This is a genomic window from Staphylococcus arlettae, assembly GCF_025560845.1.
GTDB classification, from domain to species: domain Bacteria; phylum Bacillota; class Bacilli; order Staphylococcales; family Staphylococcaceae; genus Staphylococcus; species Staphylococcus arlettae.
The window spans coordinates 692,056-749,726 of the sequence record NZ_CP094803.1 but is presented as its reverse complement, the minus strand read 5'-3'; the positions used below and the strand labels follow the sequence as shown (position 1 = coordinate 749,726).

Sequence of the window (57,671 nt, the reverse complement as noted above, 5' to 3'; positions counted from 1 at the left end):
CTAACTTTACGAGGTGCGATTCTTATAGTTCTAGCAACCGCTTTTGCTTCCATTCGGATTTCCTCCTCTACTTGATAGAAATTATCTTCTAGTTTTTTTGTCGTCTGCAGCGTGTCCTTTAAATGTACGAGTTGGAGCGAATTCTCCTAATTTGTGACCAACCATATCTTCAGTTACAAATACAGGTACATGTTTACGTCCATCGTATACAGCGAATGTGTGACCGATGAAATTAGGGAATACAGTTGAACGACGTGACCAAGTTTTAATTACTTGTTTTTTCTCGCTTTCGCCTTGAGCTTCGACTTTTTTCATTAAATGATCATCGACGAAAGGTCCTTTTTTAATACTACGAGCCATATTGGCGCCTCCCTTCTTATTATGTGCGTGCAGCCTTTAAGCCGCACACCCAAATAAGTTATTATTATTTTTTCTTACGACCACGAACGATAAGTTTATCTGATGATTTCTTACCACGACGTGTTTTCTTACCAAGTGTAGGTTTGCCCCAAGGTGACATTGGAGATGGCATACCGATAGGTGCACGACCTTCACCACCACCGTGTGGGTGATCGTTAGGGTTCATTACAGAACCACGAACAGTTGGGCGAATACCTTTCCATCTTGAACGTCCAGCTTTACCAACGTTAACAAGTTCGTGTTGGATATTACCAACTTGACCAATTGTCGCACGACAAGTTGAAAGAATCATACGTACTTCGCCAGATCTTAATCTTACTAATACATATTTACCTTCTTTACCAAGTACTTGAGCACTTGTACCTGCAGAACGTGCAAGTTGTCCACCTTTACCAGGTTTTAATTCGATATTGTGAATAACAGTACCTACTGGAATGAATTGAAGTGGTAACGCATTACCTACTTTAATATCAGCTGATTCACCATTCTCAACAACTTGACCTACTTGTAAGTTTTTAGGAGCAATGATGTAGCGTTTTTCACCATCAGCATAAACTAGTAATGCAATGTTAGCTGAACGGTTTGGGTCATATTGGATAGAATCTACTTTTGCAGCAATTCCATCTTTGTTACGTTTAAAATCAATAACACGGTATTGACGTTTGTGTCCTCCACCATGATGGCGAACTGTCAATTTACCTTGGTTGTTACGTCCCGCTCTTTTCGGTAGCGGTTGTAATAATGACTTTTCAGGTGTAGTTTTCGTGATTTCAGCGAAATCTAACGTAGTCATATTACGACGACCATTAGTAATTGGCTTATATTTTTTTAGAGCCATTGTCGTTTACCTCCTTATTGGTAATTTTTTAGTTGAATAGATCGATTGATCCTTCTTTTAATTTCACGATTGCTACGCGTCTTTTATTTGTATAGCCTTGGTAACGGCCCATACGTTTTTTCTTTGGTTTGTAGTTAATGATATTTACATTATCAACTTTTACATCAAAGATTTCTTCAACTGCGATTTTAACTTGCGTTTTGTTCGCACGAGTATCAACGTCGAATGTGTACTTATCTTCAGCCATAGCTTCAGAAGATTTTTCAGTGATTACGGGGCGCTTAAGAACGTCTCTTGCTTCCATTATCCGAGCACCTCCTCAACTTTTTTAGCAGCTGCTTCTGTGATTACAACACTATCAGCGCTTGTTAGGTCTAATACGTTTAAACCTTGTGCTGTAGAAACTTGTACTCCAGGGATGTTACGTGCTGACAATGCAACATTCACATCTTCTGATTCTGTAACTACTAATACTTTTTTAGGTTGTTCTAAGTTTGCTAGTACTGTTTTGAACTCTTTAGTTTTAGGAGCTTCAAAGTTAATTGCATCAACTACTGTTAACGCATTTTCTTGTACTTTGTAAGATAATGCTGAACGTAAAGCTAAACGACGCATTTTCTTAGGCATTTTATAAGCATAACTTCTTGGAGTTGGTCCGAATACGATACCACCACCACGCCATTGTGGCGCACGAATTGTACCTTGACGCGCACGTCCTGTACCTTTTTGTCTCCATGGTTTACGTCCACCACCACGTACTGCTGAACGATTTTTAACAGCATGAGTACCTTGGCGTAATGAAGCACGTTGTAAAGTGATTGCTTCAAATAGAACGTCTTTGTTTGGTTCGATTGCAAATACTGCATCATTTAATTCTACTGAACCTGATTTAGTTCCGTCTACTTTTACTACATCATAATTAGCCATTATGCTTTTTCCTCCTTTCGTCTTTATTATTTATTACCTTTTTTAATTGAAGTTGTGATTTCTAATAAGCTTTTCTTAGAACCAGGTACATTACCTTTAACTAAAATAACATTGTTTTCAGTATCTACTTGAACTACTTCTAAGTTTTGTACTGTTACAGTGTTACCGCCCATACGTCCAGGCATTTTTTGTCCTTTGAAAACTTTTGAAGCATCTGAAGCCATACCAACTGAACCTGGTGATCTGTGGAAATGAGAACCGTGACCCATTGGTCCACGTGCTTGGTTATGACGTTTAATTGCGCCTTGGAAACCTTTACCTTTAGATACGCCTGTTACATCAATAACGTCGCCAGCTTCAAATGTATCAACTGAGACTTCTTGACCTACTTCGTATTCATCAACATTAACGTTTCTGAATTCACGAATGAAGCGCTTAGGTGCTGTGTCAGCTTTTTTAGCATGACCTTCAGCTGGTTTACTAGCATATTTGTTTGTTTTGCTATCTTTTTTATAAGCTTTTTTATCTTCAAAGCCTACTTGGATTGCGTTGTATCCGTCAACTTCTTCAGTTTTCTTTTGTAATACAACGTTTTGGTTTGCTTCTACTACTGTTACTGGGATTAATTCACCGTTTTCTCCGAAAACTTGTGTCATCCCGATTTTTCTTCCTAAGATTCCTTTGGTCATCGAAAGTCCACCTCCTAATTTTTTCTATTATAATTTGATTTCGATGTCTACACCAGATGGTAAGTTTAAGCCCATTAGAGCGTCTACTGTTTTAGGTGTAGGGTTAACAATGTCGATTAAACGTTTATGAGTACGTTGTTCGAACTGCTCACGTGAATCTTTGTACTTATGCACGGCACGGATAATTGTATAAACTGATCTTTCAGTTGGTAATGGAATCGGTCCAGAAACATCTGCTCCAGAACGTTTCGCTGTTTCAACAATTTTTTCAGCTGATTGATCAATAACGCGGTGATCATAAGCTTTTAATCTGATTCTGATTTTTTGTTTTGCCATAATTTTCCCTCCTTATTCGTCTACATTTAAGTTGATAGACTTCTCCACGAAAACTATCTCACACAACGCCATGGCAAAGCGGCCGGGTGTGTCAGTAACCTTTCGCTTCCTCGCGTTTCCTTAAAGTCCAACATTAGATATGTTACACGAAAAGCATTGATTTATCAAGCTTTTCTACAAAACTTTTATAACTTTTGTCTAACACATACTTTGATATTGTACTTGAATTTGTAGCTCACTTCAACCATTCACCTAAAATTTATGAAATTTATATAATTATTTTAGGTTTAAACCATTCCATATTGTTATAAATTTTTCTGTTCTTACTATATAATAGTTATTGATAGGTGGTGAATGATAATGAAGAACGGAATAAGAATAACTTTGCTTATCCTTAGTACTGTTCTAATTTTAAGTGAGCTTATTTATGGCATTCCTTTTTTAGGTGGTAGTTTAATTTTGAGTTTTGGCTGGCAGCCGCTACTTATAAATATTTTTCTTTATTTTATAATCGTACTAATTTTGTTTGTTGATCGCCAAAATTCAATCAAGCCTATGCTTATCATCCCGTTACTTGGTATTATTGGTACGTTTATCGCCTTCATACCATTTATAGGAATGATTGTGCATTGGATACTATTCTTTTTAATGCTATTTTTCATACTTGTTGTACTGTCCTCACCAATATACGTACCAAACAAACATGCTAAAGTAGTTTATACGCAAGATCGTTATGGCAATAGATATTAGTTTATTTATGTTGGAACTATACATTATATAAAAAGAGCATTCGGTTTGAGGCCGAATGCTCTTTATTATTAACCATGAACAAATACAAAATATAGAATGAATAAGACCATTAATCCATACATCATAGGATGTACTTCTTTATGTCGTTTGGAAATAAGCATTGTTATCGGATAAAAAATGAATCCACATGCGATACCTGTCGCTATAGAATATGACAGTGGCATCATTATTATAGTAATAAATGATGGTACTGCTACTTCAAATTTACGCCACTCTATTTCAGCGAAGTTAGCAGCCATTAAAACACCTACTACAATTAATGCTGGCGTTGTAACCGCACTAGTAACTACTTCCATTAATGGACTGAAGAAGATAGCCAATAAGAAACAAAGGCCGGTTACTACACTGGCAAATCCCGTACGAGCTCCTACAGCAACTCCAGAAGTTGACTCTATATATGAAGTCGTTGTTGTCGTACCAAAGATAGCACCAACAATTGTCGCTAATGAATCTGAAAATAGTGCTCTACTAGCACGTGGTAATTTGTTATTTTTCATTATACCAGCCTGAGTTGCTACAGCTACTAACGTACCGGCTGTATCGAAAAAGTCGATAAATAAAAATGTTAAAATTACTATTAAAAATTGAACCGTAAATAACTGGCTTGGATCTTTGAAAGCTTCAAAAGCCGCTCCGAAAGTTGGCTCAATACTTGGAACTTTACCTACCACACTACTTGGTGGATCAATTAATCCTGTAATCATACCGGCAATAGAAGTTAAAATCATACCAATAAAAATAGCTCCCGGTACTTTTCTTGCATACATAATGACCGTAACAATAATTCCAAAAATTGTTAATAATACTGGTCCATCTGTAATTTGACCTAAAGTAACTAATGTTGAATCGTTATTCGTAATAATACCTGAACTTTGTAAACCTACAAATGTAATAAAGAGTCCAATTCCTGCTGATACTGCCATTTTCATCTGATGCGGTATTGCGTTAATTATGGTTTCTCGTAATCCGGTCAGTGTTAATATGGCGAAGAATATGCCGGAAAATAGTACTCCGGTTAATCCTATTTGCCATGGAATCCCCATTGTTAAGACGACTGTAAAGGCAAAAAATGCATTTAGTCCCATTCCTGGAGCTAAAGCGATAGGATAACGTGCTATGAGCCCCATAAATAATGACCCTACAAATGCAGCAAGCGCAGTTGCAACAAATATCGCACCTTGATCCATTTTCATATTGTCAGAAACGCCATCGACGCCTGCTAAACTTAATACTTGTGGGTTGACGGCTAAAATATACGCCATGGATAAAAACGTAGTTAAACCACCCAGGACTTCTTTTTTATAGTTTGTTTCATACTTATCAAACTTAAAGTATTTTCTCACGGTTAATTCTCCTTTAATTAAAATACCTTAATATTTTAATACCCAAATTGCTAAAACACAATAGAAAATCCGAACTTTTTGTTTTTTAAATGTTTTTAAGTTCGAATTATCTAAAATTTGAGCCCTTTCAATGCATCCTGGAACGGGTTGTTTTCTATTCCTTCATTATTATTCAAATATTTTTTCATATCTTTTTTGGATACTTTTGCATTCTTTTTATTTTTGTGACGTTGATCCATTTGGGTTTGTGTTTCCGTATGACCACACACACAACGATAAGTGGCATCCTTACCTCTACCAAAAAGCGTCATTTTCTTATGACAATTAGGGCAACGTGCATTGGTTTTTCGTTGGACATTTTTCTTTGTTTTACATTTTGGATCCTGACATACGAGCATGGAACCTTGCTTTGTATTTACTTTAATCATAAATTTCCCACATGTCGGGCACTCTGTAGTAGTTAAATTATCATGTTTATATTTTTGCTCGTTATTTTTAATGTCTGTAACTACAGTTTGTGTAAAGTCCCGCATTTCAGCCATAAATTGTTTCGCACTATATTGACCTTTCTCAATTCTTGTTAATTTATCTTCCCACTCTGCTGTCAATATTGGTGATGTTAATGCTTGAGGTGCTAATTTTAATATTTGTTTACCTTTTTGTGACACTTTAATTTTGCCATCGCGAGACTCAATAGCATTCATATTAAACAGTTTATCAATAATGTCTGCACGGGTAGCTACTGTACCTATACCTCCAGCTTGTTTTAACGATTGTGCATGCTTGCTATCCTTAAAATCAAAAAATTTCTGTGGATTTTCCATCGCTTTCAGTAATGAACCTTCATTAAAATACGATGGTGCAGTAGTTTCATGTTCAGCGATATGTGTCCGACTCACTGATAATGTTGTTCCTTGCTGCCAGTTGCTGTTCAATGCAAAGTTATGTTGCTCGTTATCATACAACGCTTTAAAACCTAATTGTTGTGGTACTTGCCCATTAAAGGAGAAACTATACTCACCTATATTAATTACTATATCAACCGCTTCATATTGATATGGTGGCATTATATTTTCTAAAAACCTTTGAGCAATCAGCATATAAACTTTTTGTTCTTTAGGTGAGAGCGTGTTTAAATCTGCTCGTACTTCAGTTGGAATGATTGCATGGTGATCTGAGACTTTTTGATTATTAATAAATTTGTCTCTTGTGTTAAATGAACGTGACAGTTGTGCTTTGGCATGCTCTTTTAAATCTGTCCCCATAATTGCCTTTAATCGATCTTTCAAAGTAGAAACCATATCATCCGTTAAATAATTAGAATCTGTACGTGGATAAGTTACTAATTTGTGGCGTTCATACAATACTTGTAATGTATTTAACGTTTCTTTAGGATTAAATCGAAAACGCTTATAGGCATCTTGTTGCAAATCCGTTAAATTATATAATTTTTGAGGATATGCTTTTTTAGCTTTACGCTCAATTGACTGGATACTTGCAGTTTGATGTTTAACTTTCTCACTTATATCCGCAAAAACGTCTTTATTTTTATGTTGTTTCGGAGTTGTACAGTTAAATTTCAAACCTTCTACTTCTATATTTAATGTATAGTATGTTTCTGGTTGGAATTGATTAATTTCATTTTGACGCATTTGCACTAATTGAATCGTTGGTGTTTGGACACGTCCTAAGGAAAGTTGCGCATCATATTTTGTCGTAAGTGCACGAGTCGCATTTATACCAACAATCCAGTCTGCTTCACTTCTTGCTAATGCTGCTTGATAAAGATTATTGTATTGTCTACCATCTTTAAGTTTATTAAAACCATCTTTAATAGCTTTAGGTGTTACAGAACTAATCCATAATCGTTTAATTGGTTTAGTATTATGCACCTTATCTAATATTAATCGTGCGACGAGTTCCCCTTCTCTACCAGCATCAGTCGCAATAATTATTTCATTTACACTTTGTTTATTGATTAATGCTTTAACTGTTTGAAATTGTTTTTTAGTTTTAGCAATTACTACTGTTTTCATTGTCGACGGAATAATAGGTAAATCTGCTAATTTCCATTCTTGATACGCTTTGTCATATTGTTCAGGAGTTGCATTTGTTACTAAATGACCTAATGCCCAAGTTACTATATAACGATTATTTTCAAAATAACCATTTTTTCCTTCGTTTATATTTAACGCTTTCGCGATATCTTTTCCTACTGAAGGCTTCTCAGCTAATATAAGAGATTTCATAATTTCGCCCTTTCAAATTTATAATAATATTATTGTAACATGTATATAGCACATCTTAGCTTTCAATTCTCATCAAATATACCTATAATTAAAGTAATATATTTAGGCTAGGTCTTTTTATAAAGGAGGTATATATCATGGACACAATTAAACTAAGTAATATCACTCAAATTCAATCATTTATTAATAGCGCAGATCGACATATGGCTTCATATTTATATAAATTGCCACAACAAGAAGATGCATTGCTCTCATTAATTGAACAATCAATCGAGGCACCAGGTGTTTATGCACGCGTTAACGACAATAATCAAGTTCAGATGTTACTGTTAGCTGTCGCCTATGGTGAAAATAAATTTAAGATGATTGGTCCTTTCATAGCACATGGACTTACTGATGTAATAAATGAATTTAATACACTATTCACAGCAATGTACCAAGCATATCCAGCGACAGCAAACTTTAATTTCACTTTTGAAGAAACAGAACAAGATTTCACTGAAGCGATGAAAACAATTAATGCCTACTACAACTTTACAGATTATCATTTAGAGGCAACTTCTGATGTAGGTGAATTAACTCATGAACAAAACATTACCGAATATCATCCTGCTTATTATCGTTCTTTTGGCAAACTACATGAACATACATTTTATCATGATGCCATGACAACTGATGAAATCATTAATTCATTAAAACAAACCAACCACTTATTTACATTCATGTCAGAAGGTGTGTTAAAAGGTTATGTATATTTACAAGTATTTGAAAATGCTCAAACTGCTGAAATTAAATACTTTACCTCCCATTCAGATTATCGCTTTATGGGAATCGCCTTCGATTTACTTAAATATACTTTGCATTATGCATTTGCACACTATAACTTATCAAAAATTTCATTTAAGATACGCAGCAAGAATGCAACACTAGTTGAGCGTTTTGATGAATTAGGTTTTCACATAAATAATGAATTTAAAAAATTTAAATTTGTACTTGCCAATGTTTAATACTGTCTTAATATTTATTATTTCTAAATCACTCATGTTTGTAACTTAACATTATATAACTACTATATAAAGGTAGGTCGAGACACTTATGATGTCTTAGCCTACCTTTTACATTGTTTTAAATACAATTTTTAGTAGTTACAACGACACCCAAATATTGTACTACCCTCGTTTTTTATGGCGTAGCATTATCCGTTACACGAAAAGAACAAACATCATTCCCTCAAATATACTTTCACCTTAAAATAAGGTATTTATCCTCACGTCTTCTGCCCTTTTATGTTTATTCTTCAGACTATTCATTCAAGGAAAAATATAAACGTTCTAAATTAAAACGCTTTCAAAATAAATTTCTTTTTACTAAGTTATAATTTTCCTTTAAAATATATATTTGTAGCTATTCAAATTGTGGATGGCTGAACGTACAAATTCATAGAGAGAGAAGTGAGTAATAGCATGGACTTATTAATTGCACTATTACCTGCACTATTTTGGGGTAGTGTTGTTTTAATTAACGTATATGTCGGTGGTGGCCCTTTCAACCAAATCAGAGGTACTACTTTAGGTGCGTTAATTATCGGGATTATCTTATTGTTAACTGGTAATACAGAATTTGACAAACCAATTGTCATTATCGTCGGTCTGATCTCCGGTGCCTTTTGGGCATTAGGTCAAGGCTACCAATTAAAATCAGTTAACTTAATCGGTGTATCTAAAACAATGCCTATATCAACTGGTTTACAATTAGTTGGTACAACATTGTTTAGTGCCATATTCTTAGGAGAATGGAGTACAGGGACACAAGTAACACTTGGCTTAGTTTCAATGTTGTTATTAGTTATCGGTATTGCATTAACTTCTATTAAAGGAAAAAATGAAGCAGCCGACACTACAAATAACTTTAGTAAAGCAATGGTTATCTTATTAATTTCAACTGTTGGTTATGTTGTATATGTAGTTGTAGCTCAAATTTTCGGTGTAGATGGTACAAGTGCTTTATTCTTCCAATCTATTGGTATGGCCATTGGTGGATTTATTTTATCAATGAAACACGAAACATCAATCAAGAGTACAGCTTTAAATTTAATTCCTGGTATCGTGTGGGGTATCGGTAATTTATTTATGTTCTATTCTCAACCAAGAGTTGGAGTAGCAACAAGTTTCTCATTTTCACAATTACTAGTTATTGTATCAACACTTGGTGGTATCTTCCTATTAGGAGAGCGTAAAGATAAGCGCCAAATGATTGGTATATGGGCAGGAATTATATTAATTATTATTGCCGCATTTATTTTAGGTAATTTGAAAGGTTAACTTGCAGTTTTAAGGAGGAGTTTTTATGTTTAAAGATTTAGAAGGCAAAGTAGTAGTTATCACTGGGGCTGGTAGTGGTTTAGGAAAATCATTCGCCGAAGAATTTGGTAAAGCTCAAGCAAAAGTTGTATTAAATTATTTATCTGACCATCATATTCCAGATGTAGATGCTTCAATTCGTTTGATCGAAGAAGCTGGTGGACAAGCTATAAAAGTTCAAGCGGACGTTTCAATAGAAGACGATGTTAATCGTTTGGTAAATACAGCTATTGAACATTTTGGTACGTTAGACATTATGATGAACAATGCTGGATTTGAAAAACCAATCCCTACGCATGAAATGTCTGTTGCAGAATGGCAAAAAGTAATTGATATTAACTTAACTGGAGCATTTATGGGAGCTAAAGCTGTTGTGAATCATTTTCTACAAGAGAACAAAAAAGGTGTTATTATCAATACCTCTAGTGTACATGACACTATACCTTGGCCAAACTACGTTAACTACGCAGCAAGTAAAGGTGGACTTAAATTAATGATGGAAACCATGTCTATGGAATATGCACAATATGGTATCCGTATTAATAATATATCTCCTGGGGCTATTGTTACTGAACATACTCGTGAAAAATTCTCTGATCCAGAAACACGTGCTGAAACTCTAGAGATGATTCCTGCTAAAGAAATAGGCGAAGTACAACAAGTTGCTAACGTCGCGCTATTTTTAGCTTCTGATTTATCTAATTACATTCACGGTACAACAATTTATGTTGACGGTGGAATGACGAACTACCCTGCCTTTATGGGTGGAAAAGGATAAACCTAATATTGCAAAAACAAGTTCGAGACAATCATGTCTTTGACTAAAAAATAAACGTCAATTTCTATTGAAAAGATATAGAAATTGGCGTTTTCTTTAGATTTATGAAATATCATCAATCAAAATTATTCTTTAACATTTTGTTTTCGACGGTTATTATGTTTTAAATAACAAAATGTAAATTGTACCTACTGACTTCTAATAAAATAGTATGCGTGAGAGACTACAGGCTCGAACCATACACCAAGCAAGCATGCACGGTCAAAACCAAATGTTTTCAAATATAAAATTAAAGTTTTCATTGGTAATTTAAATTATGTACTGCGAAAATCTTTATACATAAAGTACATCGTTTATTTATTTTCGTAATATTAATCAACTCGTACGAATTGACCTTTTTTGAATAGAAAAATATAAATTGTCCCGATTTTGAATCGTGCTGACGTCCGGGGAAATAGTATGCGTGAGAGACTATTGGCTCGAACCATACCCCAGGCAAACATGCACGATCAAAATCAAATGTTTTATATATAAGGAGGACCAATCCATATTAAGGATTGGTCCTCTTATTTTGAGCATGGAAATTTATATCCAATCTCATTTTGTTATATAAATAGCGCCTGATAAACATAAATAATTACTATACTAATCACTATCGTCAAGTTGGTAACCATGCCAACAATCGGTAAAGTTTTATATTTAAATTGTATAGAGTACGGAATAATAGACACACCTACTGGTAACAACCATGTTATCAATAATGTTGTTTTAATCATTGCATCATCTACAGGTAAGAAAAAATACACCAGTAATCCTGCAATTAATCCTAAACCATAATGTAATGATAAATATTTTAACACCAATGGTAAGTAACGTTTTTCAATATTAAAACTCAACATTAAACCAAGTAATAACATTGATAATGGCATGTTAGCCTGTGACAATACTGAGAAAAAGTCAATAACAGGCTTAGGAAAATGAATATTGAGCAAATTTAAAATAAACATAATCATATAAGTCATTAAAGGCACAGATTTCACAATATTTTTACCTAAATATTTGAAATCAAAGCTATCCGGTCCTTCACTAAAATAGCTACCAACGAAATAAGTAACACCAAACATTATGATAGCGCCACCGATGTCTGCCATTCCAAAGTAAATCATTCCTTTTTCAGGCCATATCGCCTCAACTAACGGATACGCAAATAAACCTATATTTAAAGAAGCTGTCATCATTCCTACTGTCCCACGAACTTGGTTATCATGATTTAAAAAACACCAAATCACAATAATCTTTGCTAAAACACCAAAAATGATCATCATAATAGGTAAAATTGATAATGAAAGGTCCAATTCTGCTTTATTTAAATTAACAATGACTAAAGAAGGAAGCGTAATATTAAGTACTAATGTAGCAAATATTTGGCTATCATTAGCTTTAAAGTATTTTAACTTTTTTAGACCATACCCTAATGCAATAAGTAAGATAATTATAATGAATTGTTGCGTCACTTTAATCCTTCTTTCCAACATACATTTCGTTTTCAATACATTTTCATACTATAACACTTTTGTACTTGTTTTAGAACCATTCAATTCCATGTTATAATTTTATCTAATATATAATTAAATTAAAGGAGATATTATAATGGATTTAAATTCTAAATTAGCAGAACTTAAAGATGATTATATTAGATTACAAAATGACTTAGATAAAAGAGAGTCAGTAAATCAAGATACCGATCCTTTACACCGTCAATTAGCTCAAATTGAAAATGAAATTGCTGATATTCGTTCAAAAATGCGTCAAAAAGAAAGTGAATAACATTCTAGTCAGCACTTTTGTTTCATGCTAAGATTAAAGGCGAACTTTGAAAGGATGTTAGATATGCAACTTTACTTGGTATTGTTACCTATACTTTACTTAATTGTGAGTTATATAAGTATATATAAAATGAATACAATATTCACTCGCATTCTACGAATAATAATGGCATTATTGTTATTATTCGTTGTAGCAGTCACTACACTATCTTTCCCATTGTCTAATTGGTGGGTATTTGTAGTATTACTATTACTCGTAGGTAATGTAGAAGTAACTGCATTTAAATATGGTAAGCAAGATATTAAAGGTGTTAAAATTTTAAACATTTTAACAGCGATTTTACTCGTTATCTATATCATTTTAACACTTGTACTTTATTAATTTGCTTGAACTAAAAAAATAAAACCACTGATATAGCTTATGTTAATGCAGCTATATCAGTGGTTTTATTTATATATAAAGCTATGGTTACTCAATGAGATGCTATTTACTGTTCAATAAGGTAACTAAGCATAATTCATTTCACAAAGTTAAGTTTGACTATTTTCTTTTTATTTTTTTAGAAACTGTTATTTTGGCTTTTGTTAATTTAGGTTTTACATTTTCAATCACTTGATACAGTGGTTTATTGAGTACGTAGTCAAATTCACCAATTTTTTCACTTAAATATGTGCCCCACACTTTTTTGAAAGTCCACAAGCCATAATGACTTGAATCTTTGTCAGGGTCATTGTCAGTACCACCAAAATCATAAGTTTTTGCGCCTTGTTGTCTTGCGTATTGCATCATAGCAAATTGCATATGATGATTCGGTAAAAAGTCACGATATTCATTTGACGACGCACCATATAGATAATAAGATTTGTCGCCTGCAAACATGAGTAACGCGCCTGATAAATACATACCATCAGGATGCTTTTGCTCTAAAGTCTCCATATCTTGTATCAACGCTTGTGTTTTTTCTACCTTATTATCTACATCATTTATTTTATTTAAAGTTTTTTTATCTTGTTTTTTCTCAAGTAACTTTGCTCGCTCTTGTTCTAGTTGTATCATTTCTGCTCTCAAATCTGTTAATACAGGTTTTGGTTCTAATTTAACTAAAAAGAGCTCTGCATCACCATCTTCATGTAATGCATCATATATATTTTGAAAATATGAAATATCTCGTGTTAAGAAACCATCACGTTCACCTGTAATTTTCATTAAGTTTGCAAACGTTTCTAAACCATCACGCCCTGCACGTTCTACGGTAGTGCCTCGTTTCAATGCTAATCTCACCTTAGAACGATTACGACGTTCAAAGCTTTGAATTAAACTTTCATCGTCTTTATCTATTGGGGTAATCATCGTCATACGTGGTTGAATATAATCTTTAGATAAGCCTTCTTTAAAGCCTTTATGTTTAAAGCCTAGTTCTTTTAAATGTTTTAATGCTGTTGTGCCATTCTCCACTTCAACATCTGGATCAATTTTAATCGCATAGGCCTTTTCTTGTTTGGCAACTTGAATAGCATATTCTAACAACGCTTCAAGTGCTAATTTATCATTATAATCTGTGACAAAACCACGAGAAACATAACATAGTGTGAAAGGTAGTTTCGGTACTTTTTTAAATAACAGCTGGCCAACTCCTTTTACTTCGCCATTTTCTCCAACAGCGATACGTTTAGAATACCAACCTGTTAGTTGTTTCGTTTCAGCCCATTTTGTTAATTGGAGCAAATCACCATTAGGATGATTTTTAACAAAAGCATCATGGTCTTGATTTGTGATATTCATCTTTTCCATATTATTCTTTTTCTCCTTTGTCTATACGATGATTTAATTATACAATGCTTGCCGCTTTCTTTCACGTTGTAGCTTCAATTTTGTTATAATTAAAGAAACACTTAAAATGAGGTATTTGTTATGCGTATTATAATTATTCTGTTATTATTAGTTGCCAATTTGTTTGTATTTATACAATCCGCATCACAAACGTTATCAATTGATAATTTAAGTTTACGTATTTTACTTGTTGCGTTGACGTTAGTATTGTCAACATTCTTTTTGTTATTAAGAAGCAATAAGGTTGCAACCTACTTATCAATTATAACATTAATTTTTTCTCTAATACACATTATCTATATCGCACATACTGCATATGAATATATTTATTAATCTGCATCAAATCGATATCTGACCCCTCTAATAATAAGCGAGTATGATGAAGTAGCCTTTTCATCCCTTAAAATTACAGTATGGTACTTAGAAACCTCACCATCATATATTTCATACACTATAGTGTCATTGGGTAATTTTAATGATGTGTAGGTTTCTGTATCATCAATAATTTCCATATCGAACCAAGTTTGCCATTTTTGAACAGTCACTGCGCGTTCAGTACTATCGATACGTATTTGCTTTACAGTGAATTCTTGTTGCTGAAATGGGGCCAACTTTTTATTTCTAACAGCAAGTGGTTCCTCCCATTGTATGAAAAATGGCGGTTTTACTCGATAATCTGGATCGGCTATGTACAACAAGCGCCAATGTATTTTACTCCCCTTTTCATCTACACGATGCATATTGACAGGTCCGACAACATCTACATCTTTGGCAATTAATTGCTGTTTTACTAAATCTAAATCATCTGTTTGAAACGCCACTGTTTTTAAACCTTGAGCAAAGTTATCTTGAATTATTTTAGATGGAAACGATACTCTACCTTCTTCTGACTTAGTAATTTTCCGTAATATTTCAGCATTATAAACATCCAATAACTCAATATACGCATTATCCAAGTACACTAAGCGATTAAAAGTTCCCAATTTTTCATGTTTTCCCCCATCATAAATACGCAGTAATTCTCCCGGATATTTAAATGTTTGAAGCTGATTTATATAATGAATCATGTGATCTAATTTTAGATTCAACTTAATTCCCCCTATTGCTTTATTCACCTTAATCATAACAAATCAACGCTGACTTTACCGTTAAAAACAAAAGTAATAACTTACTATAGTTATCTATTCTCAAAATATATTACACAGCTATTGATTTATATTGCTATTTACCTTACAATGGGGTTTGTCACAAAATAAGGTTAGCAAAGCTAACTATTTCTTGAAGGAGTTTGTTATGGATACCAAAAATTTATTCAATAGTTTAACCGCTGTATATAGACCTTATGTCAAACTATTCCAACCAATATTTGAGCGATATGATTTATATCCAGCCCAATGGTTAGTGTTAAAAGATATTGGCCTCAATGCACCGACGACACTCGTTCAAATTTCAAAGAGACGTGCAATTGAAAAACCAACAACGCGTAAAATACTAAAAGTACTATCAGAAAAAAATTTGTTATCTGTAACACAAGGTAAAGACAAAAGAGAACGTATTTTGACTTTATCACTTCAAGGTCAATCCCTATATGACGAAATCAATAACCAGATTGAATCTGTGCAAGAACAAATCGTTGCAGACACAGGATTAACAGCAGATGATTTAGCAACAACTATCAAAACTGTCACAGCAATTCATTCACAATTATCAACACTTGAGGAGGAATAATGTGTGGCTCAATCAACACTAAAATCGCCCATATGGACGAAAAGTTTTAATATTAATTTTCTAACTAATTTTTTAGTCTATTTATGTATGTATCTATTAATAGTTATAATTGCTAGTTATACTAAATCAACTTACAATGTTTCTGATAGCGTGGCTGGACTTGTTTCTGGCCTTTTTATTATTGGTTCATTAATTGGTCGATTTGCTACAGGGAAGTATGTTAATAAAATAGGACCAAAACGCATTTTATTAATTGGATTAATCTTGTTAATTATAACGCAATTATTTTATTTTATTGAAGGTTCTATTACTATTCTAATGATTACTAGAATTCTTACTGGTATTGCTACCGGAGTAACAACTACAGCAACAGGAACTATTGCAGCTTATGTAACACCAGCTGAACGTAAAAGTGAAGGTATCAGTTTATTTTCATTAAGTTTAGTAATCGGTGCCGCAATTGGGCCATTTTTTGGTTTATTATTAATTGATGCTTTCCCTATTAGCTTCTTATTCACTATTTGCTTATTGTGTGGCATCGTTAGTTTGTTAATATCTTTCTTCATTAATATTCAATTTGACATTACACAACCTGCGAAAACACCATCAACAACTCCCAAAAAAGCCTTTGACATTAATAATTATATAGCAAAAGAAGCAATACCGGTTGCTATTATTATGATGATTGCAGGCTTGAGTTACTCTTCAATTTTAACGTTCTTACAATTTTTTGCTGAAGAGATTAATTTAGTAACGTTATCAAGCTATTTCTTTATATTCTATGCTATTGCGTCATTAATTACACGACCAGTAGCTGGTCGCTTAATGGATGATAAAAATGAAAATGTGGTGGTATATCCCGCATTTATATTCTTAATACTAACTTACTTTGTCTTAAGTATAACTGATACTGGTTGGATGCTTATAGTTGCCGGGTTATTACTTGGAGCAGGTTACGGTAATATATCATCGAGTATGCAGGCAATTGCCATCAAAGTATCACCACCTGCAAAATATGGTATCGCCACATCTACTTATTTTATAGGTTTAGATTTAGGTCTTGGTTTTGGACCATATGTATTAGGATTTATTACATCTACACTTTCATATGGTCAATTGTATGGCATAATGGCTATTATGATCATATTTACGACCTTCCTATATTTCTTTGTTCACGGACGGAAAGTCAAACGCAGTCAGCTATAATATAAAAATAAAAGCAGGTCAATGCCTATGCGCATTGACCTGCTTTTATAATCTGTTTTTTATGTAGGTATTACACTCTAACTAAACAAGATAAAATTGTTATTTCACTAATTGTGTCGTTTCAATCGCTGACGTTATATCTTGTAACAATGTTAATTGTTTATCATCAAAATAATAAAAGACTTGGCGTTCATCTGACTCTGAACGTACTTTAGAAATAAGTTCTTTTTTATAAATCTTACGAATAATGACATCAATTTTACTTGTATCCCATAACATCTCAAAATGCAATGTATCACGCAATACCTTGCCGCTAATTTTTTCTGCTTCAAACACTTTGTATAATACTACGAATTCTTCCATTGATAAACCTTGCGTCGTTTTAAGCCAGTGCTTTAATTGACTTAAAGCCTTTTCAGATGCGATAAATTGTTGAACTTTATTTTCCATATTAAGACCAGCCTCCAGTAATTTTCTAGTTGTTTTTAAATTTAAAATGGCTTTATTTATAGTAATATGCTTTTAAAATATTATATAACAGTTCCATCTTTAAATCTATAATTTTTAGTTTTTAGTTTTAACTAGGTGTTTTGCAATGTTATTTAAATTAATATTATGTATTTCACTTCTTAAGCATTGATAAAGTTACAATTTTTATTATAGTAATTTTTTAAATTCAACTATTTGAACATTACCTAAGATAATAATGTAGTACGTTAATAAAAATAACTTTAGCTTTAATTGCCGCGAAAAAATAAACGCATTTCATCTGTTTGCATAAAAAATTCCCTTTAAAGTCGAAACTTTAAAGGGAATAGCTAATTATTATAATAGATAGTTATTACAAATTTAAGTTAAGTAATATTAACCACCTATATAGTTCATATTAATTTTTTGGCGTTTACGGTTAGCTACAGTTTGTTCTGTACGTTCATCAGAATAACGATCGTCTCTTACACCCCATAATGCTTTAAACTTAGCTTTCAACTCACTATCTGTGGCACCATTTCGCATAAAGTTTTTCAAATCAAAGCCATCAACAGCACTAAATAAACAGCCATAAAACTTGCCATCAGATGACAAGCGTGCACGCGTACATGTCGAACAAAAAGATTGTGATACACTTGTGATCAATCCAAACTGTGCACCGTTATCATTATGACGATAATATTTAGCTACTTCTCCGTAGTATTTCGGTGGAACAGGTGTAATATCATAAGCTTCTTCGATTGTGCTAAGCATCTCATCTTTTGTAACCACCTTACTAAAGTCCCAACCATTATCATTACCAACATCCATAAACTCAATAAACCGAATTTCGATTTTTTTGTCTTTAAAATATTGTATCATTGGTAATATTTGATCATCATTGACTCCCTTTTGAATAACTACATTAACTTTAACTTTAAAACCAATTGCAATGGCATAGTCAATTTGCGATAAGATGGTTGAAGCTTTAATATTACGATTGTTAATCGCTTGGAACACCTCATCATCTATTGCATCTAAACTGACATTGATACGACGTAAGCCCGCATTATATAAATTTTGACCATGTTTTTTTAACAGCAATCCATTTGTTGTTAAGCCTATATCTTCTATCGCTTCAATTTGCGATAACTGCTCAATCAATTTATATAAATCACGGCGTAATAAGGGTTCGCCACCAGTTATACGTATCTTTTTCACACCTAAGTCAGTGTAAAGCTTAGCTATTCGCGTCATTTCATCAAAAGTTAGCAATTCATCTTTCGGTAAGAATACAAAATCATCACCAAATATTTCCTTTGGCATACAGTAGTCACAGCGAAAATTACATCTATCAGTTACTGATAATCTCAAATCACGAATTGGTCTTCCTAATTTATCCGTTATTTGTTCGCTCATCTTAAAGCCCCCCCTTACTGCTTTAATGTTTGCTCTAAAGAGGCTAAATCTTGTTGGTAGTTAATATTTTTATACCAATAGTCAGGTGCATTTATCTTTTTCACATCTAACCAATCATGTGCCACTCGTGTGTACACATTTTTCAAACTATAATCACCGGAATTTAAAGCACGCTCGATAACTTTAAATGTATTAGGACTATAGAATGCAATTGTTGGTATCGGTCGCTCATCTGCTATAAAACCTGCTATATCTAATTGATCTTCAATTAAATGTTCCACCATAAATTGATAAAGGTTACTAATAGCTTTTTGCGTTATCATAGGTGTGTCTACGGAAATTACAAAAAACAGTTCTTCTTCTTTATAATGCTCCATAACTGTATAGATTCCTGCCAAAGGGCCTTTATCACGATGTAGTGGATTGTCGACAAGTACATCTAAATGTTCAAATTTTTTCTCTAATTGTTCATTGGTGCTAATAATAATTTGATTAAACATATTAGTAGCATTGAGTACTTCAATAATGCGTTGATAAAAATATTGCCCTTGTATTTGTGCAAATGCTTTTTGATCGCCGAAACGTTCTGATTGGCCTCCGGCAAGGATAATTGCTTTCATTTCTCTATTAACCTCCGCTAACTGGTGGAATCAATGCTACAATATCCATATTTTTCACCGTATCATTGTCTTGGACGAACTCTTCATTAACAGCTATTTGATACGTTTTTTCTGACACTTCAGGATATTTAGCATTGATTGTCTCTTTTAATTGTTTAACTGATATACTATCATTTATTTCTATAATTTCAGTATTTTTCTTCAAAATTTCTTTTAATTCGGCAAAATACAGAATTTGCATAGTTATCTCCTTTCAACTGCATCATCATAATAACCACGTTGATGACCTTGCCATTGTGCACCGTCTTCCCAAATTTCTTTTTTCCAAATAGGTACAATCTCTTTAATACGCTCAATTGCGTACTCATTCGCTTGATATGCAGCTTTTCGATGTGGTGCAGCCACACTAATTAATACTGCAATATCTGAAATATTCAATGGCCCAATTCTATGTACAATTGCTATAGTCGTACCAGGCCACTCTTTTGAAATTTCATCACCTATTTGAGCTAACTTTTTTTCTGCCATTGGTATATATGCTTCGTATTCTAGATATTGAGTCTTCACACCTTTAGTCCACTCTCGTACATGTCCTGTAAATACTACGACAGCACCTTTATGCGCATCGACTACAAATTCTCTATATTGTTCTGGTTCGATTGGTTGCTCAATTACTTCAAACTGCTTCATGTTATCAACCCTTTAGCTGTAATAAATGACTGTAACCATAAATTATAATCGTTTAAAGCTTCCTGATCATTCAATGTTAAACTATATTGAACATTGGTCAACGTTAATAGTTCAGTCAATGCTTCTTGATCTCGATAAATAACAACCTTATCAAAATCTTCATGTTTAAAACCTTCTACCAATGTAATGTCACAGTCTATTGTAACAGATGAGTCAATCAGTGTTGAAAGGTTCTGCTTTGGTTGGCGTGTAACGGATTGTTGAACATAATTACCTTGCACAATAGCTTGATCAGCTCCGGCATTAAAATGTTTCATATGATCCACGTTACTATGTTGTAAAGTGATTTCATCGTCTATGTGACCGTGATTTTTTATTGTCACAACACGCAAATTGTGTGCTTTCAACAACGCAACTGTATGTTCCATTAATGTCGTCTTACCTGAATTTTTATATCCTACAATTTGCAAAATCATAACAATAATTCCGTTTCAAATGCTGTAGAATCAGTTAATATGACATCAACCGTATAACCTTTTTGATACCCTCGTGTTCCGCCTGGTAACATAATCATCGCATTACTATGTGCAATCGCAATGACGGCACCTGATTTATTGAAGCCTGAAGGTACTACGGTCATTTCTTTGCCGTTAAACGTTGTTGTGGCACAGATAAAGCGACTAAAAGGATTAGGCTTTGCAAAGTCTTCCATTAATGTAGCTTGTACAATTTGAGGATAGATTGCATTTGCCCCCATCATGGCATATACAGCTGGTTTGACAAATAATTCAAAACCAGTAAAGCAGGCTGATGGGTTACCGGATAGACCAAATAAATAAGTGTCCTTTGTTACTGCAACTGTAGTCACACTACCGGGACGCATCGCTACTTTGTTAAACAACACATTTGCTTGTAATGCCTCGTAAATAGCAGGCAAGTAGTCGAAGTCGCCAACTGAAACACCACCTGTTGTAATTACAATATCATGTTCTTCTGTAGCTTGTTTAACCACTGCAATACTACTCTCTAAATCATCATGTTGTATTTTATACACTTTACTCGTGAGCTTGTGTTTAGTAATGAGTGCATTAATCATTGGACCATTAGAGTTTCTTATTTTTCCAGGTTCCAATGGGTCAGCAACATCTAACAGTTCACTGCCAGTAGCAATAATTGCTACGCTTGGTTTTCGATAAACTGGAACTTCAGTATAGCCATATGTAGCTAATACTGCGATAGCACCTGCATTAATATGTTGTCCTCGCTGTAAAACGACATCATTTTCTTGTGTTTCTTCACCTTGTAATGACACATTTTCATGATGTTCAAAAGGTTTTCTAATAGAAAATGAGTCGTCATCTTCTATTGTTTGTTCTAACATCACGACTGCATCTGCACCTTCTGGAATAGCTGCACCAGTCATAATTCTTATAGCTTCACCTTGTGCTAATGTTTTGTCTGATACCGACCCTGCTCCGATATGATCAATCACCCTAAATGTTTTTCTATGTTCTCCACTCGCATTTTGTGAGTCAACACTTCTAATAGCAAATCCATCATATGGCGATTTATTAAATCTTGGGATGTCATAAGTTGCAATAATATCTTGCGCTAAAATGTAACCTAAACTTTCATCTAATGCTACTGTAGTAGTAGGCATAACAAAGCTTTCTTTTACAACACGCTCAATTGCATCTTTAACTGGTATGGGCGTTCTCTTTTCTACAGTCATTGTATTGCTCCTTTCAAAATATAATTCATGTTATAATATGTCATGTTGAGGAGGTAAATTATGTCTGATTTTACACATATAAACGAACAAGGTAACGCTAAAATGGTAGATGTTTCCACTAAAGATATTACAAAACGTTCAGCAACTGCACACTCAAGTATTACCGTAAACGCTAATATTTACCAGCAAATTATCGAGCATACGAATCACAAAGGTAATGTACTTAATACAGCTCAAATTGCAGGCATTATGGCTGCTAAAAATACTGCTACAATAATTCCTATGTGTCACCCATTACCTTTAACAGGTATCGATGTTAATTACCGTTGGCATACAACTGATTCGGAATATACACTTAATATTGAAGTAACAGTTTCTACTACCGGTAAAACTGGCGTAGAAATGGAAGCTTTAACCGCTGCATCTGTAGTTGCATTAACTATTTATGATATGACGAAAGCACTAGATAAAGGTATGATCATTGGTAACACGTATTTGGAAGCAAAATCTGGAGGTAAGTCCGGAGACTATCAACGTAATGGTAATACCAACGACTTGGAATAGCATTGAATACGATTAAACGCATATACGAAATGATATGCGTTTAATTTTTTTTAGTCATCTCATGTACTAAATGTGTCAATTCGACACGGATTAATTTGGTTATGGCTAATTGGATTGCACCTGTAGAACCGGGTAGGCAAAAGATTAATTGTTGGTTCATCGTTCCACCCAACGCTCTTGACAACAACGCACGGGTACCAACATCCTCGGTATAACTTAAATATCTAAATAGTTCACCAAAGCCTTCTATTTCTTTGGTCAACATCGGTTTCACGGCTTCAATCGTTACATCTCTTGGAGCTATTCCCGTACCTCCAGTGGTAATAATCACATCTATTGCTAAACTTTTCCATGTTTCAATTACTTGCTGAATCGACACTAAATCATCTTTGACAATTTCGTACTGCTGAATCACTACTTCATCTGACATCTCAGTAAGTAATTCTTGTATTAATTGCCCACCCTTATCTGTAGTTTTATCTCTCGTATCTGAAACTGTTAATACGGCACAATTAATTGGCCTATTCAACTTCACATTCGTATGCACTATTATTCCCCCTTTTAACCAAATAATTTATTCACTAAAGTGGCGGCTTGTGCTGGCTTGGTCATACCATGAATGAGCAATCTACCATTTTGAAAACTTATAATACGATGTCCTTCATATTGAAACATTATCATATAATTATTAGATTTAAATGGAATTGCTTTAGCTATTAAAAATTGATGCAACATTTCCTGGGAAATAGTTGGATTATCAAACTGTACAGTATCTCTTCCACATAGCGTTGCGTATTGTTTATTCGCTTGTGTTAACTCGGTAAATTGAGGGTGGTCGCCACATGTGTCACAATCTTTCCGATGCATTTTGCTAAAACCAAAGGCATGATGTTCTCCTGACCACACGTCCCCATAAGTATATTTAGTGTCAACTTCAGCACCTACGATTAACTTGAGTGCATCTTTAATTTGCAGACTCGTCGTCATGGTAACTGCAGGTTGAATCACACCTACAGTATCACACGTCATATTAATGGCAGGTAATTGTGGTAACAAGCAATTAAAACACGGTGTCTTACCGGGATTAAAAACAGCTTCGACATAAGTACTTTGAACTACGCCACCATATATCCACGGAATACGCTGCTTATATGCAAAATCATTAATTAAACGTCTAGTATCAAAATTATCTGTAGCATCAATAATTAATGTTATATTGTGCCCATATTGTTCTAACGTTGCAGGTGTCACATGTTCTACATATGCGTGAATATCGACATCACTGCTTATTTGTTTTAATGCTTGTTCGGCAGCTATTGCTTTAGGTAGCGCTTCAAGCGCATCTTGTTCAGTAAATAATGTTTGTCTTTGCAAGTTACTATACTCAATATAATCACGATCGATAATAGTTATTTCACCTATACCTGCGCGCACTAGCCCTTCAGCTACATGTGTACCCAATGCACCCATACCTATAATTAAGATATGTGCTTTAGCAATCAATGTTTGACCTTGCTGACCTATGTTATGAAATAATATTTGCCTAGAATAACGTCCATTAGTCACCTTAATTCCCCTTTTTTTATCGTTAACTTCATTATAGAACTTGTAGTCACCTGTAACAATAGTTTCAAACAAATCATAGGTTTATTTCATATTCATCTCAATTGGTAATTAATTTATGCCACATAATAATGGCATTGCTTTGACCTGATTCCTGTGGAAATAGCACGCGTCGAAGATTACAAGCTGAGACAGTGTCCACGGAAAGCGTGCAAAAAAACTGCCGACAAAGTCAATACTTGTCGACAGTCTAAGAGTAACACCCTTATATGCTACTCTTTTTCCCCTTCTATTGTTATAATCTCATCTGCTAATTGTTGTGCTTCAAAATTTGAATGGGTAACAAAAATCATAGGTATTTGCCATAATTCAAATATTGTTCTTACCATAGACATACTATTTTTTTTAGTTAAGTCATCAAGGCTAGAAAACGGCTCATCCAATAAAATCAAGTCAGGTTTAGTGCTCAGGGCTCTAGCTAATGCCACCCTTTGCGCCTCACCACCAGATAAAGTTGCGGGGTATTGTTTTACTAAATCAGAAATATTTAACTTCTGCATTAACTGCGTAATATGTTGTGACATTGGAGTCATAAAAGTGAGATTTTGCAATACCGTCATATGTGGAAATAATTGATAATCTTGAAACAAATAGCCAATATTACGTTTTTGAATTTTCACTTGCTGTTCAACTTTAGTATCCGTCAAAGTTTTATTGCCGATTTTAATAAATGCTGAATCTGGTTGAGTTAGTCCTGCTATAATGTTAAGAATAGTAGTTTTACCAATACCTGATGGCCCTTGTATAGCATAAATTTTAGGTTCGTCATCATTAATTTGAATTTGAATTTGAATTTTGTTTAGTTGTAACTGATGTGATAAAGCAATATGTAACATTAATCCCCCTCCAAATAACGTGACCTATTCATTAAATTCAATGCTCCAATAACTGAGACTGCAAATGCAATAAGCACAAGTACCCATAACCACGCTTGATTTTCTTTGCCTTGTTCTACTAAAAAGTAGATTTCTAAAGGTAACGTATTGGTTTTATTCGGTATATAACCGGCAACCATTAACGTCGCTCCAAATTCACCAATTGCACGAGCAAAGCTCATCATAATACCGGAAATTATAGGTCTTTTCGCTAACGGTAAAATGAGGCGAAAGAAAATTCTCCCTTCGCTAGCACCCATAGTTCTAGCGGTATTCAACATTTTTTTATCTATGCTACGAAACCCTTGTACTGTATGTTGATACATTAATGGAAAACTGACAATAACAGATGCAATAACTGCGCCTGTCAGCGTAAAAATAACAGGTATATGTAATACATTAGTTATAAAACCACCGATATAATTGTTTGGTGAAAAAATAATTAATAAAATAAATCCCAACACAGTAGGAGGTAAAACGATTGGTAAAATAATCAAACTTTCCATTATTCTAGAAAACCAACCTTTATGCTGATATAACCATTTTGCGATGATAATACCAAGTATAGTAACAATTATAGTACTAGTGATAGCAACCTTTAGCGAAATCCAAAATGGTGTAATATCTGGCACTTCAATTACCTCCTATAGTTAAACTTTAAAGTCATACTTTTCTAAAATCTCTTTCGCTTCTTTGGTTTTTAAAAATTTCATCCATGCTTTTGCTTCTTTTTTATTAGACACTGTCGCAGCTTGATACGTAATTGGTGTTTTTAAAGTTGCTTTTCCAAGTTCTTTAACATCAGTTTGGCCATTCTTTTTATGCTGTGCTAAATCGGTTTGATAAACATAACCAAATTGTGCGTTACCTTTAGTTACATAATTAAGAACTTGACGTACATCTTTAGCATAAACTAGATGCGGTTTCACATTGTCATATAAGTTTTGGTCTTTTAAAAATTGCTGTGCATATTTTCCAGCTGGCACAGAATTAGGCTCACCAATAGCTACCTTCTCATCGTTTTGAAGTTGTGATAAATCTTGTTTATCCGTTTTACTATTACCAATTAAAACCAGTTCGTTTTGAGCGTAATTATATGTATTATGCGCTTTGTCTTTATCCGCTAATATTTTAACATCTTTGATGTTAGCTGACATAAAAACATCGCTAGGTGCTCCCTTTTCAATTTGTTGTCTTAAGGACCCAGAACCACCGTAATTAAAATTGATAGCTACCTTGTCATGTTGTTTGTTAAAGGCTTGTTCTAATTCTTTTGTAACATCAGTTAAACTAGCTGCTGCTGAAATATTTAGCGTGTCTTTTTGTGTTGAACTTTTGTTCGACTTTTTCTCTGTTGATTGGCCACAACCTGCTAAAATAATTATGGCAATTAGTAAAAATGTAATTAGTCTTTTCATGTATATTACCCCTTCCACAAATTAATTATAACCGTATTAATATTCAAATTAAAGAGAGTGGTGTAGGATTCAAATTTTTAATTTGATTCCTACACCACTCTTTCGTTGAAGTTAATAGTCGTTGAACATAAATCTCTAGTTGTTTATTATAGTTTTGATGTAAATCTATGAAAGGCTTGTTTTCCTTCATCAGTTTGTTTAAATACACCTGCATCTTCTAATACACGTGTAAATTTTTTACCAACTTCTTGTTCAACAATGCTATCCACGTTAGAGTTTGTGAAATTATATTGCTTAAGCATTTGGTCTGCCCATGTTTTGTGCGATCCTATATCTATAGCATAATCACCTAGCAAATAACGCTTTACATCTTGTAGTTCTTTTTTTAGACGTCCAGGTAAAATAGCAGTACCCATAACTTCAATTAAACCTATATTCTCTTGTTTAATATGTTGTACATCTCGGTGTGGGTGATAAATACCTTCAGGATATTGCTCAGAGGTCTGGTTATCTCGCAACACGATGTCCACTTCATATTGCTGTGCACGATAACGTGCGATTGGTGTAACTGTGTGATGACGTTGGCCATCTTCACTTACTGCTTTAATATCCGCTTGAATGTCTGAATAGCTATTCCATTGTTCCATCACATATGTAGCCGCTTCAATTAATTCAGCTTTATCCTTTGATTTTAACCTAATAACACTCATTGGCCATTGCAATGTATAACTTGTAACAGCTGGGTAAGGTGTTAACTGAAAAGCTTCTTGTTGTGCAGCTAAATCCATCGGAAAAGTGTAACGACCTGCTTGATAATGATTATGCGATAAAATAGATCCTCCAACGATAGGAATATCCGCATTAGAACCTATAAAATAATGTGGAAATTGATCAATAAAATCTAATAAATTAACAAAAGTTTCTCTATTGATATTCATTGGTTCATGACGTTCTGACAAGACTATACTATGCTCTTTAAAGTATGCGTACGGTGAATATTGAAATCCCCAGCGATGTTGACCAAGTTGCAATCTAATTATTCGATGATTGCGACGTGCTGCTTGAGTCACACTACCTTCAAAACCTTCATTTTCCATACATAACGCACATTTTGGATAGTTAGTAGTTTTTTGAGCTTTCTCGCGTGCGATTTGTTTTGCATCTTTTTCTGGCTTTGATAAATTGATTGTTATTTCTAGTTCGCCATATTCAGTTGGCACCGTATAATTAATATTTTTCGCAATTGCATCTTCTTTAACATAATGGTTACGTTTCGATATGTCATAAAAATAATCCGTCGCTGCACTGTGGTCATTTTGATATTTTTCCCAAAAAATTTTATTTATTTGTGAAGGTTTCGGAGTGATTAAATCTAAAATATTAGCTTCAGTTATTTCTTTACGATATAAACTATCTTCTAGCAATTCATTGTCGATGGCTTGTGTTATCCATAGTTGTATAATTTCATTAGCATCGAGCTGTCCATAATTACTTTCTTCTTCAGTCGTTGTAACACCTTCTGCATTTAAATAAGTCAATAATTGATTTTGAATGTAGTAAGCATCTTCATATTCATAATCTCCATGTTGTACCGCTTCATCAATGAATCGTTTAACTAAATGTTGGCTTAATAACATGTTAAACCTCCTCTTTATCATAGCCATGAGGATGATGTTGATGCCATTCCCATGCATGACGAATGATTTCATTAATATCATCAAAGCGCGGTTGCCATCCTAGTTGATTCTTTGCTTTGTCACTTGCAGCAATTAATACACTAGGATCCCCAGCACGTCTCTTGCCTACACTCGCATTTATGGAGTGGCCTGTTACTGCTCTAGCCGCTTCTAAGATTTCAAATACTGAATAACCATTGCTACTACCTAAATTAAATGCACCAGAGGCGCCTCCATTTTTTAAATAATCAAAAGCTAAAATATGTGCATCAATTAAATCGACTACGTGCAGGTAATCTCTAATGCATGAACCATCAGCTGTATTATAATCATCACCAAAGACTGTTAATTGCTCTCGTTGTCCTAATGCCACTTCCAACACAATTGGAATTAAATGTGTTTCAGGTCTATGATCTTCACCAATGACTCCATCCGGATGTGCACCCGCTACATTGAAATAACGTAAGGCTGCAAAATTAACGCCATATGCTTCATGACACCAACGCATCATTTTCTCCATCACTAATTTACTTTCACCATAAGGACTCGTTGGATTAGTAGTATCTGTTTCATTAATTGGAATAGTGTCAGGTTCACCGTAGACTGCAGCAGTCGAAGAAAACACAATATGTTTAACATTAAATGTATACATTACTTCTAATACACTTTGTAATCCTTGTACATTATTATTGAAATACGCCAAAGGTTTCTCTACCGATTCCCCTACTAACGAGTATGCACAGAAATGAAAGACTCCCTCTACATCTTCATGTGTAAAAACTTCAGTGAGAAATTCTTTGTCTCGTACATCTCCTTCATAAAAACGCGCCGCCGTATGTACGGCTTGACGATGTCCTGTTTGTAAATTATCTACAACAGCTACATCATATCCTTGTTCAATTAATTGATAGACTGCATGGCTTCCAATATAACCTGCGCCACCTAATACTAATACAGACATATAAACATCCTTTCTCCTAATTCGTCTTATGAGTTATGTGTAATTAATTTCATACCATCGCTAATTCGAACATGATAAAAAGCTGGCGCATAGCCAATTTTTTCTTGATATATGGTAGATACTTCTTGCTCTAATTGCTTAATGCTATCTTTATGCACTAAAGCAATTGCACACCCTGCAAAACCAGCCCCTGTCATTCGTGCTCCAAGTACACCATCTACTTGCTGTGCAGTTTCGGCTAAAGTATCTAATTCTATACCAGTAACTTCATAATCACTTTTCAATGATTGATGTGATGCGTTTAACAATTGTCCAAAACGATGTAAGTCATTCTCTGTTAAAGCTGCATGTGCTAATTTCGTTCGCTCATTTTCAGCTATAGCATGGCGTGCCCTCTTAATATTAATATCATCCTTAATTAAATGACTATATTGATCAAAGGTCTTCAAATCAATATCACATAGTTGGGTAATATTTAATTGTTGCTGCAAATCAGACAGTGCTTCCTCACATTGCGCCCGACGTTCGTTATATTTAGATTCCGTTAAAGAACGACGTTTATTCGTATTCATAATGGAAATTACATAATTCCCAAACCTTGCCGGTACGTATGTATAGTCTAAAGTTGGCGTATCTAACAAAATAGCATGCTCTTCTTTACCTAAACCAATAATAAATTGATCCATGATACCGGAATTTACACCCATGTAGTTATTTTCAACTTGTTGGCCTATCTTAATAAGTGCCAATTTATCTAGTTCGAGTTCAAATAATGCATTAATCATCCAACCTGTCACTAATTCGATTGATGCAGATGATGATAAGCTCGCACCATTAGGAATAGTGCCTTCAAAAATCAAATTAAATCCACGATTAATCTCTGGATATTGTTCTTTTAAATATTTAATAACTCCTTTGGGATAATTCGCCCAATCATGTGATGCATCAAAATCTAACTGATTCAAATTAACTTTAACAATACCTTGTTCTGGAAAATTCTTTGAATATAATTGTATAGTTTGATCTGTGCGTAACGACGCCATCCCATATGTTCCTAATTCAATAGCAGCTGGAAAAACATAACCACCATTATAATCAGTATGTTCGCCAATTAAATTAATTCGCCCTGGCGCAAATGCATTAACTGTTGGCTGCGTTTGGAATTGTGTCTCAAAATCAGAGTTTAATTGTTGTAACATCTTTCACACCCCTTTATATATAGCTACTTAGTAAACATAAATAAAGTTTACTTGTTTACTCTACACTTTGTCAATTAAATGACTTTTAAGCATGAAACGTTTCCCGCTCAATTAATTGCGCTTCTACTACAATATGATGCGCTACACTACGTATATTATGAATACGTTCTTCAGCCATCTTCACTGCACTTCTACCGAATTCATCAATAGCAATATGTACACTACTAACACTAGGACTAACATATTGCAAAATATCTAAATCGTTGAAACTAATAAGTTGAACTTGCTCAGGTACCGAAATTTTTTCAGCAGATAATTGTTGCATCATACCTATTGCTAACATATCATTACCCGCAATTAATACTTCTGGTAAGTTGGATTGTTTTACTAAGTCTTTTATTACTTGTTGACCATGTTCTTTATCCCAACCAACTATATACGCATCTTCAGTTATATCATGGTGCCTACACCACTGTTGATAACTCATATATCTTGGATCATTATTACAAAATGTAGGTGTCCCAGTTAAATCACGGGTTGTTTTAACACCACCTACATAAGTTACTTGCGTCACATTTTGTGCTTTGACTTTTTCTAATAATTGATACATTGCATCCCCTAAATCACTATAAACGGCATCTATATTTTTAGGGGTTTCTGGATTATTAATAACTACCATATTATTGTTATAACCATGCAAGGTCTGTAATGTATCACTCGAAAACTTGCCGATAACAATGATTGCTCCAGCTTTCTCAATTTGTGAAATGTTCTCTAATTTATTCGTCCCATCAATTCGTAATGTTCGTTTCAATGAAAGATTCAATCGTTTTATTTCTTTTTCAATAGCCAAACGGATTTCACGATAGTATGGGTCTGTCATTTCTCGTTCCTTTGAAGCGTATGTAATTATTTGTATCCGTTTATTTTTTCTTTCTACTTTATGATATTTTAATTGCTCAGTAATCGTTAAAATTCTATTACGTGTCTTCGGTGACACTGATAAAGTTTTATCATCATTTAAAACACGTGATACTGTACCTGGACTTACACCAGCTTCACGTGCAATATCTCTTATACTTGCCAATTTAAACACCTCGCTTTGTTTACTGTAAGTTTACCTATTTACTCGATGTCTTGCAATAATAGTTCATTACTATTTTTTCTAAGGTTATTGTTTTGATAGTAGACTTTAGATACGCTAAACTAGAAATAATTGGTGGATAAGGAGTGAAAGCTATGTCGAAAGATGTGTTAAACAATCAACCTATAGTGCGCTATGAAAATGGTGAGTTAGTAGAATCACATGATCATTATGTTACTGAATTTCCGCTGACAATTATGGTTAATGGTCAAGAGTTTGCAACTGTTATTTGCAGTCCTAACAATTTAACAGAGCTCGTGGTAGGATTTCTCGCATCTGAAGGTGTTATTCTAAAAAGAGATGAATTAAAATCAATACAAATGGACGATAGTAAGGGGTTTGCACACGTTGAACTTACCAAAGACTTAGGTGAGCGCGTCGAGTATTCTACTAAACGAATGATTGCTTCATGTTGTGGTAAAAGTAGAGAATTTTATTTCAAGAATGATGCAGCCATCGCCAAAACTTCCATGTCCAATATTACAATCTCTCCACACCAAGTATTAGAAATGATGAAAGGTTTACAAAATGCCAGCACTGTATTTAAACAAACAGGCGGCTTGCATAATGCTGCTATGAGCGATGGCGACAACTTCTTTGAACATAGACAAGATATCGGGCGTCATAATGCACTTGATAAACTTTATGGCTACTGTATTTATAACCATATATCTATTCGAGATAAAGTACTTATTTTTAGTGGCCGTATTTCATCAGAAATATTAATTAAAGCAGCTAAAATAGGTGTAGGGGTAATATTATCAAAATCTGCTCCAACTACATTAGCTGTACAACTTGCGAAAGATTTAAATATTACAGCTGTTGGGTTTATAAGAGATGGTAATTTTAATATTTATAGTCATCCAGAACGTATAAAAGCTATTGAATCTAATTAAGTAATCACATTAGATTCAATAGCTTTTATATTTATTATACATCTTCTTTTAACACTTGCTGGCAAAAGCCAATGTAGCTGTAGCCCTGCTTAACATACATATCTTTGGCTGTATCTTCACCGTCAGCAACTAAGATTATTATTTTATTTTGAGCAACATCTGCGACAAAACTTTGCATTATTGTGCCAATGCCGCGTCGTTGAAATTCAGGGATGACGCCAAAACCGTCAATTTCCACACATTTTGAAGTGATAATCAAATCTAAAATACCTACTGGTTTGTTATTGTAATAAGCAATAACACGATCTACATGGTCCAAATCATGATTGTTACGAATCATTTGGCTACTATGTTGTACGTATGTATCGCCAAAAGGTTCTGCAAAAACTTGATACACTTTCAGATAGTCTTCCACTTCTGAATGAGGTACAAATTTCACGGTAATATCAGGGTGTTCAGCATATTGAACTTGGTTGGAATCAATCGCATACATTTCTAAACAACCTAATTCAAAACCTCTGTTGTTTATTTCAGCTTTAAACTGTTCATTTAAATCTATATTTTCCGGAAAGGTAAACGACAAATGATGCGAACCTTGAACATGATGCATTTGTAATTGCGTATCAATATCAGATAGCCATTGTTGTAATGAAGGCATGCGATGATACATCCATTTATTTTCATCGAAAATGATACTATCTTCCGGTGTTAAATAAATTGTTTTCATCATATCTGTACTATAAACTAGTCCACCTTGATAAATATCCTTCATTGAAATATGCTCCATCTATGTTCTCTCCCTGCCAAATATACTATTGTTTCAATAATTGTTTAAATCTACTATGATTTAATAAAATATTACCTAATAGACTAGCTAAAATAGCTTTAATAATATCTCCTGGCATAAACACTAATGCTAAAGTTAATGATTTCGTTACCGGAATATTAGTAATAAGACCCATAATCATAGTTCCCACAATATCTAATAGTAAAACACCTACTACTAAAGTAATTATTAACAGTACGACAAAATTTATTTTGTCAAAATACAAATCACGCAGTAATCCTATTAAAAAAGTGACGACAGGATACATAAATAAAAAACCTGCAGATGGTCCGACAAATACGCCTATACCACCTCTACCGCCTGATAATAACGGCAACCCTGTAGCAACTAATAATAATAAAATCAATACACTAATCGTACCGTATTTACGCCCTAATATAATACCAGCTAAAAAGATTCCAATATTTTGTAAAACAATTGGAACAGGCATAAATGGTAAAGGAATTGATGGGATCGCCCCCATTACTGCAATTATAGCAGTCATGAGTGCAGTATAAACAAGATATTTCGTTGACATACTCATTCCTCCTTATATGAGCAAAATTATACCATAAATGTTAACTACAAAAAACAAAAAGTTTACAAATGTTTTTTACTTCTATAAAAATGAAAATACGAGTCCGGAAAATAAAAATCTTTAACTAATAATAAATGTCAAATTTAAAGAGGACCAATCCATATTAAGGATTGGTCCTCTTATTTTGAGCATGGGGCTTTATGTCCCACGCTCGTTCTACTTTAATAGGTGAACCGTTGAGCAGTATGTTTTTAAGTTATTAAACATCGTGTTCACTATTATTAGAACTACAATTATTGATTTAACAGTTTTTCTTTTAAATCTTTACGCATAAATTCTAACGTATATGGATCATTATACCAATATGACGTAGCATTAATTTTTATGACTTGATCATTTTTAACTGCTGGAATGTTTTTCCATAAGTCAGTCGATTGATAACTTGGCTCTGCTTTTCCTTGACTCGTTGAAACTATATAATCACCAGCGTAATCAGCCATTTTTTCTTGCTTAATTTCCGCCCAACCTTCTTTTTCAGTTAACGATTTTACTTTGTCTGGCATTTTCAAGCCGAACGCTTGATAAAGGACTTCGCCACCACGTCCCCAGTTTTCACCGTAAGTATATAGTTTTTTATCAAACTCATCGAAAATAGTTACAGTTGCGTCTTTTCCAATTTTATTTTGGATTTGCTCACCATCTTTTTTCGTTTTAGCTTTCCATTCTTTTTCCCATTTTTGTTGTTCTTTTTCTTTACCGACAATTTTAGCAAGTTCTTGTTGTTGATCTAAATAATCGTGTTTGCCATAATCAAAAACTACTGTTGGAGCTATTTTTTTATATTTTTTGATATTTTTATCTGTAGAATAAGCAATGATGAGATCTGGTTTTGTTTTAGCAACTTTTTCTACATCATTTTCTCCGACTTTTTCTACTCCTTTAAATTTATCTTTAATAACATCACTTTGCTCTACTTGATCACTAACAGCCACTAAATTAGCACCTAAATATTTCAAACCTGGTGCATAAGTTGGTGCCACAGATGCAATACGCTCAGGATTTTTAGGAATTTCCACCTTTTTACCACTATCTAATGTATATGACTTCGTTTCTTTTTTATTTTTATCTGAATTACTGTCGGAGCCATTCCCACATGCTGCTAATACAAGTACGAATGCTATTAATACTAACCATAATTTCTTCATAATTTACCCTCCATTGAAAATGATTATCACTTCCAATATATTATAAAATTTTACGCTTTTAATTACAATACCTAAATAGAGGCAACAGAAAAATTATTTTCACAGTAACTTGACCGAAGCTATTATACTTATACTAGCGCACGCAAAATTATAAAACTTATTCTGCCTGCCCGTGTGGAACAATCATAACTAAATACGCTTAAAAGCTATTAAATTTTCCCTAAAACTGATTTAGCTATATTAGTATATGCCATATCTTCCATTGGAGGATTGTGCAAACCAGCACGCATATCTCTATAATAACGCTGTAATGGGCGCTCCATTTCTAAACTTTTAGCCCCAACAATACGCATTGCTAAATCTATAACTTCTAACCCTTGATTCATAACCAATACTTTACTTGCAGAGGTTTCGTTCCACATATTGTTATTTTCTGGATTATTGTACAAACTTGCCGTACTCCATAAAAAGTGTCGTGCAGATAATAATAATGATTCCATTTTGCCGATATTTTGTTGTACGGTAGCAATATCACCAATTGTACCATCGACACTATTTGGACTATATGTTGCGGAAAAATCAACTGCATAATCTCTTGCAGCTTGTGCTATACCTAAGTATGTACTTGGAATGTGTAAAATCCAACCATTAGGAGAACTTGGTTTACCAACGCGTGTTTCTACAAAATTTTCTGTTGGAATTTGTACATCAGTTAGTACTAAATCATGGCTTTCAGTGGCACGCATACCTACCATATTCCAATTATTAGCTATTTCTACACCTGGCATAGTTTTATCAACCAAATAAAAGCCTACTTGCTGTGATTCCGAATCAAATGCACCCACAATAAAATGGGATAAACGTTTACTCATCGATGTGAATGTTTTTACACCATTAATGAGATAACCATGTTCATTTTTAGTTACATACGTGCTAGGTCTACCACCTCTTGTTGGACTTCCTGTTTCCGCTTCACTAACTGCTCTATTAACTAATGCACCATTTTTAATTTCCTGTGCAAATTGATCCAACATAGCTGGCGCCCATAGTTGTTGTTCATAAATTTGACCTACAACACTTATATGCCAACCTATGGATAATGCAGTAGCACCATCTAATGATCCTAAGTAACTTTGTAAAATCACCATATCTTCAATTGTGGCACCTTCACCACCATATGCTTTAGGTAAAGATAGTAGCGTATATCCTTCATCTACTAGCCATTGTATATTTTTATATGGAAAGTCTGAGTTCTTATCATTGTATTCGGCATTTTCTCTAAATTGCCCTTTAACTTGCTCAAATTTTGCAATCCATTTCCGTTGAATATCCGTATGTATTAATGCGGAACGATTCAATATAATCACCTCATATTTACTTATCTTTCATTCTTTCCTAGTTTAACACTCGATTTACTCAATTGAAACCTTTCACAGCCCAAAATCTTACTTTACCGATAAGAATTAATATGATAATTTTAAATCAAGCAATTAAGGAGGATAACCATGATTACAGTAAATAATTTAAAATTAAAATATAATTCAAATTCTGTATTAAACGATGTCAGTTTCAGTCAGCGTAAAGGAGAAGTTACAGCGATAATCGGACCGAGTGGTTCAGGCAAAACGACTTTACTACGTTCACTTAATTTATTAGCCACTCCATGGAGTGGCACTATTACTATAGACGACTTCCAATTTAATACCCAACAACATTCCAAAAAGGACATTAAACAATTACGCAATAAATCGGCAATGGTATTTCAAAACTATAATTTATTTAAAAACAAAACAATTTTAGAAAATATCACTGAAGGTTTAATTTATGGTCAAAACTATGATAAGGCTAAGGCTGAAGAAATTGCACTCTCATATTTAAAGAAAGTGAATATGTTAGAGCATCAACATAAATATCCTATCCAACTTTCAGGTGGCCAAAGCCAACGCGTTGGCATTGTACGTGCATTAGCGCTAAATCCAGATGTATTATTACTTGATGAACCAACTTCAGCACTAGACCCTGAATCAATTCAAAGTGTGTTATCACTTATTAAATCTATCGCTGAAGAAGGCATGACGATGGTTTTAGTCACTCATGAAATCAACTTCGCTAAAGCAATAGCAGATCAAATTTTATTTATAGATAATGGAGAAATTTTACATAGAGGTAGTCCAGAAGAAGTATTAGAACACACTCATTCTGAGCGACTGAATCGCTTTTTAAACAGAGTAGAAGTTGAAGGTGTATATAAATGACGTTAAAACACATTGTTTTCTTCATTACCATTGCATGTAGTTGCTTGCTATTGGCTTCTTGTAATAACGACACCGACAATAATAACAAAAAAGAAATAAAAGTCGCACTCTCAGCAGAAGTGAACCCACCTTATTTATATACGAATAAACATAATGAATTTGTTGGTTTAGATATGGATTATCTCAAATTATTAGAAAAAAAATTACCTCAATATAAATTCACTTACGAAGTTGGAGAAGAAGAGTCTAACCTTGTTGGTATTGGAGCAGGTAAATTTGATATGGGGATTAATTGGTTTTTCAAAACTCCTGAACGCGAAAAACAATTTCTATATCAAGATGTTCCATATAGTTATGCGTTACCGATGTTAGCAGTACATAAAGATACGAATGATATTCAAAAATTAAGTGATTTACCCGGCAAAACATTAACACCTATGGCGCCAAGTGGAGGACTATATTCAATACTAAGCCAATATAATAAACAACATAGTCAGAAGATTGATATTAACACCATTCAAGAACCTTCAAATGGTGATAGTTTAAAATCTGTAAGTAACCAACGTCGTGACGTTATGTTTTTAGATTGGAACACATACCACGCCATACAAAGTGAAATAAATGCAGATGTCAAAATAGGTGGCATTGTTAAAAAGGAACCTTTACATATCGTTTATAACAAAAAACAACAACGTTTGCATGATGATATCGATAAAGCAACTATTGAACTTAAAAAAGAAGGTAAATTACAACAATTATCTCGAAAATATTTTGATATTAATGTTTTCGACAATTTAACAGATATTAACGAACAAAAAAATAACTTGGAGGTGCAATAATGTCTCTAGAACAATGGCTAAATCTCTTTAATCAAGTATTACAAAAATTGCCCCTCACATTATTGATGATTGTGTTAGCTTTGATTTTTGCCGTTATATTAGGTCTCATATTATGTACTATACGTCTTAAGCACATAAAATTTTTATCTTCGCTCGTGCGTGTATATATTTCTTTTATTCGTAGCACACCGTTAATATTACAATTATTTCTAGTGTATTTTGCCTTACCGCAAGTACTTATGATTATTAATATTGATATAAATCATTTTAGTAGATTGTTTTTTGTAATTCTAGCGTTTTCAATGCACACTGGCGCATACTTAGCTGAAATTTTTAGAGCAGGTTATTTATCTGTAGACTATGACCAAATTGAAGCAGGCTTAACAGTAGGTTTATCTCCTGTAAGAATTTTCTTGTCAGTTATAGTACCTCAGGCCCTACGTAATGCCATTCCAAATTTAACTACTCAAATCATTGAACTCGTTAAAGATACTTCATTGGCTTTTACAATCGGTATTATCGATATGATGGGACAAGTTAAATTAATTATTGGTAACAATTATGGTTTGGGCATGCTAGAAGTCTATATAGTTATTTCAATTATTTATTGGATCATCTCGCTTATCATTCAAGGCAGCTTAGCTTGGCTGAATAAATCTACTCAAAAACCTTATCAAGTATAGGAGGTAAAACTTTGTCCTTTATCTTTCAAACAATTTGGGAAATATTCAAAAGTCTTCCAAATACAATTATTATATCTTTAGTAGCAATGACTGTAGGGCTCTGTGTAGGGACGTTATTTGCCATCATTCAGATTAGAAAAACACCCATTTTTTCACAGTTTATTATTGTCTATAATTCATTTATTAGAAGTACGCCCCTCATAATACAGTTATTTATTTTATATTATGGCATACCTAATTTGATATTATACTTAAATGCTACACTCGGCTTGAAAATCAATCCCGATATGTTTTCACCGATGTTGATTGCTTTAATTGCATTTTCTCTACACGCAATTGCTTACCTTAGTGAAACGATGAAAAGTGGTTTGCTATCAGTTGACTACTCACAAATTGAAGCAGCAAAAACAGTAGGTTTGTCTAATCGTCATATTTATACGCGCATCGTTTTACCTCAAGCTTTTAATTATGCTTTACCTAATATCGAAAACCAATTTATTATGCTTATCAAAGGAACTTCTTTAGCGTTCGCAGTTCAAGTAACTGAAATTATGGCAGTAAGCCGGATTATCGCAAATGAAGGATATCAATTTATTACAGTCTATTCCATTGCAGCCGCATTTTATTGGATATTAGCTATTATTTTAGAAAAGGTATTTCATAAAATTGAAAGTAATTCTACAAACCACTTAAGCACTCAAAGCTCTATTTAACATACACAATAAAACACGCTTATTTCATTTTTAATTGAAATAAGCGTGTTATTTTATGCTAAACTTTCTGCAAAATATTTTTTTCGAGCATAATATTGTTTTACTTTTTTAGGAATGTTGCCTGACTGCAATTCATCTTTAGTTACTATAGGGTAGTTTTTAAACACCATAGAACCTAACCATCCACACGTAGCACTGCTAATAGCACATAATGATGCAGTAATGATAACAGTTACCGGATTATTAAAGCCAAACATTACCATTAATCCCGCAATAGGTGTAGCCGTTCCTGTTGCATCATTGACTAAACCAAATAATGCGATGATAATGCCAGAAATAGCGCCACCAACAAAATTAGTTGCATAAACTGGTAATGGATTGGCAGTAACAATATCAGCTTGTGATAATGGTTCTATAGCTACTGACATCGTAGTTTTACGATCACCAAACTTCATGCGTTTAAATAACACAAAATTCATAAATGATGATCCAAAGACAGCTAAAGCACCGATTGCCATTGGTGTGCCAGTTAATCCTAATAATGCAGTTAATGCCATAGAGCTTAGTGGTGCAGTAGCTACTACTGTAATGATACCTCCAAGAACAATACCCATGAGAATAGGACTCGATGTAGTAGATTCTTTAATAATATTACCGATTTGCATTAAACTTGCATCTACTAATGGCGATACACCCATTGCAATAATACGTGTTAACGGCGCAATGACGATTATTGCTAAAATTAAATCTACACCTGCTGGCGCTTTGCCTTCAATCCATTTCATAGCAAAGCTTATAAGATAACCTGCGATAAACCCAGGTAATAAATCTAAATTTCCACATGCTAAAGCTATCACAAAGGCATAAACAGGACTTACACCCATTGCTAATGCTACTAAGCCTGCTGCAGCAAGTCCACCTAATCCGCCTGCCGTTTCACCAAGTGTACCTAAAAAATCTACACCCAATAAATCTCCACCTACATATTTTTGAAATGCTTCGACTAAAAACGAAGCTATTGCTGCATTTGCTAACGCACCCATAGCTTTTCCACCTTGTGGAGCCTTACTCGTAAATAAAGTAAATAAACATAATACTAATGCTAAAAAAATGACACCTAAAATCAAATTCATGATATAACTCCTTTTGTGTATACGCTTTCATTAACGAACTCATTATATCATTTTTACCTTGTATATCAACTATTATTAGAACAATTTTTTATTAAATAGAATAAAATAGTGTTATCTGAATTTTGCGAATAATCACAAAAAAGAATACCTACTACGGTCGTTTCATCGAATGAAACCAATGATAGTAAGTATTCTCAATATATAGCTATATAAAATATTTTTTAACTTCTTCAATAGTATGCCTTATCTTTGCTTTCTCTTGATCATTTACAAATACAATAACTGTGCGTTCATCGAAGTCACTTCTTTTTTTATTTAAGTACCCTAAATCTTTTAATTTTTGTAATGCTTTAGTTAAATAATAAGGTTTTAAATGTGTTTGTTGTGCTATTTCTTTTGCAGTAACTTCATGGCCTTGACAGTTGTTAAGAATATTTAAAATATATATTTCTTCAAAATTTAGTTTAAAATGTGCTTTTACAACTTTGAAAAATCCTTTTAGTTGTTGGTTTATCAAAAATAATTCATCAAGTGATTTAAATACTTTTTCCTCCATAGTAATCACTCCTTTGTTGTTAATTCTAGGTTTCATAATTCACAATATAATAATTTCAACAATCATTAATATATTTATTTTATACTACTATGTTATCAAAATTCAACAGTTAAATTGCTAAAACAAGATCTAACACCAAAATAAACTTAAATAAAAAAACGATATTCCAAAATTTTTGGAATATCGTTCAACACAAAATTATTTTTGTTTACCATTAAATGTATCTAAAAAGCTTAATGCTGCTAAACCTGTTAAGTCTAATGCATGTTTAGCACCTTGCTTACCATGACCAGCTTCAAAGTGTTTTACAATTGCAACACCTAATACTGCAAAAGTAAATAATGAACCTAAACGAGATAATTTTTTACTTGCAAAGCTTAATACAAAAAATAATGCACTTAATGCTTCAATAGCACCAGCTAAAGGTACTGAATTTGCCGGTAGACCAAATACATTTTCAAATGTATCTTTCATTGTTTGGTCACCTTTTAATTTAGGTTTTGCTGAATCAAATAATTCTTTCGCTAATTTCAAATTTGTTAAATAACGTAAAATCATGTACTTTCTCTCCTTATTTATCTTCAAAATATTTATCTACAATAGGTTTCACTTGTGTTGCTAATAACCTAATTGTTTTAAGTGTATCTTCATGAGGTATTGAACCTACCGGCGTATGCAACATAAAGCGATTAAGACCTAGAGTTTCTACCGTGTTAATAATCTTTTGTGCTACTGTTTCTGGACTACCAACATATAATGCACCATGCTGGCTTATTTCTCTTTCAAAAGTATACTCATTATATGGTGGCCATCCACGCTCACGACCTAACATATCATGATTTGCTTTTAACGAAGGGAAAAAGGCACGCATTGCTGCTTCATCAGTATCCGCTATAAAGCCCCACGAATGAGTAGCAACAGATAGTTGATTAGCATCGTGTCCATAAGATAAGGCACTTGATTTGTACATCTCAACATTGCGCTTAAATCTTTTTGGATCTCCACCAATTATAGCATAAGTTATTGGTAAACCTAATGCCCCTGCTCTTAATGATGATTCTGGTGTACCTCCTGTTGCAATCCCAATTTTTAACTTACCATGCTCAGGACGTGGATACACACCTAAATTATCTATATTAGGACGAAAATTACCGTCCCAGTTAACAATTGTCTGTGCATTTATCTTCATTAATAGGTCTAATTTTTCATTAAATAATTGTTCATAATCTTGTAAATTATGTCCAAATAATGGGAAGGATTCAATAAATGAACCTCTACCTACTAAAATTTCAGCTCTCCCGTTAGAAAGTGCATCAAGAGTTGAAAATCGTTGGAATACACGAACAGGATCATCTGAAGATAATACCGTCACTGCACTTGATAATTTTATATGGGTAGTGGAACGCGCTGCAGATGCTAATACTGATACTGGATCAGAAACCGCATAATCTGCTCGATGATGTTCTCCCAAACCATAAACATCTAAGCCTAGAGCATCTGCCGTTTCAATTTCTTCTATAATATTGCGTATTCTTTGTGCTGCAGATAGAGCAGGTTGTCTACCTTCTTCTGTAATGATGTCATTATTATCTGCAAATGATGTGATTCCCAATTCAACTTTCATAGCGCACTCCCTCTAAATAAGTATACTTTTTATACTTAGATATTAATTTATTATTTTATTGTTGTCAATATCATTGCTTCAAATCCCCGATTGTTTCTCGAAGCTCTTATATATTATTAATTAGTTATTTTTATTATTAATATGAAGATACATATGTTTTTAAATATTCATATTACTGAATTTATGTGTTTACAATTGATTTTAAATTTTCTGTTATTTTACAGCTTTGTAATATATTAGCGTGTAATTTTTCTCTACAAATTCCTTCAATGCCCGTCTATCAAGCCTTTTAGAAGAATTTCTTATATTTCGAATTGTTACATAAGACTCGATTTTATTAGAACTAAATTACAAATCAATAACATTGAGCACAAATGAATGATTTTCTGATATATTAATTCTTGTCGTAAAAACAACCAAGAAAATATAAACAATCGTCGATAGAGACATACAAATAAAACTTATTATTAAGAAAAAATTTAGGAGGATATTTTAAAATGAAAAAAATCGCTACAGCTACTATCGCTACAGCTGGAATCGCTACGTTTGCTTTTGCTCAAAACGAAGCTGATGCAGCAGAAAATAACCAAGGTGGATACAATCCAAATGATCCAACTTCATACAGCTACTCTTACACTATAGACCAACAAGGTAACTACAACTACACTTGGCAAGGTAATTGGAGCCCAAATCAACATAACACTTATAACTATAACTATAACTATAGCTCATATAGTAATGATAGTTATTCAAATAATAGTGGTTCATATAACAACTACTCTAACCAATCTTATACTTCAAATAACACAACTGGTGGAGGCGGAGCTGCTTCTAACTCTACTTCAGACCGTAACATTAAAGTAACTACTCAAAGTGCACCTTCAAGCTCTTCAGTTTCACTTTCAAGTGCTTCAGGTTCATCAAGTAACTTGTACACTGCTGGTCAATGTACATATTATGTTTATGACAAAGTAGGCGGAAAAATTGGTTCTACATGGGGTAACGCAAGTAACTGGGCAAGCGCTGCTGCTTCATCAGGTTACACAGTAAATAACACAGCTAAAGCTGGTTCAATTTTACAAAGTTCAACAGGTGCTATGGGACACGTTGCATATGTTGAAAATGTAAACAGTGACGGTTCAGTAGAAGTTTCAGAAATGAACTACGGCCAAGGTGCTGGTGTTGTTACTTCACGTACAATTTCAGCAAGCGAAGCTTCAAGCTACAACTACATTCACTAAGATTGATGTTTATTATTAAAGGCTGGACATAGTATGTTCTAGCCTTTTTTATTTACTCTTACTTAGCATAATTAATAGGCTATAATCAGTACAGCAACTATACTGGTCATAGCCTATTTTTATTATCTTATATTATAGTAGTTAAGTATCATAACGTTTACTATTAAAATTTACGCTTCATGAAAAACAGTTTTGTACTGTAGTATCGCTACAATATACAATACAAAACTGAAAATAAGACAAAAAATTGAAGGATATTTTCTCTTATAAAAATTTAAAGTGAACGATTACTCATTAGTTATCTTCATAATAATATCGCTACAAGTATTACTATGTAACATAATGATACATCTCATCCATAGTTATATTTAACCGTTTTAACTACTACTAAAACTTAAAATAAACAAATTAATTACATACTATTTACACTTTTACCAAAATAACGCAGTCAACTATATATTTTTTATATCTTTACGCTTCTTAATACCTATGCCACTAAAACCATAAAACAACGCAAATATGATACATAGATAACACGGCACTGTCCAAATAAAGAACTGGTCAACAGTCACTCCTAATTGTTGCGTGTAGTAGATGCCTGAAGTCCCCCATGGAATCAATGGAATAATCATTGTTCCTGAATCTTCTAAAGTTCGAGATAAATTTGAACGATCTAAATCCATTTTATTATACATATCCATCATCAATACACCAACCATGATAATAACAACAGAGGCAACTCCAGCAGCTAATACCATAATTAAGCTACCAATAATTGTTACTAAAATTAGTTGTCCGACCGAATGGATATTACTAGAAATTCTATGAAGAATAACATCTAAACAACCTGCTTTTTCAACAATTCCTGCAAATGCATAACCCGTAAATATTGTGACGAGTATCTCTGTCATACTCATCATTCCCCCCTGCTGAATGAGAGTCATAGTACGTTCAGATAAACCATCACTATGTATCAACATAGACTGGTTAAAGCCATCAAATGTAGATTTAAATCCATCAACTATATTAAATTTATTATTGAACGTTCCAACTAAAATCGCACTTAAACTCGATATCAACATCGCTGGTACGGTTGCAATTTTACAAATCAAACAAATAATAATAATGATGATCGGTAGCCATACAAAAACATTCAAGTTATAAATATTTTCCAATTCATTCAGTAATTGATTTATTTGTGAAGTATTTGCTGTCTGCTTTAAGCCTAAGCCTGCAAAAAACCAAACGATTAAACCAATAATTGAAGCTGGTACTGTTGTCCATATCATCGCTCTAATATGGCTAAAAATATTAACTTTTGTAACCAGTGCAGCTAAATTTGTTGTATCTGATAACGGCGACATCTTATCCCCAAACACAGCACCTGCAATAATAGCCCCAGCAGCCATGCCATCATCTATATTTAATTGATGTGCTATAGCCATTAACGAAATACCTGCTGTGGAAGCAGAACCCCATGCTGTACCTGTCGCAACTGATGTTATTGCACAAATAATAAATGCAGACACTAAAAAATAATGCGGATTAAGAAATTCTAAACCATAATAAATTAATGCTGGTACCGTACCGGAATACATCCAAGTTCCGACAACGATACCAACTGCTAATATAATGAATAATGCTGGCATTGCTGTAGATAAGCGCTTAGTAATGCCATCTTCTAAGTCTGACCATTTCAATCCAACACGTTTAGCAATCCACGCAGCATAAGCTGAAGACATTATCAATAATGCCTGTATCGGTATTTCAAATACTACAAATCCAGTAATCACAATAATAACCATTACAATAATAGTTGATATTGCTTCCAAAAATGTTGGTTGTCTTACCATACACAGTCCCCCTTATTCAATTAGTTACGGTTATTAGTCTAAACCGAGTTTATCGACCCCTAACTCTTCTACTGTAAGTCCCTCTTCAAAAAAATCTCTTTCTAATATAGTAGATGCAAGCACGATAATTGCATCAATGTTCGGTGTACTCACATCTATTAGTCTGCCTAGACTTGACCATAAAACTAAACCAAAAGCTATATCTTCTGTTAAGTATCTATTTTTCACTTCATTCGGACCATTTATTTGTGAAAACACTGGACTCGTATTAAACAAACGATTTAAAGGTTCATCTTCATCTTCTTGTGATAAATAACCTCTTTCAATTCTGGCACCTTTAGCAGTATTAAGTTCAAAACCTAGTTTTCTACCTAATGCTAAACGTTCTAATTCTACTGCATGCAACAATTTAATCGTATGCTTAGTGATACCTTCTTTATATAATGAGAAGTCATCTGCATAATCAATTCGGCCTACATTGAGCAATGTAGGACCTGGATGAACTTCAGGGTTTCCATTTTCTAAATTAGTCTTCCATAAACTTTCTTCTTTCACTATATATGGATAAAGTTTTTCTATTAACTTAAATGAATCTGATAAATACTCAGCATCATACGTAGTAAAATGTACTTTACGAACATTGAGTGATAAGTTTACTTCTGCTGTATTAAAATTAACACGCGTACCATAAGTTAAAGTATTTACCTCTGCAAATTTAGGCATTACATCAATATGCATATCTTCTAAAACATTAATAAATCGAATAGACCCCATAGCTGCTGCAATATTAAATAAAATCAGTTGTTTGTCAGTCACAAAAGGCGCCATAGTTTGTGCATAATGCTCTATAAACGATGACGGAATAATAACTTGAATCACTTCTGCTCCTTCTAGCACATATTCCATATCATCACTAACATTTGTAAATGGTACAAATTGTTCACTGCCTTCATTCTTAAAATCGAAGCCACCTCGTTCCATCGCCTTATCAAACTTGTGTATCGATTGATTACGGCAATATAATTTAACCTCATGTCCTTTATTAACCATATCTAGCGCTGCAGTAACAGCACCATTGCCTGATCCAACAATTGCTATTTTCATAATTTCCCTTCTTTCTATAAAAATACTTGTTAGGCTTTATTCATCTTTATAACCCAACTCTGTTGTTTATAAACTATAGTAAAAACCAAATTCAACTTATTTCTTATATATATAATACTAAGTATTTGCTATAATACACTGAAAAGGAGTGATATTCGTGACTGAACACGTGCATGAGGATACTGAATTTAACATGGATAAAAATCGCCTTAATCAGTCTAGCAAGGATGATAGACTGATGGCAATGCTTATTTATATCTTGAGTTTTTTCACTGGTTTTATTGGGCCGTTAATTATTTGGTTAATCAAACGAGAAGAATCAGCTTTTGTTGATCGCGCTGGCAAGAATTATTTTAATTTTATTCTCTCTTACTTTATTTGGGGAATCATTAGTGGTATTTTAGTTTTTATTATTATTGGTATTATTACTTCATTTGTTTTAGGAATACTTTCGCTTATCTTTACAATTGTAGCTATTGTGAAAGCAAATAATGGCGAAGATTATTTACCACCATTATCTATTAGATTTTTCAAATAATAGTTACACAATTTTGTGATATTTTACAGCCATTGTAATAGTAAAAACGCATTTACATTATTTTTTCAATGTAAAGCAACTAATATAGGGCTTTGCGCCTTGTCTTAATTTTGTAACCTTACACATCGTTTATTACAACGATATGTGAGGTTTTTTTAATTACTTTACAAAACAATAACATTCCACACAAACGTAAATTTATCTGATACAGTATGACTTGTCGTTGAAAAAAATGAATTCGCGGCTAAAAATTTTAACTCAGACAATCAAACGAATTACTATATAAGTTAGACAAAATCTTGGGAGGATATTTTAATTATGAAAAAATTAGTAACAGCTACAACATTAACAGCAGGTATTGGAGCAGCAATCGTAGGATTAGATCACGGACAAGAAGCAAATGCCGCAGAAACTACACAATCAACTCAAACTACACAATCAACTACAACACAAAGTTCAAGTGGTAACTTATACACTGCTGGACAATGTACTTGGTATGTATTTGATAAAGTAGGCGGAGATATTGGATCTACATGGGGAAATGCAAATAACTGGGCTTCAGCAGCATCTTCAGCAGGTTATACTGTAAATAATTCACCAGAAGCTGGATCAATTTTACAATCTTCATCAGGTCCAATGGGCCACGTTGCATACGTTGAAAATGTAAATAGCGATGGTTCAGTTGAAGTATCTGAAATGAACTATAGCGGTGGACCTTACTCAGTAAGTGAACGTACTATTCCTGCTGGTGAAGCTAGTTCATATAACTACATCCACGTTAACTAATAAGACAAATAAATTAACAAATATTTTGTAAGAGGCTGGGACAATATTGATTGTCCTAGCCTCTTTTCATATGGGCAGTAGCTGACTGCATTGAAAATGCGCTTTAAACCAAGCTTGCTTCAATGCTAGTCATCCTTGCCGGGGTGGGACAACGAAATCATTTTTTCAAAATCAGATTTCTGTCCCACTCCCTTTGATTACTACAATATATGCATTTACTAACTGAATGGGCACTTTGCACTTCTATTTAAAATTTGAGAAAATGGAGTGGTTTATTACTAAAAGGGAGATGCAAACATGCAATGGTTAAAAGTTATCTTAGCAGGTATCATAGAAGTAATTTGGGTAACAGGACTTAATATTGCTGACTCAACTTTTGCTTGGATTATCGTCATATTATTTATTGGCTTAAGCTTTTATTTGGTAATCTCAGCTTGCAAAAGTTTGCCAGTTGGGACAGTATACGCCATTTTTGTTGGCCTAGGTACTGTTGGTACTGTACTTGTCGAAATGGTGTTATTTAATAATCCATTTAATTTCACAAAAATGGTGTTCATTATTATTTTAATCATAGGTATTATTGGGTTAAAACTTTCAACAGAAGAAGAAGGTGAAACATAATGGCATGGCTAATTTTATTAATAGCTGGTTGTTTAGAAATAATAGGTGTTATTTTATTAAATGAAATAATTAGAACTAAAAATAAATGGTTAGTCGTGTGTTTAGCAATTGCATTTATTTGTAGTTTTAGTACTTTAAAACTGGCGATGAATGGCATTCCCATGGGCACTGCTTATGCTATATGGAGTGGTATGGGTACAGGTGGTGGCACTGTAGTTGGGATGTTGTTTTATAATGAGTCAAAAAATAAAAAACGCGTTTTCTATATCGGCATGATTATCGTTGCCGTAATTGGACTAAAAATAATTAGCTAAGCGTTTCCATTTGTTACTTATGCTATTCTTTAATATACTTATTTTAAAGGAAGTGATACATATGACAAAAGTATTTATCGCAGGAGCAATACCTGAAGCTGGGCTTAATTTACTTAAAGCTCAATTTGATGTTGAAATGTATGAAGGTGAAGGCCTTATTGATCAACAAACATTAAAAGAAGGTGTCAAAGATGCTGATGCACTCATCAGTTTATTATCTACAAATGTAGATAAAAATATTATTGATGCTGGTAGTAAGTTACAAATTATCGCAAATTATGGAGCTGGCTTTAATAATGTCGATGTTGATTACGCACGTCAATTGAATATTGATGTTACTAACACTCCAAAAGCTTCTACTAATTCAACTGCGGAATTAACCTTTGCTTTAGTATTAGCAACAGCACGTAGAATCGCAGAAGGTGATAGATTATGTCGCACTACAGGCTTCGATGGCTGGGCACCACTCTTCTTTAGAGGGCGTGAAGTATCAGGCAAGACTATAGGTATTATAGGATTAGGTGAAATTGGTAGCGCCGTAGCACGAAGAGCTAAAGCATTCGATATGGATGTTCTATATACTGGTCCTAACCAAAAACCTGATAAAGAAAAAGAAATCGGTGCAAAATATGTTGACTTAGATACATTGTTAGCCAACGCTGATTTTGTAACAATCAATGCTGCGTATAGCCCACAATTACATCACATGATAGATACACCACAATTCAAACAAATGAAATCTACAAGTTATTTAATTAATGCTGCACGTGGCCCTATCGTAAATGAGCAAGCATTAGTCGATGCACTGAAAGCTAAAGACATTGAAGGCGCCGCACTAGATGTCTTTGAATTTGAACCTAAAATTAACGACGAACTTAAAACATTAGACAATGTCGTAATTACCCCTCATATCGCTAATGCCACATTTGAATCACGTGATATGATGTCGAAAATAGTCGCTAATGATACGATTCTTAAATTAACAGGTGAGCAACCACAATATATTGTAAATAAATAAAATATGAAAAGAGACTAGGACAAAATTGGTTCGTCCTAGTCTCTTTATATATGTCATATTATTTATCTTTTGTTTTATAAATGAACTTTGTTTGTCTTGCTAATAAACTATTAGGTATACGTTTGGCAATAGCATTTCTTACTTTGATAAATAAACGTTGCGTAGATTGTGCCACTTTTCCTATTTTACGTGACTTTTTAATGATTTTTTTCGTATGTTTCACACGTAATTTATCATATCTTTCCAATGCTTGATCAAAATCATAAGTTTCTAAACAGTTAGCCAAAACGATAGCATCTTCCATCGCTTGCCCTGCACCCTGTCCTAAATTTGGCGTAGTCGCATGTGCTGCATCACCTAACAATACTGTACGGTTGTACACAAAGGTTTTGAGAGGTTTCAAATCATAAATATTATGCAATAAGATTCCTGTCTCACTTTGTTTATCTAATACTTCCCTTACTTCATTAGGAAAATGATTAAAACGTGCTTGTAAATGTGGTTTACCATACGTTTGATATTCAGTGTTGTGGATTTTAGCATTAATGGCAATAAACCAATATACTTTATTATTCAATAATGGCACAATGCCAACTCTACCTTGTTTCGACCAATATTCTGTCGCAGTATTAGCATCTTTTAATTGCACATCATTGACTAAACCTCTGAACACTGTATAACCTTGGTAATTGACTTTAGTATTAGGTGCTACACTAGCTCTAACACTTGAGTGAAGCCCATCTGCACCGATACAAAGGTCAAATGTTTCTGCCTCGTGTTTTTCAAAATGAACTGTTACTTTATTAGCCTCATTTTCAATGCTAAGTACTTGATATCCTGTATAAATAGAAGACGATTGCACGTACGATTGAATTGTTTCTAATAAACTTTGACGTTCTAACGTTAAATTTATAGTATTTCGTTTCAATTTTATTTTTGATAAAGCTGTGCCAGAATTATCCGCTATTGCTAGTGTATCGATAATTTGTCCTGCATTTTTAATGCCTTTTGCTAAATCGTGGTTATGCAATTTATCTATGACATTACCGCCGATACCGATTCCTGCACCTACTTCACTAAGTTCCTGATTTTTTTCAAATACTTTTACTTCATGTCCATGTTCTTGTAATAATGCAGCCACGGTTAGACCACCGATTCCTGCACCTACTACTGCTATTTTCACTTTATTTGCACCTCATATCTAAAATTGTAAGCCTCTGATATCAACATGAAAAAGGGAATAACGCGACTGTATACGCACAACGTCATCCCTTATTCTATATATTTTATTTATAATAATGCTTACTAATATCGTCTTTCTTAATACCTAGTTTATCATAGTAACGTTTCATAATTCGAGCAATATTTTCATCCCATTCTATATCACTAGCATATTGATGTTTTCCTGGGTTTTCGGGATTCCAGCGCATTTGATACAATGATATTTGGTCTTTATCAAAATAATTACCACGTACAAACTTAGCGCCTCCTTCAATTGCTTTTTCAGGCGAGTCCCATTTTTGCTGTTTGGCAAAACTACTACCTGTCTGGACGGCCGCTTCATCGAATGCACCAATGCCAAAGAAATTATAGTAATGTTTACCATTATCTTTAATGCCCTTCGCTAAGTTCGACTTACCATTACCCGTTTCTACTAATGCATGACTTATTAAATAAATAACATTTACATCATGTTTTTCCTGTGCTTCTAGAAATGCTTTCCCTTTATCTTTAAAAACACCCTTATCACGTAATATCTGATTCACTTCTTTTTCTGATAAGTATACAGGTTCTGAAATGTCCATATGATTTAAATCATCATTGCTATTTTCAATTTTCATTGCTTCTGCTACTTCTGCTCTAGAAGCATCAACGAATTGTTGATTCTCTTCTTTCATATTCAATGTTCCTTCAGCTAACTGTCGATTAACAGCTTTATCAAATGTATATTTTTGTTTATTTTCAAATAACTCTGTTTCATTAATAATAAGTAAAATGGCAAATATCACTAAAATTATAGTCAAGAAAATCATAGGCAATCGCTGCTTCACTTTTTCATTCATGCTCTAAAAACTCCTTGTAGCATTTAATTAGGTTAATACATAATAAGCAAGAATCACTGCTAAGACCACAATAGCAAATGATACATTAATAATTATTTTCATTGCCGTACGATCTCTAAACATTGAATTAAATATGACTAAGCTAATCGCTAATGAAACTGCAAACATAGTGATAGCCATAATAAAATTCATCATAACTAAGAATATAATCCCTAATACTAAAAAGATATTAGAACATATTGCCATTACTTTTATCATCTTCACATTAATATGCGACTCACTCCCAACTGAATCAGTTTAACTATATACTTCTAACTTTCAAAATTGTATCATATTTTCAGTTGAAAGCTATAGCACAATTCTTAACAACAAACGTTCATACCCAAGGTTTTATAATTGGCATACATTAACAATAACTAATCACTTATGTTAATAGACAGTTAAATTTCACTTTTAAAATTTAAGCAAACACAAAAAGAACCGGGACATAATTAGTGTCCCGGCTCCTATAAGTTGTATGATGGCTAAATAATATTAACCTCTCGACATACCTTTTAAGAGGTTCAACATGTACGTCAAGCTACGATTCATTTCATCATCTTTTAAAATACCCATCAATCCTGTAATGGATGTTTTTTGATTTGGATTGGCTTGATTAGCTACACGCAGACCTTTATTGACTTTATTAAGTGTAGTGCTTAAATCATCAACGTCTAAATCACCTAATAAAAATACTAGTGATGCCATATTTGAAATTAAGCCAGAATATTGGTCTTTATTTAGCTCAACTGCAAATTTATTAGCAATGACGCCGCGACCTTTGACTGCACCTGATAGTGCATCTAGTAACTTGGCATCATCCAAAGTGCTAATTATATTAATAGCTTTTAAAATGCTTTCTTTATTTTCTGCAATTGCTGTGGTCACTTCATCTAAGCTTTCCTGTTTGATTTGTTCGTCTGTTTTTTGAATACGGTTAATTTTAGTAATTCTCTCAGCCATTATTTATCCACCTGATTTCCTGGAAAGACATAATCTTCACGTGCCCATTTATTTTCTACTTGGACACTATATTGTGGCTTACGATGTTTGTCGACACGGAAATTCGTTGGATTTAAAGGTGATTTACCTCTTCTCGTTTTCACTTCCATACGACAACTTGTACGTTTGTATGACGGCGTATCTGTATCTTTATCAACGTCACTATTAGTTAGTAAGTTAATTGCGCCATGATCACCGTGTTTCATCGCATTATTATTTAATGGAATATATATTTCTTTGCCTTTAACGCGATCTGTTACATGAACGACCAATTCCGCCTCTCCAGTGTCAGAGATTAATTTTACTTCGGCACCTTCATGTATACCTCTGTCCTCTGCAAGCTCTGGTGATACCTCAACAAATGCATTTGGCATTTTATATTCTAATCCAGGCACTTTATATGTCATATTGCCTTCATGGAAGTGTTCTAACAATCTACCATTATTCACATGCAAATCATAAACATCGTTTTGTTTAAAGAAGTTATCAAAAGTCAGTGGGAAGAATTTAGCCTTTTTATTGTCAAAGTTAAAGCCATTTAAATATAATGTCGGTTCATCAGTGCCATCTTCTGCAACTGGCCATTGCAAGCTATTATAACCTGCTAAACGCTCATAATTCACACCTGAATAAGATGGTGTTAATCTAGCTATTTCATCCATAATTTGACTTGGATGTGTATAATTCCACTCATAGCCTAATGTTTGAGCTACAGCTTGGATAATTTGCCAATCTGGTTTTGATTCTCCTTTAGGTTCTAATGCTTGATATAAACGTTGGATTCGACGTTCAGTGTTAGTAAACGTACCTGTTTTTTCTAATGAAGGACTTGCAGGTAATATCACGTCTGCATAAGAAGCTGTGAAAGTGAAGAATTCATCTTGTACTACTAAGAATCCTACTTTTTCCAATGCCGCTTGTACAAAGTTAATATTAGAATCTACAATACCTGTATCTTCACCATAAAGATATAGTGAATCAATTTCTCCGTTATGGATACCTTCCATCATTTGGTGATTGTCTTTACCGGGTTCAGCTGGTAAAGCTTCGCCATATTCACGTTCAAATTTAGCACGAATATCATCATCTGCTACCTTTTGATAACCTGGGAATTGATCAGGCATACTTCCCATATCACTACAACCTTGAACATTGTTATGACCACGTAATGGATAAGCACCTGTACCAGGTCTTCTGTAGTTCCCAGTAGCTAGTAACAGATTGGAAATTGAAGTAGATGTGTCACTACCAATGTCTTGTTGTGTCACACCCATAGCCCAACAAATAGACACAGATTCAGCTGCTGCCATTTGATGCGCAAAATCAATTAAATCTTCTTTCGGAATACCAGTTGTTTCTTCAGCAAATTCCATAGTAAATAGTGCTAGTGAGTTATAATATTCCTCAAAATGATCTACCCATTCATCAATAAATGCTTGGTCATGTAGATTGTGATCAATAATATATTTTGTTACTGCTGATATCCACACTAAATCTGTACCTGGTTTAGGTTGGTAGAAATTATCAGCACGTTCTGCCATTTCATGCTTTCTAATATCAAATACGTTAAGTGTATTATTATAAAGCTTATGACCGCGTTTAATTCTGGAAGCAATAACCGGATGTGCTTCGGCTGTATTTGTTCCGATAAGTACGACCATACTCGCTTGCTCTAAATCTTCTATAGAACCGGAATCTCCTCCGTGTCCTACAGTTCTAAATAAACCTTTTGTTGCAGGTGCTTGACAATAACGAGAACAGTTATCGACATTATTTGTTCCAATAACTTGTCTCGCTAATTTTTGCATTAAATAGGACTCTTCATTAGTCGCTTTAGATGAAGATATAAATGCTAGTCCATCTGCGCCTTTGTCAGCTTTAACTTTTGTAAAGTTATCAGCTACAACTTTTAACGCTTCATCCCATTCAACTTCTTCAAAAGCATCACCTTTACGAAGCAATGGTTTAGTTAAACGTTCTTCTGAATCGATATAATCCCAACCGAACTTACCTTTTACACAGCTCGAAATTTTGTTAGCAGGTGATTCTGGTTGTGGTTGGACTTTTATAACTTCTCTATCTTTTGTCCAAACATCGAACGAACATCCTACACCACAGTATGTACATACTGTTTTAGTTTTTTCGATACGCTCTTCTCGCATTGCCGCTTCAGAATCTGAAACTGCAAATAGCGGACCGTATCCTGGTTCTGCTTTTTTCGTCAAGTCAATCATTGCTGCTAATGAACCTGGTTCTAAGTCAGTCATATAGCCAGCATTACCTTCCATATCCACTTCCATCATGGCATTACATGGACATACAGTGGCACATTGACCACATCCAACACATGATGATTCATTAATTGAGACATCATTATCCCAAATAACACGTGGTTCTTGACGTTCCCAATCAATTGTTAACGTTTCATTGACTTGCACGTCTTGACAAACTTCTACACAACGCCCACATAATATACATTGATTTGGGTCATAGCGATAAAATGGTCCATAATCTTTTTCATATGGTTTGTCTTTATATTCATAGGTTTGATGTTCTAAGCCCCATTGATCCATTGTATTATGAATTTCACAATCACCATTATTGTAGTCACAAACTGTACAATATAATTGGTGTTTTTCTAATATACGGTCTAACGCTTCTTTTTGACTGTCTTGAACTTTATTATTTTGCGTATCGACAACCATAGGCCGATTTATAACTGTACTACATGCGCGTTCAATTTTACCGTCGATTTCAACTGTACATGTATCACAAGTTTGAATTGGACCTAACGATTCGTTATAACAAATCGATGGTACAAATGTTTCTTGACCCTTGATAAACTCAAGTAAATTAGTACCTGGTTCAGCAAGATAGTCCTTACCATCTAACGTCACGATTAAATGCTCCTGCATTAAATCACCCCTTCAATATTATTATTGCCCATTATTCTTTATATCTATGGTGATTCACTTGCTAGTCTTAGAAGCCCCACGCTTCCAAAAGTAGCATTGCTTTAATTGTAAATCTTACTGCTCAAAATGTTAAGGCTTTCTATTATATTCCTTAATTTATAATTTCAAAACACTAAAAAACGGAGTGTGATAGAAATCTAATTTTATTAAAAAGATTTCGTCGTAACACTCCGCCAAGGATAACTAGAACTGAACAAAAATTGATTTGAAGCGCCTTCAATTACTGACAATATGAAATGAGACTGGGACAAATCAATGACGTCCCAGCCTCTCGGTGTTAAATTTCTAAATTATCTTTAATTTTATTTTGAATATCGCTTAATGAACTTTCACTTGGTATAAAATAATACAATCCATCATCTTGAATACCACCTTGTCCATCTAATTGATTTCTATTAACTGTTTCATTTGCATCCTTATACTTACTTCTAATTTTTGTTAAATCGCCTAGTGATAAATCAGTCGTCACGTTATCTTTAATATGGTCCATAATACCGTTAAAGTGTGTAATAGATTTAGTACTTGTCAATTTATTCGCAATACCTTGCATTACTAGCTGTTGACGTTCTTGTCTGCCGAAATCGCCACCAGCACCGCTTTCTTTTCTACTTCTAATGAAGGCCATTGCTTGCTCACCATCCATATGCGATTTCTCACCTTCTACAAATGAAGCACCATTATAACTAAATGTTGCATTGCTCACAACATCTATACCGCCAAGTGTATCAATCATATCTTTCATACCATCCATATCGATTGTGGCATAGTGATCAATTGGCACATCTAATAATTTTTCAAGTGATTTCACAGCCATATCTGGTCCGCCATAAGCATGCGCATGGTTAATTTTCTCTGTGGATCCGTGGCCAACAATTTCAGCTTGCGTATCTCTTGGAATACTTACTATTTCTGATGTTTTTTTATCTGGATTCATAGAAATGACCATTATAGAATCACTTCTCTGCCCACCACCATTAGCATTTCTTTCAGCATCTGAATCTACACCTAATAGTGCAATTGTAAATGGATCACCATTATTTAAGTTTACCTTTTTATCTCTTAATTCTGATTTGTTTCTATCTAATGGGTTATGAATTGAATTTCCTACTGAAAAGATTT

Annotated in this window: 65 protein-coding genes (2 of these 65 only partly in view); 21 read left to right on the top strand and 44 right to left on the bottom strand. The window is 33.7% G+C overall.

Annotation, left to right across the window (positions count from 1 at the left end; translation table 11 throughout):
* The 7 genes from rplV to rpsJ form a co-directional block, all read right to left on the bottom strand.
* Positions 1 to 53, bottom strand: partial view of a 50S ribosomal protein L22 gene (gene rplV / locus MUA37_RS03445; RefSeq protein ID WP_002509272.1) — the 5' portion only. 301 nt of this gene lie to the left of the window's left edge; 53 of the gene's 354 nt are visible here — the first part of the coding sequence; its start codon is at positions 51 to 53; its stop codon lies beyond the left edge, outside the window.
* Between the two features lie 28 nt (positions 54 to 81).
* Positions 82 to 360 (bottom strand): 30S ribosomal protein S19, encoded by a 279-nt coding sequence (gene rpsS / locus MUA37_RS03440; RefSeq protein WP_002509273.1) that lies wholly within the window; start codon positions 358 to 360, stop codon positions 82 to 84.
* 64 nt (positions 361 to 424) lie between these two features.
* Positions 425 to 1,258 carry a 50S ribosomal protein L2 gene (gene rplB / locus MUA37_RS03435; protein WP_002509274.1) on the bottom strand — a complete coding sequence of 278 codons (834 nt, stop codon included), beginning with the start codon at positions 1,256 to 1,258 and terminating at the stop codon, positions 425 to 427.
* A 28-nt stretch (positions 1,259 to 1,286) separates the two neighbouring features.
* Positions 1,287 to 1,562 (bottom strand): 50S ribosomal protein L23, encoded by a 276-nt coding sequence (gene rplW / locus MUA37_RS03430; RefSeq protein ID WP_002509275.1) that lies wholly within the window; start codon positions 1,560 to 1,562, stop codon positions 1,287 to 1,289.
* Positions 1,562 to 2,185, bottom strand: coding sequence for a 50S ribosomal protein L4 (rplD, locus tag MUA37_RS03425; RefSeq protein WP_002509276.1), 624 nt, complete (start codon positions 2,183 to 2,185; stop codon positions 1,562 to 1,564). Before rplD ends, rplW begins: the two co-directional genes overlap by 1 nt.
* 26 nt (positions 2,186 to 2,211) lie before the next feature.
* Positions 2,212 to 2,874, bottom strand: coding sequence for a 50S ribosomal protein L3 (rplC, locus tag MUA37_RS03420; RefSeq protein WP_002509277.1), 663 nt, complete (start codon positions 2,872 to 2,874; stop codon positions 2,212 to 2,214).
* A 27-nt stretch (positions 2,875 to 2,901) separates the two neighbouring features.
* Positions 2,902 to 3,210, bottom strand: coding sequence for a 30S ribosomal protein S10 (gene rpsJ / locus MUA37_RS03415; RefSeq protein ID WP_002471362.1), 309 nt, complete (start codon positions 3,208 to 3,210; stop codon positions 2,902 to 2,904).
* Between the two features lie 360 nt (positions 3,211 to 3,570).
* Between rpsJ and MUA37_RS03410 the strand changes: the two genes are divergently transcribed.
* A complete protein-coding gene (locus tag MUA37_RS03410; RefSeq protein WP_002509278.1) occupies positions 3,571 to 3,960 on the top strand; it encodes a hypothetical protein in 390 nt (129 codons plus the stop codon).
* Positions 3,961 to 4,028: 68 nt separating this feature from the next.
* Here the strand turns inward: MUA37_RS03410 and MUA37_RS03405 are convergent, their stop codons facing one another.
* Both MUA37_RS03405 and MUA37_RS03400 read right to left on the bottom strand, forming a co-directional pair.
* Positions 4,029 to 5,363: an NCS2 family permease gene (locus tag MUA37_RS03405; RefSeq protein ID WP_142019469.1), complete on the bottom strand. Its 1,335-nt coding sequence runs from the start codon at positions 5,361 to 5,363 to the stop codon at positions 4,029 to 4,031.
* Between the two features lie 110 nt (positions 5,364 to 5,473).
* A complete protein-coding gene (locus MUA37_RS03400; RefSeq protein WP_002509280.1) occupies positions 5,474 to 7,612 on the bottom strand; it encodes a DNA topoisomerase III in 2,139 nt (712 codons plus the stop codon).
* A gap of 137 nt (positions 7,613 to 7,749) precedes the next feature.
* Between MUA37_RS03400 and MUA37_RS03395 the strand changes: the two genes are divergently transcribed.
* The 3 genes from MUA37_RS03395 (at position 7,750) to MUA37_RS03385 (ending at position 10,750) form a co-directional block, all read left to right on the top strand.
* Positions 7,750 to 8,619: a GNAT family N-acetyltransferase gene (locus tag MUA37_RS03395; protein ID WP_107380007.1), complete on the top strand. Its 870-nt coding sequence runs from the start codon at positions 7,750 to 7,752 to the stop codon at positions 8,617 to 8,619.
* A 456-nt stretch (positions 8,620 to 9,075) separates the two neighbouring features.
* Positions 9,076 to 9,933, top strand: coding sequence for a RhaT/GlcU family sugar-proton symporter (locus tag MUA37_RS03390; RefSeq protein ID WP_021458966.1), 858 nt, complete (start codon positions 9,076 to 9,078; stop codon positions 9,931 to 9,933).
* 25 nt (positions 9,934 to 9,958) lie between these two features.
* Positions 9,959 to 10,750 (top strand): glucose 1-dehydrogenase, encoded by a 792-nt coding sequence (locus MUA37_RS03385; RefSeq protein ID WP_262624836.1) that lies wholly within the window; start codon positions 9,959 to 9,961, stop codon positions 10,748 to 10,750.
* 605 nt (positions 10,751 to 11,355) lie between these two features.
* Here MUA37_RS03385 and MUA37_RS03380 read toward each other — a convergent pair.
* The gene (locus tag MUA37_RS03380) at positions 11,356 to 12,264 is read right to left on the bottom strand and encodes an AEC family transporter (protein WP_002509284.1); all 909 of its coding nucleotides are present in this window, start codon (positions 12,262 to 12,264) and stop codon (positions 11,356 to 11,358) included.
* A gap of 136 nt (positions 12,265 to 12,400) precedes the next feature.
* On the opposite strand from MUA37_RS03380, the gene MUA37_RS03375 reads away from it, so the two are divergent.
* Complete coding sequence (locus tag MUA37_RS03375) at positions 12,401 to 12,577, top strand: SE1832 family protein (protein WP_002509285.1); 177 nt, start codon at positions 12,401 to 12,403, stop codon at positions 12,575 to 12,577.
* 63 nt (positions 12,578 to 12,640) lie between these two features.
* Positions 12,641 to 12,958: a membrane stabilizing protein MspA gene (gene mspA / locus MUA37_RS03370; protein WP_002509286.1), complete on the top strand. Its 318-nt coding sequence runs from the start codon at positions 12,641 to 12,643 to the stop codon at positions 12,956 to 12,958.
* 159 nt (positions 12,959 to 13,117) lie between these two features.
* Here the strand turns inward: mspA and MUA37_RS03365 are convergent, their stop codons facing one another.
* Positions 13,118 to 14,368: a lipid II:glycine glycyltransferase FemX gene (locus MUA37_RS03365; protein WP_002509287.1), complete on the bottom strand. Its 1,251-nt coding sequence runs from the start codon at positions 14,366 to 14,368 to the stop codon at positions 13,118 to 13,120.
* Between the two features lie 120 nt (positions 14,369 to 14,488).
* Between MUA37_RS03365 and MUA37_RS03360 the strand changes: the two genes are divergently transcribed.
* Positions 14,489 to 14,740 (top strand): hypothetical protein, encoded by a 252-nt coding sequence (locus tag MUA37_RS03360; protein WP_002509288.1) that lies wholly within the window; start codon positions 14,489 to 14,491, stop codon positions 14,738 to 14,740.
* Here the strand turns inward: MUA37_RS03360 and MUA37_RS03355 are convergent.
* Complete coding sequence (locus MUA37_RS03355; RefSeq protein ID WP_262624835.1) at positions 14,737 to 15,495, bottom strand: VOC family protein; 759 nt, start codon at positions 15,493 to 15,495, stop codon at positions 14,737 to 14,739. The two genes, MUA37_RS03360 and MUA37_RS03355, sit on opposite strands and share 4 nt — an antisense overlap.
* A 205-nt stretch (positions 15,496 to 15,700) precedes the next feature.
* Here MUA37_RS03355 and MUA37_RS03350 point away from each other — a divergent pair, with 205 nt between their 5' ends.
* Both MUA37_RS03350 and MUA37_RS03345 read left to right on the top strand, forming a co-directional pair.
* A complete protein-coding gene (locus tag MUA37_RS03350; RefSeq protein WP_021458965.1) occupies positions 15,701 to 16,135 on the top strand; it encodes a MarR family winged helix-turn-helix transcriptional regulator in 435 nt (144 codons plus the stop codon).
* 3 nt (positions 16,136 to 16,138) lie between these two features.
* On the top strand, positions 16,139 to 17,341 hold the full coding sequence (locus MUA37_RS03345) for an MFS transporter (protein WP_262624834.1): 1,203 nt from the start codon (positions 16,139 to 16,141) through the stop codon (positions 17,339 to 17,341).
* 99 nt (positions 17,342 to 17,440) lie between these two features.
* On the opposite strand, the gene MUA37_RS03340 is transcribed toward MUA37_RS03345, so the two are convergent.
* From MUA37_RS03340 to MUA37_RS03310, 7 genes are all read right to left on the bottom strand, one after another.
* Complete coding sequence (locus MUA37_RS03340) at positions 17,441 to 17,791, bottom strand: SarA family transcriptional regulator (RefSeq protein ID WP_002509292.1); 351 nt, start codon at positions 17,789 to 17,791, stop codon at positions 17,441 to 17,443.
* Between the two features lie 414 nt (positions 17,792 to 18,205).
* Entirely contained in the window at positions 18,206 to 19,228 is a 1,023-nt protein-coding gene (moaA, locus tag MUA37_RS03335) for a GTP 3',8-cyclase MoaA (protein WP_002509293.1), read from the bottom strand.
* A 14-nt stretch (positions 19,229 to 19,242) separates the two neighbouring features.
* A complete protein-coding gene (gene mobA / locus MUA37_RS03330; RefSeq protein ID WP_002509294.1) occupies positions 19,243 to 19,848 on the bottom strand; it encodes a molybdenum cofactor guanylyltransferase MobA in 606 nt (201 codons plus the stop codon).
* A 7-nt stretch (positions 19,849 to 19,855) separates the two neighbouring features.
* Positions 19,856 to 20,089, bottom strand: coding sequence for a molybdopterin converting factor subunit 1 (gene moaD / locus MUA37_RS03325; RefSeq protein ID WP_002509295.1), 234 nt, complete (start codon positions 20,087 to 20,089; stop codon positions 19,856 to 19,858).
* Positions 20,090 to 20,091: 2 nt separating this feature from the next.
* Entirely contained in the window at positions 20,092 to 20,538 is a 447-nt protein-coding gene (locus MUA37_RS03320) for a molybdenum cofactor biosynthesis protein MoaE (protein ID WP_002509296.1), read from the bottom strand.
* A complete protein-coding gene (gene mobB / locus MUA37_RS03315) occupies positions 20,535 to 21,014 on the bottom strand; it encodes a molybdopterin-guanine dinucleotide biosynthesis protein B (RefSeq protein WP_262615745.1) in 480 nt (159 codons plus the stop codon). Before mobB ends, MUA37_RS03320 begins: the two co-directional genes overlap by 4 nt.
* Positions 21,011 to 22,270, bottom strand: a complete 1,260-nt coding sequence (locus tag MUA37_RS03310; RefSeq protein ID WP_262624833.1) for a molybdopterin molybdotransferase MoeA — start codon at positions 22,268 to 22,270, stop codon at positions 21,011 to 21,013. The genes mobB and MUA37_RS03310 overlap by 4 nt, the downstream gene beginning before the upstream one ends.
* Before the next feature lie 60 nt (positions 22,271 to 22,330).
* On the opposite strand from MUA37_RS03310, the gene moaC reads away from it, so the two are divergent.
* Positions 22,331 to 22,834: a cyclic pyranopterin monophosphate synthase MoaC gene (gene moaC / locus MUA37_RS03305; RefSeq protein ID WP_002509299.1), complete on the top strand. Its 504-nt coding sequence runs from the start codon at positions 22,331 to 22,333 to the stop codon at positions 22,832 to 22,834.
* A gap of 40 nt (positions 22,835 to 22,874) precedes the next feature.
* Here moaC and MUA37_RS03300 read toward each other — a convergent pair whose 3' ends face one another.
* The 9 genes from MUA37_RS03300 to MUA37_RS03260 all read right to left on the bottom strand — a co-directional run bounded on the left by MUA37_RS03300 (position 22,875) and on the right by MUA37_RS03260 (position 31,673).
* A complete protein-coding gene (locus tag MUA37_RS03300; RefSeq protein WP_142019465.1) occupies positions 22,875 to 23,381 on the bottom strand; it encodes a MogA/MoaB family molybdenum cofactor biosynthesis protein in 507 nt (168 codons plus the stop codon).
* Positions 23,382 to 23,395: 14 nt separating this feature from the next.
* Complete coding sequence (locus tag MUA37_RS03295; RefSeq protein ID WP_002509301.1) at positions 23,396 to 24,400, bottom strand: ThiF family adenylyltransferase; 1,005 nt, start codon at positions 24,398 to 24,400, stop codon at positions 23,396 to 23,398.
* A gap of 269 nt (positions 24,401 to 24,669) precedes the next feature.
* Positions 24,670 to 25,293, bottom strand: a complete 624-nt coding sequence (locus tag MUA37_RS03290; RefSeq protein WP_142019464.1) for an ATP-binding cassette domain-containing protein — start codon at positions 25,291 to 25,293, stop codon at positions 24,670 to 24,672.
* A complete protein-coding gene (gene modB, locus MUA37_RS03285) occupies positions 25,293 to 25,964 on the bottom strand; it encodes a molybdate ABC transporter permease subunit (RefSeq protein ID WP_142019463.1) in 672 nt (223 codons plus the stop codon). Before modB ends, MUA37_RS03290 begins: the two co-directional genes overlap by 1 nt.
* Before the next feature lie 18 nt (positions 25,965 to 25,982).
* The gene (gene modA, locus MUA37_RS03280; RefSeq protein WP_037558450.1) at positions 25,983 to 26,756 is read right to left on the bottom strand and encodes a molybdate ABC transporter substrate-binding protein; all 774 of its coding nucleotides are present in this window, start codon (positions 26,754 to 26,756) and stop codon (positions 25,983 to 25,985) included.
* Between the two features lie 140 nt (positions 26,757 to 26,896).
* Positions 26,897 to 28,387, bottom strand: a complete 1,491-nt coding sequence (gene galT / locus MUA37_RS03275) for a UDP-glucose--hexose-1-phosphate uridylyltransferase (RefSeq protein WP_232198585.1) — start codon at positions 28,385 to 28,387, stop codon at positions 26,897 to 26,899.
* 1 nt (position 28,388) lies between these two features.
* The gene (galE, locus tag MUA37_RS03270) at positions 28,389 to 29,387 is read right to left on the bottom strand and encodes a UDP-glucose 4-epimerase GalE (protein ID WP_002509305.1); all 999 of its coding nucleotides are present in this window, start codon (positions 29,385 to 29,387) and stop codon (positions 28,389 to 28,391) included.
* Positions 29,388 to 29,413: 26 nt separating this feature from the next.
* On the bottom strand, positions 29,414 to 30,586 hold the full coding sequence (locus MUA37_RS03265) for a galactokinase (protein ID WP_107376994.1): 1,173 nt from the start codon (positions 30,584 to 30,586) through the stop codon (positions 29,414 to 29,416).
* A gap of 85 nt (positions 30,587 to 30,671) precedes the next feature.
* Complete coding sequence (locus tag MUA37_RS03260; RefSeq protein ID WP_142019461.1) at positions 30,672 to 31,673, bottom strand: LacI family DNA-binding transcriptional regulator; 1,002 nt, start codon at positions 31,671 to 31,673, stop codon at positions 30,672 to 30,674.
* Between the two features lie 152 nt (positions 31,674 to 31,825).
* Between MUA37_RS03260 and fdhD the strand changes: the two genes are divergently transcribed.
* Entirely contained in the window at positions 31,826 to 32,626 is an 801-nt protein-coding gene (gene fdhD / locus MUA37_RS03255; protein WP_142019460.1) for a formate dehydrogenase accessory sulfurtransferase FdhD, read from the top strand.
* Positions 32,627 to 32,660: 34 nt separating this feature from the next.
* Here fdhD and MUA37_RS03250 read toward each other — a convergent pair whose 3' ends face one another.
* The 4 genes from MUA37_RS03250 to MUA37_RS03235 form a co-directional block, all read right to left on the bottom strand.
* Positions 32,661 to 33,398 (bottom strand): GNAT family N-acetyltransferase, encoded by a 738-nt coding sequence (locus MUA37_RS03250; protein WP_262624832.1) that lies wholly within the window; start codon positions 33,396 to 33,398, stop codon positions 32,661 to 32,663.
* 40 nt (positions 33,399 to 33,438) lie between these two features.
* Entirely contained in the window at positions 33,439 to 33,990 is a 552-nt protein-coding gene (locus MUA37_RS03245; protein WP_002509310.1) for a biotin transporter BioY, read from the bottom strand.
* A 293-nt stretch (positions 33,991 to 34,283) separates the two neighbouring features.
* Positions 34,284 to 35,195 carry an ABC transporter substrate-binding protein gene (locus MUA37_RS03240; RefSeq protein ID WP_021458957.1) on the bottom strand — a complete coding sequence of 304 codons (912 nt, stop codon included), beginning with the start codon at positions 35,193 to 35,195 and terminating at the stop codon, positions 34,284 to 34,286.
* 209 nt (positions 35,196 to 35,404) lie between these two features.
* Positions 35,405 to 36,553: an acyl-CoA dehydrogenase family protein gene (locus MUA37_RS03235; protein WP_142019459.1), complete on the bottom strand. Its 1,149-nt coding sequence runs from the start codon at positions 36,551 to 36,553 to the stop codon at positions 35,405 to 35,407.
* Between the two features lie 147 nt (positions 36,554 to 36,700).
* Between MUA37_RS03235 and MUA37_RS03230 the strand changes: the two genes are divergently transcribed.
* From MUA37_RS03230 to MUA37_RS03215, 4 genes are read left to right on the top strand one after another with little or no spacing between them, the layout of a single operon-like run.
* Positions 36,701 to 37,450: an amino acid ABC transporter ATP-binding protein gene (locus MUA37_RS03230; RefSeq protein WP_142019458.1), complete on the top strand. Its 750-nt coding sequence runs from the start codon at positions 36,701 to 36,703 to the stop codon at positions 37,448 to 37,450.
* Positions 37,447 to 38,289: an amino acid ABC transporter substrate-binding protein gene (locus MUA37_RS03225; RefSeq protein WP_262624831.1), complete on the top strand. Its 843-nt coding sequence runs from the start codon at positions 37,447 to 37,449 to the stop codon at positions 38,287 to 38,289. Before MUA37_RS03230 ends, MUA37_RS03225 begins: the two co-directional genes overlap by 4 nt.
* A complete protein-coding gene (locus MUA37_RS03220) occupies positions 38,289 to 38,972 on the top strand; it encodes an amino acid ABC transporter permease (protein ID WP_103388514.1) in 684 nt (227 codons plus the stop codon). The genes MUA37_RS03225 and MUA37_RS03220 overlap by 1 nt, the downstream gene beginning before the upstream one ends.
* A gap of 11 nt (positions 38,973 to 38,983) precedes the next feature.
* Complete coding sequence (locus MUA37_RS03215) at positions 38,984 to 39,685, top strand: amino acid ABC transporter permease (RefSeq protein ID WP_002509315.1); 702 nt, start codon at positions 38,984 to 38,986, stop codon at positions 39,683 to 39,685.
* A gap of 53 nt (positions 39,686 to 39,738) precedes the next feature.
* Here the strand turns inward: MUA37_RS03215 and MUA37_RS03210 are convergent, their stop codons facing one another.
* From MUA37_RS03210 to MUA37_RS03195, 4 genes are all read right to left on the bottom strand, one after another.
* The gene (locus MUA37_RS03210; RefSeq protein ID WP_002509316.1) at positions 39,739 to 40,818 is read right to left on the bottom strand and encodes a PTS sugar transporter subunit IIC; all 1,080 of its coding nucleotides are present in this window, start codon (positions 40,816 to 40,818) and stop codon (positions 39,739 to 39,741) included.
* 205 nt (positions 40,819 to 41,023) lie between these two features.
* Positions 41,024 to 41,374 (bottom strand): transcriptional regulator, SarA/Rot family, encoded by a 351-nt coding sequence (locus MUA37_RS03205; RefSeq protein ID WP_002509317.1) that lies wholly within the window; start codon positions 41,372 to 41,374, stop codon positions 41,024 to 41,026.
* A gap of 198 nt (positions 41,375 to 41,572) precedes the next feature.
* The gene (locus tag MUA37_RS03200; RefSeq protein ID WP_002509318.1) at positions 41,573 to 41,932 is read right to left on the bottom strand and encodes a DoxX family protein; all 360 of its coding nucleotides are present in this window, start codon (positions 41,930 to 41,932) and stop codon (positions 41,573 to 41,575) included.
* Between the two features lie 13 nt (positions 41,933 to 41,945).
* Positions 41,946 to 42,998, bottom strand: coding sequence for an LLM class flavin-dependent oxidoreductase (locus MUA37_RS03195; protein ID WP_021458954.1), 1,053 nt, complete (start codon positions 42,996 to 42,998; stop codon positions 41,946 to 41,948).
* A gap of 497 nt (positions 42,999 to 43,495) precedes the next feature.
* On the opposite strand from MUA37_RS03195, the gene MUA37_RS03190 reads away from it, so the two are divergent.
* Positions 43,496 to 44,239 (top strand): CHAP domain-containing protein, encoded by a 744-nt coding sequence (locus tag MUA37_RS03190; RefSeq protein WP_002509320.1) that lies wholly within the window; start codon positions 43,496 to 43,498, stop codon positions 44,237 to 44,239.
* Positions 44,240 to 44,691: 452 nt separating this feature from the next.
* On the opposite strand, the gene nhaC is transcribed toward MUA37_RS03190, so the two are convergent.
* Entirely contained in the window at positions 44,692 to 46,092 is a 1,401-nt protein-coding gene (gene nhaC / locus MUA37_RS03185; protein ID WP_262624830.1) for a Na+/H+ antiporter NhaC, read from the bottom strand.
* Between the two features lie 33 nt (positions 46,093 to 46,125).
* Positions 46,126 to 47,196, bottom strand: coding sequence for an NAD/NADP octopine/nopaline dehydrogenase family protein (locus tag MUA37_RS03180; protein ID WP_002509322.1), 1,071 nt, complete (start codon positions 47,194 to 47,196; stop codon positions 46,126 to 46,128).
* A gap of 193 nt (positions 47,197 to 47,389) precedes the next feature.
* On the opposite strand from MUA37_RS03180, the gene MUA37_RS03175 reads away from it, so the two are divergent.
* The 5 genes from MUA37_RS03175 (at position 47,390) to MUA37_RS03155 (ending at position 50,473) form a co-directional block, all read left to right on the top strand.
* Positions 47,390 to 47,734 carry a DUF4870 domain-containing protein gene (locus MUA37_RS03175; protein WP_031266534.1) on the top strand — a complete coding sequence of 115 codons (345 nt, stop codon included), beginning with the start codon at positions 47,390 to 47,392 and terminating at the stop codon, positions 47,732 to 47,734.
* 318 nt (positions 47,735 to 48,052) lie between these two features.
* Complete coding sequence (locus MUA37_RS03170; protein ID WP_002509324.1) at positions 48,053 to 48,520, top strand: CHAP domain-containing protein; 468 nt, start codon at positions 48,053 to 48,055, stop codon at positions 48,518 to 48,520.
* 297 nt (positions 48,521 to 48,817) lie between these two features.
* On the top strand, positions 48,818 to 49,141 hold the full coding sequence (locus MUA37_RS03165) for a DMT family transporter (protein ID WP_002510078.1): 324 nt from the start codon (positions 48,818 to 48,820) through the stop codon (positions 49,139 to 49,141).
* Complete coding sequence (locus tag MUA37_RS03160; protein WP_002510079.1) at positions 49,141 to 49,455, top strand: DMT family transporter; 315 nt, start codon at positions 49,141 to 49,143, stop codon at positions 49,453 to 49,455. Before MUA37_RS03165 ends, MUA37_RS03160 begins: the two co-directional genes overlap by 1 nt.
* A gap of 61 nt (positions 49,456 to 49,516) precedes the next feature.
* Entirely contained in the window at positions 49,517 to 50,473 is a 957-nt protein-coding gene (locus MUA37_RS03155; RefSeq protein WP_262624829.1) for a 2-hydroxyacid dehydrogenase family protein, read from the top strand.
* Positions 50,474 to 50,531: 58 nt separating this feature from the next.
* Here MUA37_RS03155 and MUA37_RS03150 read toward each other — a convergent pair whose 3' ends face one another.
* The 6 genes from MUA37_RS03150 to MUA37_RS03125 form a co-directional block, all read right to left on the bottom strand.
* A complete protein-coding gene (locus tag MUA37_RS03150; RefSeq protein ID WP_107373546.1) occupies positions 50,532 to 51,656 on the bottom strand; it encodes an FAD-dependent monooxygenase in 1,125 nt (374 codons plus the stop codon).
* 103 nt (positions 51,657 to 51,759) lie between these two features.
* Positions 51,760 to 52,536 (bottom strand): N-acetylglucosaminidase, encoded by a 777-nt coding sequence (locus MUA37_RS03145; RefSeq protein ID WP_142019455.1) that lies wholly within the window; start codon positions 52,534 to 52,536, stop codon positions 51,760 to 51,762.
* Between the two features lie 27 nt (positions 52,537 to 52,563).
* Positions 52,564 to 52,782, bottom strand: a complete 219-nt coding sequence (locus MUA37_RS03140) for a hypothetical protein (protein WP_021459691.1) — start codon at positions 52,780 to 52,782, stop codon at positions 52,564 to 52,566.
* Between the two features lie 288 nt (positions 52,783 to 53,070).
* A complete protein-coding gene (locus tag MUA37_RS03135; RefSeq protein ID WP_002510085.1) occupies positions 53,071 to 53,538 on the bottom strand; it encodes a helical membrane plugin domain-containing protein in 468 nt (155 codons plus the stop codon).
* Positions 53,538 to 56,492 carry a formate dehydrogenase subunit alpha gene (fdhF, locus tag MUA37_RS03130; RefSeq protein ID WP_103388518.1) on the bottom strand — a complete coding sequence of 985 codons (2,955 nt, stop codon included), beginning with the start codon at positions 56,490 to 56,492 and terminating at the stop codon, positions 53,538 to 53,540. The genes MUA37_RS03135 and fdhF overlap by 1 nt, the downstream gene beginning before the upstream one ends.
* Positions 56,493 to 56,829: 337 nt before the next feature.
* Positions 56,830 to 57,671, bottom strand: the 3' portion of a protein-coding gene (locus MUA37_RS03125; RefSeq protein WP_002510088.1) for an LCP family glycopolymer transferase. The gene runs 85 nt beyond the window's last position; 842 of the gene's 927 nt are visible here — the last part of the coding sequence; the start codon falls outside the window, past its right edge; it ends in the stop codon at positions 56,830 to 56,832.

What these genes read in the sequence shown, in the direction of transcription:
- rpsS (WP_002509273.1), bottom strand. Translation starts at nt 360, where the DNA reads ATGGCTCGTAGTATTAAAAAAGGACCTTTCGTCGATGATCATTTAATG.
- rplB (WP_002509274.1), bottom strand. Translation starts at nt 1,258, where the DNA reads ATGGCTCTAAAAAAATATAAGCCAATTACTAATGGTCGTCGTAATATG.
- rplW (WP_002509275.1), bottom strand. Translation starts at nt 1,562, where the DNA reads ATGGAAGCAAGAGACGTTCTTAAGCGCCCCGTAATCACTGAAAAATCT.
- rplD (WP_002509276.1), bottom strand. Translation starts at nt 2,185, where the DNA reads ATGGCTAATTATGATGTAGTAAAAGTAGACGGAACTAAATCAGGTTCA.
- rplC (WP_002509277.1), bottom strand. Translation starts at nt 2,874, where the DNA reads ATGACCAAAGGAATCTTAGGAAGAAAAATCGGGATGACACAAGTTTTC.
- rpsJ (WP_002471362.1), bottom strand. Translation starts at nt 3,210, where the DNA reads ATGGCAAAACAAAAAATCAGAATCAGATTAAAAGCTTATGATCACCGC.
- MUA37_RS03410 (WP_002509278.1), top strand. Translation starts at nt 3,571, where the DNA reads ATGAAGAACGGAATAAGAATAACTTTGCTTATCCTTAGTACTGTTCTA.
- MUA37_RS03400 (WP_002509280.1), bottom strand. Translation starts at nt 7,612, where the DNA reads ATGAAATCTCTTATATTAGCTGAGAAGCCTTCAGTAGGAAAAGATATC.
- MUA37_RS03395 (WP_107380007.1), top strand. Translation starts at nt 7,750, where the DNA reads ATGGACACAATTAAACTAAGTAATATCACTCAAATTCAATCATTTATT.
- MUA37_RS03390 (WP_021458966.1), top strand. Translation starts at nt 9,076, where the DNA reads ATGGACTTATTAATTGCACTATTACCTGCACTATTTTGGGGTAGTGTT.
- MUA37_RS03385 (WP_262624836.1), top strand. Translation starts at nt 9,959, where the DNA reads ATGTTTAAAGATTTAGAAGGCAAAGTAGTAGTTATCACTGGGGCTGGT.
- MUA37_RS03375 (WP_002509285.1), top strand. Translation starts at nt 12,401, where the DNA reads ATGGATTTAAATTCTAAATTAGCAGAACTTAAAGATGATTATATTAGA.
- mspA (WP_002509286.1), top strand. Translation starts at nt 12,641, where the DNA reads ATGCAACTTTACTTGGTATTGTTACCTATACTTTACTTAATTGTGAGT.
- MUA37_RS03365 (WP_002509287.1), bottom strand. Translation starts at nt 14,368, where the DNA reads ATGGAAAAGATGAATATCACAAATCAAGACCATGATGCTTTTGTTAAA.
- MUA37_RS03360 (WP_002509288.1), top strand. Translation starts at nt 14,489, where the DNA reads ATGCGTATTATAATTATTCTGTTATTATTAGTTGCCAATTTGTTTGTA.
- MUA37_RS03350 (WP_021458965.1), top strand. Translation starts at nt 15,701, where the DNA reads ATGGATACCAAAAATTTATTCAATAGTTTAACCGCTGTATATAGACCT.
- MUA37_RS03340 (WP_002509292.1), bottom strand. Translation starts at nt 17,791, where the DNA reads ATGGAAAATAAAGTTCAACAATTTATCGCATCTGAAAAGGCTTTAAGT.
- moaA (WP_002509293.1), bottom strand. Translation starts at nt 19,228, where the DNA reads ATGAGCGAACAAATAACGGATAAATTAGGAAGACCAATTCGTGATTTG.
- mobA (WP_002509294.1), bottom strand. Translation starts at nt 19,848, where the DNA reads ATGAAAGCAATTATCCTTGCCGGAGGCCAATCAGAACGTTTCGGCGAT.
- moaD (WP_002509295.1), bottom strand. Translation starts at nt 20,089, where the DNA reads ATGCAAATTCTGTATTTTGCCGAATTAAAAGAAATTTTGAAGAAAAAT.
- MUA37_RS03320 (WP_002509296.1), bottom strand. Translation starts at nt 20,538, where the DNA reads ATGAAGCAGTTTGAAGTAATTGAGCAACCAATCGAACCAGAACAATAT.
- mobB (WP_262615745.1), bottom strand. Translation starts at nt 21,014, where the DNA reads ATGATTTTGCAAATTGTAGGATATAAAAATTCAGGTAAGACGACATTA.
- MUA37_RS03310 (WP_262624833.1), bottom strand. Translation starts at nt 22,270, where the DNA reads ATGACTGTAGAAAAGAGAACGCCCATACCAGTTAAAGATGCAATTGAG.
- moaC (WP_002509299.1), top strand. Translation starts at nt 22,331, where the DNA reads ATGTCTGATTTTACACATATAAACGAACAAGGTAACGCTAAAATGGTA.
- MUA37_RS03290 (WP_142019464.1), bottom strand. Translation starts at nt 25,293, where the DNA reads ATGTTACATATTGCTTTATCACATCAGTTACAACTAAACAAAATTCAA.
- galT (WP_232198585.1), bottom strand. Translation starts at nt 28,387, where the DNA reads ATGTTATTAAGCCAACATTTAGTTAAACGATTCATTGATGAAGCGGTA.
- galE (WP_002509305.1), bottom strand. Translation starts at nt 29,387, where the DNA reads ATGTCTGTATTAGTATTAGGTGGCGCAGGTTATATTGGAAGCCATGCA.
- MUA37_RS03265 (WP_107376994.1), bottom strand. Translation starts at nt 30,586, where the DNA reads ATGTTACAACAATTAAACTCTGATTTTGAGACACAATTCCAAACGCAG.
- fdhD (WP_142019460.1), top strand. Translation starts at nt 31,826, where the DNA reads ATGTCGAAAGATGTGTTAAACAATCAACCTATAGTGCGCTATGAAAAT.
- MUA37_RS03250 (WP_262624832.1), bottom strand. Translation starts at nt 33,398, where the DNA reads ATGAAGGATATTTATCAAGGTGGACTAGTTTATAGTACAGATATGATG.
- MUA37_RS03245 (WP_002509310.1), bottom strand. Translation starts at nt 33,990, where the DNA reads ATGTCAACGAAATATCTTGTTTATACTGCACTCATGACTGCTATAATT.
- MUA37_RS03240 (WP_021458957.1), bottom strand. Translation starts at nt 35,195, where the DNA reads ATGAAGAAATTATGGTTAGTATTAATAGCATTCGTACTTGTATTAGCA.
- MUA37_RS03230 (WP_142019458.1), top strand. Translation starts at nt 36,701, where the DNA reads ATGATTACAGTAAATAATTTAAAATTAAAATATAATTCAAATTCTGTA.
- MUA37_RS03225 (WP_262624831.1), top strand. Translation starts at nt 37,447, where the DNA reads ATGACGTTAAAACACATTGTTTTCTTCATTACCATTGCATGTAGTTGC.
- MUA37_RS03220 (WP_103388514.1), top strand. Translation starts at nt 38,289, where the DNA reads ATGTCTCTAGAACAATGGCTAAATCTCTTTAATCAAGTATTACAAAAA.
- MUA37_RS03210 (WP_002509316.1), bottom strand. Translation starts at nt 40,818, where the DNA reads ATGAATTTGATTTTAGGTGTCATTTTTTTAGCATTAGTATTATGTTTA.
- MUA37_RS03205 (WP_002509317.1), bottom strand. Translation starts at nt 41,374, where the DNA reads ATGGAGGAAAAAGTATTTAAATCACTTGATGAATTATTTTTGATAAAC.
- MUA37_RS03200 (WP_002509318.1), bottom strand. Translation starts at nt 41,932, where the DNA reads ATGATTTTACGTTATTTAACAAATTTGAAATTAGCGAAAGAATTATTT.
- MUA37_RS03195 (WP_021458954.1), bottom strand. Translation starts at nt 42,998, where the DNA reads ATGAAAGTTGAATTGGGAATCACATCATTTGCAGATAATAATGACATC.
- MUA37_RS03190 (WP_002509320.1), top strand. Translation starts at nt 43,496, where the DNA reads ATGAAAAAAATCGCTACAGCTACTATCGCTACAGCTGGAATCGCTACG.
- nhaC (WP_262624830.1), bottom strand. Translation starts at nt 46,092, where the DNA reads ATGGTAAGACAACCAACATTTTTGGAAGCAATATCAACTATTATTGTA.
- MUA37_RS03180 (WP_002509322.1), bottom strand. Translation starts at nt 47,196, where the DNA reads ATGAAAATAGCAATTGTTGGATCAGGCAATGGTGCTGTTACTGCAGCG.
- MUA37_RS03175 (WP_031266534.1), top strand. Translation starts at nt 47,390, where the DNA reads ATGGATAAAAATCGCCTTAATCAGTCTAGCAAGGATGATAGACTGATG.
- MUA37_RS03170 (WP_002509324.1), top strand. Translation starts at nt 48,053, where the DNA reads ATGAAAAAATTAGTAACAGCTACAACATTAACAGCAGGTATTGGAGCA.
- MUA37_RS03165 (WP_002510078.1), top strand. Translation starts at nt 48,818, where the DNA reads ATGCAATGGTTAAAAGTTATCTTAGCAGGTATCATAGAAGTAATTTGG.
- MUA37_RS03160 (WP_002510079.1), top strand. Translation starts at nt 49,141, where the DNA reads ATGGCATGGCTAATTTTATTAATAGCTGGTTGTTTAGAAATAATAGGT.
- MUA37_RS03155 (WP_262624829.1), top strand. Translation starts at nt 49,517, where the DNA reads ATGACAAAAGTATTTATCGCAGGAGCAATACCTGAAGCTGGGCTTAAT.
- MUA37_RS03145 (WP_142019455.1), bottom strand. Translation starts at nt 52,536, where the DNA reads ATGAATGAAAAAGTGAAGCAGCGATTGCCTATGATTTTCTTGACTATA.
- MUA37_RS03140 (WP_021459691.1), bottom strand. Translation starts at nt 52,782, where the DNA reads ATGGCAATATGTTCTAATATCTTTTTAGTATTAGGGATTATATTCTTA.
- MUA37_RS03135 (WP_002510085.1), bottom strand. Translation starts at nt 53,538, where the DNA reads ATGGCTGAGAGAATTACTAAAATTAACCGTATTCAAAAAACAGACGAA.
- fdhF (WP_103388518.1), bottom strand. Translation starts at nt 56,492, where the DNA reads ATGCAGGAGCATTTAATCGTGACGTTAGATGGTAAGGACTATCTTGCT.